54 protein-coding genes and 1 riboswitch (1 of these 55 running past the window's edge) are annotated in these 57,671 nt (G+C 40.9%); of the genes, 13 read left to right on the forward strand and 41 right to left on the reverse strand.

The genetic code is table 11. The features are described 5' to 3' along the window. Positions 1-108 precede the first annotated feature (108 nt). Positions 109-1,341 (reverse strand): ABC transporter permease, encoded by a 1,233-nt coding sequence (locus ACWPKD_RS07030; RefSeq protein WP_455411971.1) that lies wholly within the window; start codon positions 1,339-1,341, stop codon positions 109-111. Positions 1,342-1,347: 6 nt separating this feature from the next. Here ACWPKD_RS07030 and ACWPKD_RS07035 point away from each other — a divergent pair, with 6 nt between their 5' ends. Genes ACWPKD_RS07035 through ACWPKD_RS07045 form a run of 3 tightly spaced genes read left to right on the forward strand, consistent with a single transcriptional unit; the run spans position 1,348 to position 4,297 of the window. Beyond that, the gene (locus ACWPKD_RS07035; protein ID WP_455411972.1) at positions 1,348-2,610 is read left to right on the forward strand and encodes an exo-beta-N-acetylmuramidase NamZ family protein; all 1,263 of its coding nucleotides are present in this window, start codon (positions 1,348-1,350) and stop codon (positions 2,608-2,610) included. 23 nt (positions 2,611-2,633) lie between these two features. Beyond that, positions 2,634-3,230 carry a LemA family protein gene (locus ACWPKD_RS07040; RefSeq protein ID WP_455411973.1) on the forward strand — a complete coding sequence of 199 codons (597 nt, stop codon included), beginning with the start codon at positions 2,634-2,636 and terminating at the stop codon, positions 3,228-3,230. An 8-nt stretch (positions 3,231-3,238) separates the two neighbouring features. After that, entirely contained in the window at positions 3,239-4,297 is a 1,059-nt protein-coding gene (locus ACWPKD_RS07045) for a DUF3137 domain-containing protein (RefSeq protein WP_455411974.1), read from the forward strand. Between the two features lie 33 nt (positions 4,298-4,330). Here ACWPKD_RS07045 and ACWPKD_RS07050 read toward each other — a convergent pair whose 3' ends face one another. Further along, complete coding sequence (locus tag ACWPKD_RS07050) at positions 4,331-4,699, reverse strand: bleomycin resistance protein (RefSeq protein ID WP_455411975.1); 369 nt, start codon at positions 4,697-4,699, stop codon at positions 4,331-4,333. A gap of 10 nt (positions 4,700-4,709) precedes the next feature. Continuing rightward, a complete protein-coding gene (locus tag ACWPKD_RS07055; protein WP_455411976.1) occupies positions 4,710-5,207 on the reverse strand; it encodes a YkgJ family cysteine cluster protein in 498 nt (165 codons plus the stop codon). A gap of 81 nt (positions 5,208-5,288) precedes the next feature. Here ACWPKD_RS07055 and ACWPKD_RS07060 point away from each other — a divergent pair, with 81 nt between their 5' ends. Continuing rightward, positions 5,289-5,999: a class I SAM-dependent methyltransferase gene (locus tag ACWPKD_RS07060; protein WP_455411977.1), complete on the forward strand. Its 711-nt coding sequence runs from the start codon at positions 5,289-5,291 to the stop codon at positions 5,997-5,999. Positions 6,000-6,049: 50 nt separating this feature from the next. Here ACWPKD_RS07060 and ACWPKD_RS07065 read toward each other — a convergent pair whose 3' ends face one another. From ACWPKD_RS07065 to ACWPKD_RS07115, 11 genes are all read right to left on the reverse strand, one after another. Beyond that, entirely contained in the window at positions 6,050-6,457 is a 408-nt protein-coding gene (locus tag ACWPKD_RS07065) for a DUF2059 domain-containing protein (protein ID WP_455411978.1), read from the reverse strand. A 48-nt stretch (positions 6,458-6,505) separates the two neighbouring features. Continuing rightward, entirely contained in the window at positions 6,506-6,946 is a 441-nt protein-coding gene (locus tag ACWPKD_RS07070; protein WP_455411979.1) for a DUF2059 domain-containing protein, read from the reverse strand. An 11-nt stretch (positions 6,947-6,957) separates the two neighbouring features. After that, a complete protein-coding gene (locus ACWPKD_RS07075) occupies positions 6,958-7,722 on the reverse strand; it encodes an energy transducer TonB (protein ID WP_455411980.1) in 765 nt (254 codons plus the stop codon). Between the two features lies 1 nt (position 7,723). Beyond that, on the reverse strand, positions 7,724-8,356 hold the full coding sequence (locus ACWPKD_RS07080) for a 7-carboxy-7-deazaguanine synthase QueE (protein WP_455411981.1): 633 nt from the start codon (positions 8,354-8,356) through the stop codon (positions 7,724-7,726). A gap of 261 nt (positions 8,357-8,617) precedes the next feature. Next, a complete protein-coding gene (locus tag ACWPKD_RS07085) occupies positions 8,618-10,294 on the reverse strand; it encodes a tetratricopeptide repeat protein (RefSeq protein WP_455411982.1) in 1,677 nt (558 codons plus the stop codon). 22 nt (positions 10,295-10,316) lie between these two features. Continuing rightward, on the reverse strand, positions 10,317-11,252 hold the full coding sequence (locus ACWPKD_RS07090; RefSeq protein WP_455411983.1) for a PstS family phosphate ABC transporter substrate-binding protein: 936 nt from the start codon (positions 11,250-11,252) through the stop codon (positions 10,317-10,319). 21 nt (positions 11,253-11,273) lie between these two features. After that, positions 11,274-11,822 (reverse strand): energy transducer TonB, encoded by a 549-nt coding sequence (locus tag ACWPKD_RS07095; RefSeq protein ID WP_455411984.1) that lies wholly within the window; start codon positions 11,820-11,822, stop codon positions 11,274-11,276. A gap of 228 nt (positions 11,823-12,050) precedes the next feature. After that, positions 12,051-12,869, reverse strand: a complete 819-nt coding sequence (locus ACWPKD_RS07100; RefSeq protein WP_455411985.1) for an energy transducer TonB — start codon at positions 12,867-12,869, stop codon at positions 12,051-12,053. 26 nt (positions 12,870-12,895) lie between these two features. Continuing rightward, a complete protein-coding gene (locus ACWPKD_RS07105) occupies positions 12,896-13,462 on the reverse strand; it encodes an ExbD/TolR family protein (protein WP_455411986.1) in 567 nt (188 codons plus the stop codon). An 18-nt stretch (positions 13,463-13,480) separates the two neighbouring features. Further along, a complete protein-coding gene (locus ACWPKD_RS07110) occupies positions 13,481-14,095 on the reverse strand; it encodes an ExbD/TolR family protein (protein ID WP_455411987.1) in 615 nt (204 codons plus the stop codon). A gap of 98 nt (positions 14,096-14,193) precedes the next feature. Next, positions 14,194-15,027, reverse strand: coding sequence for a MotA/TolQ/ExbB proton channel family protein (locus tag ACWPKD_RS07115; protein ID WP_455411988.1), 834 nt, complete (start codon positions 15,025-15,027; stop codon positions 14,194-14,196). 340 nt (positions 15,028-15,367) lie between these two features. On the opposite strand from ACWPKD_RS07115, the gene ACWPKD_RS07120 reads away from it, so the two are divergent. Genes ACWPKD_RS07120 through ACWPKD_RS07140 form a run of 5 tightly spaced genes read left to right on the forward strand, consistent with a single transcriptional unit; the run spans position 15,368 to position 19,402 of the window. Further along, the gene (locus tag ACWPKD_RS07120; RefSeq protein ID WP_455411989.1) at positions 15,368-16,885 is read left to right on the forward strand and encodes a helicase HerA-like domain-containing protein; all 1,518 of its coding nucleotides are present in this window, start codon (positions 15,368-15,370) and stop codon (positions 16,883-16,885) included. Then, positions 16,885-17,253, forward strand: a complete 369-nt coding sequence (locus ACWPKD_RS07125) for a DMT family protein (RefSeq protein ID WP_455411990.1) — start codon at positions 16,885-16,887, stop codon at positions 17,251-17,253. Before ACWPKD_RS07120 ends, ACWPKD_RS07125 begins: the two co-directional genes overlap by 1 nt. A 56-nt stretch (positions 17,254-17,309) precedes the next feature. Further along, positions 17,310-18,551 carry a PKD domain-containing protein gene (locus tag ACWPKD_RS07130; protein WP_455411991.1) on the forward strand — a complete coding sequence of 414 codons (1,242 nt, stop codon included), beginning with the start codon at positions 17,310-17,312 and terminating at the stop codon, positions 18,549-18,551. A 20-nt stretch (positions 18,552-18,571) separates the two neighbouring features. After that, positions 18,572-19,024, forward strand: a complete 453-nt coding sequence (locus ACWPKD_RS07135) for a YybH family protein (protein WP_455411992.1) — start codon at positions 18,572-18,574, stop codon at positions 19,022-19,024. Between the two features lie 12 nt (positions 19,025-19,036). After that, complete coding sequence (locus tag ACWPKD_RS07140) at positions 19,037-19,402, forward strand: cupin domain-containing protein (RefSeq protein WP_455411993.1); 366 nt, start codon at positions 19,037-19,039, stop codon at positions 19,400-19,402. A 20-nt stretch (positions 19,403-19,422) separates the two neighbouring features. Here ACWPKD_RS07140 and ACWPKD_RS07145 read toward each other — a convergent pair whose 3' ends face one another. The 4 genes from ACWPKD_RS07145 to kynU form a co-directional block, all read right to left on the reverse strand. Then, a complete protein-coding gene (locus ACWPKD_RS07145; protein WP_455411994.1) occupies positions 19,423-20,766 on the reverse strand; it encodes an FAD-dependent oxidoreductase in 1,344 nt (447 codons plus the stop codon). A 142-nt stretch (positions 20,767-20,908) separates the two neighbouring features. Then, positions 20,909-21,295, reverse strand: coding sequence for a glycine zipper family protein (locus ACWPKD_RS07150; RefSeq protein WP_455411995.1), 387 nt, complete (start codon positions 21,293-21,295; stop codon positions 20,909-20,911). 128 nt (positions 21,296-21,423) lie between these two features. After that, positions 21,424-22,500, reverse strand: coding sequence for an agmatinase family protein (locus tag ACWPKD_RS07155; RefSeq protein ID WP_455411996.1), 1,077 nt, complete (start codon positions 22,498-22,500; stop codon positions 21,424-21,426). 26 nt (positions 22,501-22,526) lie between these two features. Next, entirely contained in the window at positions 22,527-23,810 is a 1,284-nt protein-coding gene (gene kynU, locus ACWPKD_RS07160) for a kynureninase (protein ID WP_455411997.1), read from the reverse strand. A gap of 210 nt (positions 23,811-24,020) precedes the next feature. Between kynU and ACWPKD_RS07165 the strand changes: the two genes are divergently transcribed. After that, positions 24,021-24,464 (forward strand): SRPBCC family protein, encoded by a 444-nt coding sequence (locus ACWPKD_RS07165; protein WP_455411998.1) that lies wholly within the window; start codon positions 24,021-24,023, stop codon positions 24,462-24,464. A gap of 49 nt (positions 24,465-24,513) precedes the next feature. On the opposite strand, the gene queA is transcribed toward ACWPKD_RS07165, so the two are convergent. The 10 genes from queA to ACWPKD_RS07215 all read right to left on the reverse strand — a co-directional run bounded on the left by queA (position 24,514) and on the right by ACWPKD_RS07215 (position 35,855). Then, positions 24,514-25,563: a tRNA preQ1(34) S-adenosylmethionine ribosyltransferase-isomerase QueA gene (gene queA, locus ACWPKD_RS07170; protein ID WP_455411999.1), complete on the reverse strand. Its 1,050-nt coding sequence runs from the start codon at positions 25,561-25,563 to the stop codon at positions 24,514-24,516. A 129-nt stretch (positions 25,564-25,692) separates the two neighbouring features. Further along, the gene (locus ACWPKD_RS07175; RefSeq protein WP_455412000.1) at positions 25,693-26,922 is read right to left on the reverse strand and encodes a 3-phosphoshikimate 1-carboxyvinyltransferase; all 1,230 of its coding nucleotides are present in this window, start codon (positions 26,920-26,922) and stop codon (positions 25,693-25,695) included. 1 nt (position 26,923) lies between these two features. Beyond that, positions 26,924-27,250: a nucleotide pyrophosphohydrolase gene (locus tag ACWPKD_RS07180; RefSeq protein ID WP_455412001.1), complete on the reverse strand. Its 327-nt coding sequence runs from the start codon at positions 27,248-27,250 to the stop codon at positions 26,924-26,926. 2 nt (positions 27,251-27,252) lie between these two features. Further along, the gene (locus ACWPKD_RS07185) at positions 27,253-29,265 is read right to left on the reverse strand and encodes a transglutaminase domain-containing protein (RefSeq protein ID WP_455412002.1); all 2,013 of its coding nucleotides are present in this window, start codon (positions 29,263-29,265) and stop codon (positions 27,253-27,255) included. Between the two features lie 6 nt (positions 29,266-29,271). Beyond that, on the reverse strand, positions 29,272-31,176 hold the full coding sequence (locus ACWPKD_RS07190; RefSeq protein ID WP_455412003.1) for a DUF3857 domain-containing protein: 1,905 nt from the start codon (positions 31,174-31,176) through the stop codon (positions 29,272-29,274). A 51-nt stretch (positions 31,177-31,227) separates the two neighbouring features. Continuing rightward, positions 31,228-31,680: a D-aminoacyl-tRNA deacylase gene (gene dtd, locus ACWPKD_RS07195; protein WP_455412004.1), complete on the reverse strand. Its 453-nt coding sequence runs from the start codon at positions 31,678-31,680 to the stop codon at positions 31,228-31,230. Positions 31,681-31,700: 20 nt separating this feature from the next. After that, positions 31,701-32,681 carry a ribosome small subunit-dependent GTPase A gene (rsgA, locus tag ACWPKD_RS07200; RefSeq protein ID WP_455412005.1) on the reverse strand — a complete coding sequence of 327 codons (981 nt, stop codon included), beginning with the start codon at positions 32,679-32,681 and terminating at the stop codon, positions 31,701-31,703. Between the two features lie 67 nt (positions 32,682-32,748). Continuing rightward, positions 32,749-33,837 (reverse strand): chorismate mutase, encoded by a 1,089-nt coding sequence (locus ACWPKD_RS07205; protein ID WP_455412006.1) that lies wholly within the window; start codon positions 33,835-33,837, stop codon positions 32,749-32,751. A gap of 40 nt (positions 33,838-33,877) precedes the next feature. After that, positions 33,878-34,699 (reverse strand): prephenate dehydratase, encoded by an 822-nt coding sequence (locus tag ACWPKD_RS07210; RefSeq protein WP_455412007.1) that lies wholly within the window; start codon positions 34,697-34,699, stop codon positions 33,878-33,880. Between the two features lie 232 nt (positions 34,700-34,931). After that, the gene (locus ACWPKD_RS07215; RefSeq protein ID WP_455412008.1) at positions 34,932-35,855 is read right to left on the reverse strand and encodes a M20/M25/M40 family metallo-hydrolase; all 924 of its coding nucleotides are present in this window, start codon (positions 35,853-35,855) and stop codon (positions 34,932-34,934) included. 113 nt (positions 35,856-35,968) lie between these two features. Between ACWPKD_RS07215 and gldA the strand changes: the two genes are divergently transcribed. Beyond that, entirely contained in the window at positions 35,969-36,868 is a 900-nt protein-coding gene (gene gldA, locus ACWPKD_RS07220; RefSeq protein ID WP_455412009.1) for a gliding motility-associated ABC transporter ATP-binding subunit GldA, read from the forward strand. A 7-nt stretch (positions 36,869-36,875) separates the two neighbouring features. Here the strand turns inward: gldA and ACWPKD_RS07225 are convergent, their stop codons facing one another. The 11 genes from ACWPKD_RS07225 to ACWPKD_RS07275 form a co-directional block, all read right to left on the reverse strand. Next, positions 36,876-37,616 carry a GIN domain-containing protein gene (locus ACWPKD_RS07225; protein ID WP_455412010.1) on the reverse strand — a complete coding sequence of 247 codons (741 nt, stop codon included), beginning with the start codon at positions 37,614-37,616 and terminating at the stop codon, positions 36,876-36,878. 2 nt (positions 37,617-37,618) lie between these two features. Continuing rightward, positions 37,619-38,710, reverse strand: a complete 1,092-nt coding sequence (locus ACWPKD_RS07230) for an acyloxyacyl hydrolase (RefSeq protein ID WP_455412011.1) — start codon at positions 38,708-38,710, stop codon at positions 37,619-37,621. Positions 38,711-38,813: 103 nt separating this feature from the next. Beyond that, positions 38,814-39,248 carry a hypothetical protein gene (locus ACWPKD_RS07235; protein ID WP_455412012.1) on the reverse strand — a complete coding sequence of 145 codons (435 nt, stop codon included), beginning with the start codon at positions 39,246-39,248 and terminating at the stop codon, positions 38,814-38,816. Between the two features lie 199 nt (positions 39,249-39,447). Further along, positions 39,448-40,404, reverse strand: a complete 957-nt coding sequence (metF, locus tag ACWPKD_RS07240) for a methylenetetrahydrofolate reductase [NAD(P)H] (RefSeq protein ID WP_455412013.1) — start codon at positions 40,402-40,404, stop codon at positions 39,448-39,450. A 47-nt stretch (positions 40,405-40,451) separates the two neighbouring features. Beyond that, positions 40,452-43,130, reverse strand: a complete 2,679-nt coding sequence (gene metH, locus ACWPKD_RS07245) for a methionine synthase (RefSeq protein WP_455412014.1) — start codon at positions 43,128-43,130, stop codon at positions 40,452-40,454. Then, positions 43,130-44,116, reverse strand: a complete 987-nt coding sequence (locus ACWPKD_RS07250; protein WP_455412015.1) for a homocysteine S-methyltransferase family protein — start codon at positions 44,114-44,116, stop codon at positions 43,130-43,132. The genes metH and ACWPKD_RS07250 overlap by 1 nt, the downstream gene beginning before the upstream one ends. A gap of 183 nt (positions 44,117-44,299) precedes the next feature. Then, a riboswitch (SAM riboswitch) is annotated at positions 44,300-44,403 on the reverse strand. A gap of 124 nt (positions 44,404-44,527) precedes the next feature. Beyond that, positions 44,528-45,700: a trans-sulfuration enzyme family protein gene (locus tag ACWPKD_RS07255; protein WP_455412016.1), complete on the reverse strand. Its 1,173-nt coding sequence runs from the start codon at positions 45,698-45,700 to the stop codon at positions 44,528-44,530. Between the two features lie 29 nt (positions 45,701-45,729). Then, entirely contained in the window at positions 45,730-48,147 is a 2,418-nt protein-coding gene (gene thrA / locus ACWPKD_RS07260; RefSeq protein WP_455412017.1) for a bifunctional aspartate kinase/homoserine dehydrogenase I, read from the reverse strand. A 7-nt stretch (positions 48,148-48,154) separates the two neighbouring features. Continuing rightward, positions 48,155-49,150, reverse strand: coding sequence for an alpha/beta fold hydrolase (locus ACWPKD_RS07265; RefSeq protein WP_455412018.1), 996 nt, complete (start codon positions 49,148-49,150; stop codon positions 48,155-48,157). A gap of 79 nt (positions 49,151-49,229) precedes the next feature. After that, entirely contained in the window at positions 49,230-49,688 is a 459-nt protein-coding gene (locus ACWPKD_RS07270; RefSeq protein WP_455412019.1) for an OsmC family protein, read from the reverse strand. Between the two features lie 18 nt (positions 49,689-49,706). Beyond that, positions 49,707-49,883, reverse strand: a complete 177-nt coding sequence (locus tag ACWPKD_RS07275) for a hypothetical protein (protein WP_455412020.1) — start codon at positions 49,881-49,883, stop codon at positions 49,707-49,709. Between the two features lie 761 nt (positions 49,884-50,644). On the opposite strand from ACWPKD_RS07275, the gene metK reads away from it, so the two are divergent. Further along, positions 50,645-51,895 (forward strand): methionine adenosyltransferase, encoded by a 1,251-nt coding sequence (gene metK, locus ACWPKD_RS07280; protein WP_455412021.1) that lies wholly within the window; start codon positions 50,645-50,647, stop codon positions 51,893-51,895. Positions 51,896-52,000: 105 nt separating this feature from the next. Beyond that, complete coding sequence (locus ACWPKD_RS07285; protein WP_455412022.1) at positions 52,001-54,367, forward strand: tail fiber domain-containing protein; 2,367 nt, start codon at positions 52,001-52,003, stop codon at positions 54,365-54,367. A 58-nt stretch (positions 54,368-54,425) separates the two neighbouring features. On the opposite strand, the gene ACWPKD_RS07290 is transcribed toward ACWPKD_RS07285, so the two are convergent. Together ACWPKD_RS07290 and ACWPKD_RS07295 are read right to left on the reverse strand one after the other, a co-directional pair. After that, positions 54,426-57,170 carry a carboxypeptidase regulatory-like domain-containing protein gene (locus ACWPKD_RS07290; RefSeq protein WP_455412023.1) on the reverse strand — a complete coding sequence of 915 codons (2,745 nt, stop codon included), beginning with the start codon at positions 57,168-57,170 and terminating at the stop codon, positions 54,426-54,428. A gap of 31 nt (positions 57,171-57,201) precedes the next feature. Beyond that, positions 57,202-57,671: the 3' portion of a GLPGLI family protein gene (locus ACWPKD_RS07295; RefSeq protein WP_455412024.1), read on the reverse strand. 412 nt of this gene lie beyond the right edge of the window; only the last 470 of its 882 coding nucleotides appear in the window; its start codon lies off the right edge, out of view — the gene reads right to left on this strand; the stop codon is at positions 57,202-57,204.

Consider the following 57,671-nt stretch of genomic DNA (forward strand, 5'->3'; position numbering starts at 1 on the left):
CACACCCAAAAGCATCCTCCCTAGCCCCGATCGCAGCGGTCCCGATTTTTCATCGGGATTAAGCGGAGAGCGGGAACTGCGTATCAAAAGATGCCGGAAGTCTCGCTTCTAGTCAAAGCGGATAGCCTTGACCGGAGAAATTTTCGTAATAATATAGGACGGAATAATCAAAACCACCAAACAAACCAAGACGGTTCCCAGGTTTAAAGCCAAAATATGGATGGGATTGATCGCCACAGGTGCTTCGGTTACATAATAGTTTTCCGGATTCAATTTGATGATCCCAAAATATTTCTGAACAAGCAACAATCCGATACCGATTACATTCCCCCAAAACAAACCGCGGAAGATTAAATAGGAAGCGTTGTATAAAAATATTTTTCGCACCGTCCAGTTGTCCGCACCAATCGCTTTTAGGATTCCAATCATCTGGGTACGTTCCAAAATCAAAACCAAAAGCGCGACCACCATATTAATAGTTGCCACCACGACCATAATAATAAGGATGACCAATATATTAAAGTCAAACAGTTTGAGCCACTCGAATATATTGAAATACTTTTCCTCGATCGTTATACTATTATAGGTAGGCGGAATTTCAGTGTACACTTCTTCCCCTTTTTCCTTGATCTGCGAAAAGTCGTCTATAAAAACCTCAAAAGCGCCTACTTGATCCCTGCTCCATTTATTGATGCGCTGCAGGTGACGGATATCTCCTATTATATAGGTAGCATCGAATTCCTGAAAACCCGAATTGTAAACCCCGACGATCTTGAAATTACGAAGGTTCGGAAGCTTTCCCTCTTCCTTCATAAAATAGGTGTTGAATTTATCGCCGACTTTTAATTGCAAACGATTGGCCAGATACTGTGAAATGATCACTTCCGGGTTCAGATTTTCTTTCAGATTCGGAATTCGGCCTGAAACAATATATTCCTGAAGATTGCTCCACTCATAATCCTTGCCCACTCCTTTAAAAACAATTCCTTCAAATGCTTTTTCGGTACGGATGATGCCCGCCTTGCTTGCCACTGCCTGCACATGACTGATGCCTTCCACATTTTTGAACTTCGGGTAAAAGCTCTGGTGGATGGAAATAGGATCAACACTTACCTCGGATTGGTTGTCGTCGTAATTAGAAATAATAATGTGTCCGTTGAAAGCCGAAACTTTTTGGCGTATTTTTTGCTGCAACCCAATACCGGTAGCCACGGAAGCAATCATCATGATGATGCCTAACGCAATGGCCACAATGGCGATTTTTATAATTGGAGCAGATATACTACTTTTATGGTGTTTTGCCGTAGTGAGTCGTTTCGCTATAAAATATTCTAATTTCAAAAGACTATGATTTCAAATTCGATGTTCAAAAATACAGTTTTATTCTTGGTTTTTGCGATGGTTTCCTGTGGAAATTCTCAAACCGTTCCCAATACCGCCAAACCTGCTTTGCCGGCCGAAAGCAAACCTTCTTCGTTTTTCAAAACCGGAGCGCAAAATACCGAAGCCTATTTACCGTTGCTGAAAGACAAAAAAGTGGGTATTGTAACCAACCAGACCGGAATTCTGTCCAGCAGCGTGCATTTAGTGGATTTCTTATTGCTAAAGCAAATCGCCCTGAAAAAAATATACGCACCTGAACACGGCTTCCGCGGTACAGCCGATGCCGGTGAAGTAATCAAAGACGGAAAAGACACTAAAACCGGATTGCCTATCGTTTCTTTATATGGCAACAACAAAAAACCGAAACCCGAACAACTGGCCGGTATCGATATCATGGTTTTTGACCTGCAGGATGTGGGCGCCCGTTTTTACACTTATATTTCCTCCTTGCATTATGTAATGGAAGCCTGTGCCGAAAACAATATTCCTTTAGTGGTTTTAGACCGACCGAATCCGAACGGGGATATCGTGGATGGCCCGATATTGGAAAAAGAGCACAGCAGTTTTGTAGGGATGCACACCATTCCCGTGTTGCACGGCATGACCATTGGCGAATATGCCAAAATGATCAACGGGGAAAAATGGCTCAAAAACGGAATCCAATGTAAGCTAACCGTTGTTCCTTGTTTAAACCTTTCCAGACTTTCCACCTACAGCCTGCCTGTAAAACCGTCGCCAAATTTACCAAACGCCCAGGCGATCAACCTGTATGCGAGTTTGTGTTTTTTTGAAGGGACCGATGTGAGTGTAGGCAGAGGAACAGACAAACAGTTCCAGATTTACGGCTCACCCAATTTAATCACGGAGCGAACTGTTGTTGACAGCCACGGTGACAAATTATTTTTAATGGTGAATCAGTACAAATTTATTCCAAAACCAAACGAAGGTGCAAAAGATCCTTTATACAACGGGGTCGAATGCAACGGAACCGATTTAACCAAAGAACCGAGACTTACACAATTGGAACTACGATGGCTGATCAATGCCTACTATGAAACTACCGATAAATCGAAATTCTTCAATCCGTTCTTTACCAAATTAGCCGGAACCAAAAAACTCCAGCAACAGATTGAAAGCGGCGTTTCGGAAAAAGACATCCGCAAAAGCTGGGAAAAAGGAATTGCCGATTTCAAAAAAATGCGAAAAGCCTATTTACTCTATCAATAATCAAAACCCCTAAACCAATCCTGATGAAAAAAAGTACCGCCTACCTTTATCTGCTAATCATTTTCATTATTACGCTTCCTATTTGTTTCATTACTTTAATTGTCTTCGTGGTAATCAACAACGGTTTGGTTAAAAAACGAAACCAGGTGGATTACAGCTTCAGCAGTATTGATGTCATGCTCAAGAAAAGAGGCGACCTTATCCCTAATCTGGTTGAAAGCGTAAAAAAATACATGGCACACGAACAGGATACCTTTGAAAAAATCATTTCCCTGAGAAATCAGATCAAAAATGTGGCTTCAAATTCCGAAGAAAGGTTTTCGATGGAAAACGAAATGTCCGGCTTACTGAAAAACCTAACGGTAACCGTTGAAAATTATCCGGAATTGAAATCCAGTGAAAACATGCTGCAATTGCAGCGCAGTCTTACTGAAACCGAAGAACAGATCAGCGCCGCAAGAAGAGCCTACAACGCTTCGGTCAACCAACTGAACAATGCCGTTCAGACTTTCCCTTCCAATCTTATCGCAGCTGTTAACAATTTCAGCGTCAAGCCTTATTTTGAAGCGGATGAAACAGCAAAAGCCAATCCGAATCTGGGAAAATTATTTAACTCATAGCTAAAAAAGTGAACGATTCATTACTGGCTTTCCTGAACGAAAAAGCGGTTTACCTGGAAACCGAAAGAAAAAAAGCCCTCAGGTACAACATACTGTATATTTATGTTGCCAATCCTTTGAAAAAGCTGCTGAAATTTCCAGCTATTTTACTGTTGGTGATTTGTGCTTTTTTACCTTTTCTGCTCCCGACCTTAATCATAGTGGGTGGGCTTTTCCTTTTGGCTTCTTTGGTCCCAAATCCTAAAGTTACTTTTGAAAACCGTCTGAAAGACGAGATTTTACCTGAAATTTTCAAACAATTCCGACCTGACTTCGAATACAAACCTTATTTCTACAACAAGGCTTCACTTGAGAAGAGCAGTTTTTTCGATAAAAACTTTTTCAGTAAATTCACAAAAATCGAAGGCGATGATTACGTGAAAGGTTCTGTGGAAAATGTTGCCGTTGAATTTTTCGAAATACGGTTTTACAAGGAAACCATCAACTATCTGAAATCGTTTGTTCTGATCCTGACGTTCATCGTATTATTACCAATTGCCATTATACGGGCTATCTTTACAAATGACGACGATGTTGCTACTGATTTGGATTTGGTGGTAAAAGAAGAAGTGAATTATTTTTCGGGTTTTTTCATGCATGCGGATTTCCACAAGGATTTCTCCGGGAAAGTTATTCTGGTTCCCAACAACATGAAAAGCTACAAAGACCGTTTTATGGCTTGGCTGAACAGTGACACCTTATCACAAATTACCCTTGAAAACCCGTTCATGAACGAGCAATACGGTGTTTATGCTTCCGATCCGCAAACCGGGTATTATGTTTTGTCCACAAATCTGGTTGAAAGAATCCATCAGCTTTCGGTTCGCGAAAACGGATTACCGATCATTTCGTTCATCAACGGAAAGATGTTTGCAGCCTTACCCCTGAAAAAAAATTACTTCGATGTAAACCTGAAAATCAAAGTTACAGACGCATCCTACTTCCTTCCCTATCTGAAGGAAATTGAATCATTTGAAAATTTGGTAAAAGAACTAAATCTGAACACCCGAATCTGGAGTAAAATATAAAAGAGCCCAATGGAGCTCTTTTTTTATATAATCTTATTCCGTTACGTCCTGACCAAACTGCAGCAAATAGCCGTTGTTGTCGTATATCGCAAATTCGCGCATGCCCCATTCGAACGTTTCTATTTCATAACAAACGTTCACTTTTTCATTAAGTCGCTCCCAAAGTTCGTCAACCTGATCAACGTTGATATAAAACGAACCGGTAAACATGGGCTTTTCAAAAGGGGTGTGCTCGTTCGGTCGGGCCAACATCAGCTCCGCTTCATCTTTATGCAACGAGGCCCAGCCCCATTCTTCATTGTATTCACCACAGGTAAATCCTAAAACGTTCACATAAAAAGCAATGGTTTCTTTAAGTTCATTGGTCCACAACATCGGACGGATAGGCTGGAATTTCCCCATAGTTCTCTTTTTATAAAGGCAGTTTCTTTTTCATTTCTTCTATTATATTGTAGGCTGCCGGACAAATCGCCACATTTTTCAGCGTCAGGTTAGAAATCTGCTGAAACTTTTTGCGGTCGGTATGCGGGAATTCGCGACAGGCTTTCGGGCGGACATCATAAATCATACAGTAATTTTCGGCATCTAGAAAGGTGCAGGGAACGCTCTTCAGCACATAATCATTGTCTTCATCGATGCGAAGGTACTGATCAATAAATTGCTGCGGCTTCAACCTGAAATGCTTGGCAATCCTTTCAATATCGGCAGCAGTAAAAAGCGGACCTGTGGTTTTGCAACAGTTCGCACATTCCAGACAGTTGGTTCTACGGAATTCGGCATCGTGTAATTCCTGCATCACATAATCCAGATTCTTGGGCGTCTTCTTTTTCAGCTTATCGAAATACTTTTTGTTTTCGTTATGCTTATCTTTGGCCAGCTTTTGCAATATGCTGATTTGAGGATTTGTCAATTTGGTTATCTGATAATTGTTTCGGCAAAATTACTCATTTCAACTAAACAAATAACCGCATAAGCAAATAAACCCAAAAACATGAAAGACCTCTTCGGAAAAGCCATACTGGATTACCAGACTGATAACGCCCCTGAGAACCTTATTACAGAAACCTCCATTTCGGAAGCCGATGAAATGAGTGTTGCGTATTTGTTTCGCGATTATAAGGAAATGCCGAAAATAGAACGCAAAGCCCTTGATCTTGCAAAAGGGACAGTCCTGGATGTGGGGTGCGGCGCAGGAAGTCATGCACTGTATTTACAAAACCAACGCAAACTTAACGTTACGGCTATCGATATTTCGGCCAATGCGATAAAGGCATGCGAATTGCGCGGTGTAAAAAACACAAGGGTTCAAAACCTAATGGACATTACTGAAGAGAAATTCGACACCATACTTTTGATGATGAACGGTACCGGAATTTTTGGTAAACTGAAAAAAATCACAGCCTATCTGCAACAATTAAAAGCTATTTTAAACGAAAACGGCCAGATTTTATTGGACAGCTCCGACATCATTTACATGTTTGATGAAGACGAAGACGGCGGCAAATGGATTCCAACCGACACCGATTATTATGGTGAATTGATTTTCAGGATTACATACAAAGGCGAAGAAGAAGATCCTTTGGAATGGTTGTACATCGATTACAACACACTACAGAATGCCGCCCATGCCAACGGCTTAAACTGTGAATTGGTTTTAGAAGGGGAGCATTTCGATTATTTGTCCCGACTCACCCATCTATAAAAAACAAAAATCCCACCTAATGGCGGGATTTTTTTATGCTTAGCAGCGAATTACTGCATGTATTTCATCATCATGCCTTGTAAGCCCATCGCCCACTCCTGGCTTGCCGCCATGTTTTTCTCAGAAATAACCCCTGCTTTTTCAGTCATTTTCTTTCCAACCGGCGTTTCATAGAATTTTAAGATTGCTTTTACGTCATCATGCGTGTATTCACCCATCATTACCGCTGCCATTTTATCGTACAAAGACGGTAAAGTTGCATCAAATTCCACAAGGAATGCTGCGTGTTTTTCTTTTGGGATCATTTTAAGGATTTGGTCTTTTGCCATTTTCATCTGACCTGCTGAACCTGTAAGTTGGATCATTTTCAAAACGTCAGTTTTAAAAGCATCATTGGCTTGTGCCATTCCTAAATTCGCTACTAATAGAAAAGCGAACGCTAAAATAATTTTTTTCATGTTTTTGGTTGTTTTAATATTAATTGTTTTTATTCAAATTTTCAATAATTATTCTTTTAGCGGCGGCGGTAATGCTGCTCCGGTATTCATGTGCTTCATGACCAAACCTCTCAAACCGTCTGCCCATTCTTTACTGGAGGCATAAACTTCCTGATTGATCGCTACCAATTTCTGACTCATTTTCTTTCCTAAAGGAGATTCGAAAAACTTAAGCATCGCTTTAATGTCATCATGGGTAAACTCTTTCATGTACAACGCTACGAATTTATCGTAAATCGGTTGGGTTGACGCATTGAACTCCTTCAGAAATGCCGGATGATTTTCTTTCGGAATGATTTTCAGGATTTGCTCTTTAGCTTCTTCAAATTTACTGTTAGCTTTGTTTACCTCAAGCATCTTAAGGATGTCTTTTCGGAACGCCTCCTTATCCTGAGCGGAAATACACTGAAAGGATAAAACAAAAATAAAAAACAGGATCAGTTTTTTCATTTATTAATTCATTAATTAAAGGTCAGTATTAATGGTAATATAAACTGCACACGGACTGTTTTCCCATTTTGAATGCCCGGCATCCATTTCGGAGAATTGGAAACCACCCTGATAATTTCGTTTTTCAATGGCTCATTGTCAAGTGGCAGCCTTAGCATTTTAACATCCGACAGGCTTCCGTCTTTATTCACTATAAAACCCACAAAAACCTTAACATCTTTAAGCTGCACAGGACTGTTGAAATTCTTAGCAAAGTATTTCATAAACTTGTCACTACCGCCCGGAAATTCCGGTTGTTTTTCTACTGCAACATATATTTTATCTTCCTCGGATTTTCCGCCGTTATCGACAACATCAATATGAACAACCTCCTCCGTATCTACCTTCGGCATTTTTCGAATGAAAGTAAACGGTATCTTATATGTCGTTGCAAATGGTTTTCCGTTACGCGTTGCCGGTTGCCATTTTGGAGAAAGTTGTAAAACACGGATCATTTCAAGGGCTGACTGACCTCCTAAATCTTTCAGAATCCTAATGTTTTTAAGGCTTCCTTCTTCGTTGATCGTGAAACTACAGATTAACTGACCTTCTTTTTCGATTTTGGTTTTGTCCAGGGAATTGAATACAAATTCCTGAAATTTTTTCAAATTGCCGCCCTGAAATTTTGCTTCAATTTTATCACCGTTCAGATACACTTCATCTTCGCCAGCCACTTGGGCAAGAGCAGGAACAAACACTAACAACAAAAAAGTAAGCAAAATGGTTTTTCTCAACATTTTAAGGAATATTCAGATATTTATGCGTTTGTAAAGATATACGCCATTTCGGATTATTCATAACATAATCGATAATCAAAGGTGTCATCTCTTCTTTTTTGCTCCACTCGGGCTGTAAAAAAAGTATGGCTTTGCCGTTTACTTTAGCCGCTTGTTCTTCGGCAAAAATAAAATCGTGTTTGTTGTGAATGATGACCTTCAGTTCGTGTGCAATATCATAAGCATCCTGCACCGGTAATTTTGTCTTTTTAGGCGACAGGCAAAACCAGTCCCAATAGCCACTCACAGGATAAGCTCCTGAGGTTTCGATGTGCACGCGCAGGTTCTCCGATTTCAGTTTGGCGGTTAAGGGTGCCATGTCCCAGGTTAAGGGTTCGCCTCCGGTAACCACAACGGTTTCAGCATATTTTTTGGCGTTGGCCACGATAATGTCGATCGTTGTGGGCGGATGCAATTCCGCGTTCCAGCTTTCTTTTACATCGCACCAATGACAACCTACGTCGCAACCGCCTATCCGAATGAAATAAGCCGCCGTTCCCGTATGATAGCCTTCGCCCTGTATGGTATAAAACTCCTCCATTAAAGGCAACATCTCGCCTTTTTCCACCGCTATTTGTAATTCTTTCTGTAACATATGCTATAAAAATAGTCTGCAAAGGTAACTAATTTGTCCCGAATTGAAACGTCCAAACCTCCCAAAGAAAAAGACCTTGACCCCATAGCCCCGATAGAGCCGGCAGCTTGGCCCGGAGTGCCCTGCGCGCAGGGACAACTAAAGGCGAAAGCGGGAAAAGGGTTTCCAAAAATTCCGGAACGATTTGCTTCGCCAATTCGCTATCGCTCGGGTTGCTCAAAATAAAAACCGACAACTTTCGCTGCCGGTTTCTTTATAATTTTATGCTTTTAATGCCTTTAAGGTTTTGGTTGCATACTCGTTGGTTGGATCCAGAACTAAAAGCTTCTGAAGGCTTTCAACCGCTTTGACTTTGTCTCCTGAGTTTGCATAATGTGCGCCCACAAACGTTAACGCTTCTACCAGTCCTTTTTTGTTGGCCGGTTTAACTTTTTCGGCATCACCTTTAGTGTCAAGGATTTTTACATACTGCTCATAACTTGACAAGGCAGCCATTTTAGCTTCCGGCGTTCCGATTTGCTCGTTAACACGCGCTTTGAACAAATGTGCATCCTGAGTAGTTGGCGACACTTCGATTACTTTAGAGAAAGCCATGTCCGCTTTGGTCAACTGCTCTTTTGGAGACGTTTTGTCGTTGTAATCAAAGTACAGCGCATAACCTAAATAAAAATTATCGTATAAGAAATTTTTAGATTTAGGGTTTTTAATAGCTACTTCAAACAACTTAGCCGCATTCTTGTATAATTTTTCCTTGAACATTTTCAGTCCGATCGGGTTCAGTTCGCTGGCAATTGCCGGATCTTTTTCAACCGCTTTGTTCAATTCCACCACACCTTCGTTGAAGATTTTCTCATCATAAGTGCCGTCTGCTTTTTTAGCTTCTGCCATTTTGGTCAATCCTAAGTACAGGTAGTCACGGGCAATGATACGCTTCGGCTCTACTTTAGAGAAGAAGGTAGACAAGGCTTTTGAACTTTCCGCAAAATTACCGTTTTCATAGGCTGCGTAGCCTAAATAACGGTAAATACGAGGATTTACATGGTTAAGCTTTTTCATTTCGTTCGCTTCCAACTCCAGGGCTTTGTAATCTTTAGCCAAAACCAGGAAGTCAGCGTGACGCATACGGGATTCTACGGAATAATCCGTTAGGCTCATGTATTTTTCATAATGCTGAAGCGCTGTTTTCACGTTCTCCGCATATTTCGCCTGCTCTGTGGTTCCCCACAAATAATAGGTTTCTGCCAATTCTCTGTACGCCGGACCGAAATTCTTATCGATCGCCAACACTTCGTTCAATACTTTAGTTGCTCCTACGAAATTTTTGGCACTTTTGTTAATCGCCGCATGCTTTACTTTGGCAATCAATAATGATTTATCCGCTTCGTATGCAGTCTCATAGGCACGGTACGCTTCACCGGCATTGTTGTCACCAATATAGGCGTCTCCAAGTACCAATTGTGCTTCGGCATTTTTTTCATCAATCAACAAGGCACGTTTGGCCACGTCAATAGCTTTTTTATAGTTCGGGTTCTCCGACTTCAGATAAGCTTTTGCCACAAGCAACAACTCATCTACATCTTTTTTCTTTATGCTCGCAGCCGCTTTATCAAAATTTGCGGTTGCTCCGGTAACATTTTTATTATCCAATTCAAGTTGTCCTAACCCAATATGGTTAAGAAAACCTTTGTCCTTAGCATTCAATCCTTTTTGAAAGAATAGGGTAGCGGAATCATTTTCCTTTAGGGCAAGGTATACATCTCCTAGATAAAAAAAGTTCTTACCGTTGTCAGGGCTTGCTTTTACCAATCCTTTCAGCATTTTTTTGGCTTTGTCGTATTGCTCTGCATTAATTGCCTTTTTAACCTGATCCAAATCCTGTGCGAAAACCGCCGAGGACAGTCCCATTAACAACAGACTTAAAACTTTTGCATTTTTCATTTTTAAAATCTTTTATACTTGGTTATTTTTTTTCTACTTCTTTACGGACACTTATTTCTCTTGAAGGAAAGCGCGTGGGCACTAAACCGGATTTAAGAATAATACGTTGTCCTTTATCTCCTGCAATATAGGAAGCAAATCCCATGCCTAAACCTAAATTACCCTGCAAATTTAACAAAAACAATTTACGTGTGACCGGATAACTGCCATCTGCAATATTAGTTTGATTTGGTTTAACAAATCGTCCTTTTGCGTTAAGTTTAACATTCTCAACACCTAAAACCTTCACTTTGCCTACGTAGGGAAGCAAATCATCCGTGGGCTGCAACAACCAGTTCACACCGATAATCCCAACGGCACCCTCGTTTTCACTAACGTATTTTACTACTTCTTTATTGGTTTGCATTGAAAAAATATTTTTGTCCGATAATTTAGCAATCCCGGCAAACTTTTTCAATTCCCTTACATTACTGGAATTCGGATTGTCGAAAACAAGCGATTTAATCTTACCTGCGGAATCTCCTGCCAAAATCGTTTTCAGATCTTTTGTCGAAATTACGGTGTCGGAATATTTGGGGTTCGCTATAAAAGCTATCGCGTCTGTAGCAAATTCAGTCCTTCTGGGATAAATTTGCTTTTTATTATAAAAATTCACTTCGGAAGTATCCAAATCACGCGCCATGATGGCAATACGTTCCTTGTCCTGACTGATCAGATTAAGGATTTCCGTTTCCGATTTACTTACCAGTTTTATCTTGGCTCTTTTGTATTCGCTCTCAAAAACAATGGCTAAATCCTCAACTACCGGAAAAATGGTTTCATCCACTAAAATGGTGGTGGAACCCGCTACGGAAGTTTCCTCAATTACTTCAGCGGTTTGTTTTTTCTTATCACAACCAACGGTGAAAAAAAGAACGGCTGTCAAAAAACTAATAGCACAAAATATCGATTTCTTCATTTTATACAAACTCTGTTTGGTTTACTTTTGAGTATTTACCGGTTCCGGATCTTCTGCTTCACAGTTAATGGCTATCGGCAGCGTGAATTGCGACCGTACCACTTCCCCATTCTGCATGGCAGGAAACCATTTTGGCGATTTTTTCAGGGCCTCAATAACGGCTTCATCAAAATCTTTCCCAGGGCTTCGCAATATTTTTATGGCGCTTAAAGTACCGTCTTTTTCAATAATAAAACCTGCCATTACCTTATAAAGTCCAGAGGTTTCCACTTTAGGCGTTTTAAAGGTAGCATTAAAAAACCTGTAAAAATTCGGCAAGCCTCCTTCAAACATTGCCTGTTCTTCTACAGCTACATAAACTGTGTTCTTGTTCTTTTCCTTTTCAAGGGCCAGAGCTTCAGGACTCGGCTCTGCAACAACAGTACTAAAATCATCTGCCCCGTTAGACTCTTTAAGTTTCTCAACTTTTAGAGGCGTATTGGTTTTAGCAGCATTTGCAGTTTTTTTGTTTTGTGAGTGAGAATTCCCGAAAACAAAAACCAGCAGTAGCACTAAAAAAATATTTCTCATCTAGTATCTGATTCAGCGTTTAACAATCTGACAAAACGAAAGGCAGCATACACTAATAACAGCACACCTAGTATAACCCTACGGCTGTACGAGATGTCTACCGGCATGCTCTTCCACACAAACAAAGTTACAGCTAAAAAGACATACAAACCTAGAAAGACCAGTCCTAAAACAAACAGAAATCGCTGTTGTGGCGATTTCTGTTTAAAATTATTAAAAAGCTTCATGTTAGTTAGCCACCTGAATTGTAATTGGCAACGTAAACTGTGAACGTACCGGGTTACCATTCTGAATAGCCGCTTTCCATTTCGGCATGCTTTTCAAAACGCGGATTGCTTCTTTTCCAGCCGCTGGATAACCTCCGTCTCTCAACACTTTGATGTCTGTGAAACTTCCGTCTTTCTCAACAACGAAACCTAGCATTACACGAATCTGAGCTACACCTTCTTCAACATCGGGTGCATTAAAGGAACCGGCAAACTTTTTGTAGAACGCCTGCATACCTCCCGGAGGAGCTGCCTGTACCTCTACAGCTACATATACCTTAGTATCCTCTTCTACTACCTGGTTTCCTTTCTCACCTTCTCCGGTAGGCTCATTGATCACAATATCAGCATTCGGATCACCTTTTACATTTTTCTGTCCAGGATCAGCCTCTTTCAAATCTTCAACCGTTGGTGGATCTTCGTCACGCACCTTTTCCTTTTCCACAACCTTTGGTGGTGGGAATTTTACCTGATCATTCACCGATTTAGGTGGTTCAGGTGGTGGAGGTGGTGGTAAATCTTCTTTTGGTGGAGGTGGCAAAAGAGCCGTCTCAATTACCTTGTCCATGTTCTCCTGCTCATTTTTAGCTAAGTTTTCACTAATAATGTTTTTAACAACCGGCCCGCCAATTGCTACAGCAAATAGAGCCGCACCAATAAGTAATGATCTTGTTGTTGTTTTAGGATCCTCTGAACGCAACTGATAAGCACCATAAGCCTTGTTACGACCTTCGAAGATCATATCAATCCACTCTTGCTTAAATATGTTTAATTTTGACATAATTTTAGTTTTTTACGTTAAAGGGATTATTTGGTAAACAATCCTTCTTTCTCTAACATTGCGTTTTCTTCCGGAGAAATATCTACAATCGCATATATCTGAATATCAGCGATAGCCATCTCATCCAATACATCAACTAAGTTTCTGTATGTGGATTTTTTACTTGCCTTGATCAAAACAATCAAATTTTGTTTTTTCGCTTCGTAAGCCGCATATTTTGACTTAACTAACGCTTTCTTTTCCAACAGTAATTTACGAATACCGCTCTTTCCATAACCAACTTTCGTTGGTCCTTCAATAGGATCTGTTGGTAATCCATAATACCAAACCATCTGGTTTTTTTCACCTAACAACAAAGTTAGTGTTTTATCGTCAGCTGTCTCGGTTACGATAGTTGGATCTTTTATATCTTTATCCGGCATCGCCAAATTCATGGACTGTGGTTTCGACAACGACGTTGTTAACATGAAGAAAGTAATCAAAAGGAATGCCAAATCCACCATCGCTGTCAAATCGACACCTGCATTTTGCTTTTTACTCCTTACATGGCCTTTCTTTTTGCCACCACCGTCGCCGCTATTTAATTCTGCCATTTTACAGTATCTTTTTAATTAAAAATCTTTAGTTCTTAAACCGGTAACCAAGAAAAATTTGTTCACCTTCTGTTCCTGTAGAATATCAATTACTTTTTTAACGGTAGGATACTCTTCTTTTGCATCTCCTTTGATTGCAACTTTCAATTCAGCCTGATGAATATCTTTAGCTGCAAAACGTGCTGCCAAAATCCATTCTTTCAACTGATTGTCTACAGAATCATACGGAATACCGCCCTGAACACCTTCTTTATTACGCTCTTCTCCTGATTTTTCAATAAGGCTCTTTAAGCCTCCAACAGGAACTCCAAAACCGTCAATCAAAGAAAAACGTTTTTGTTCTTCTTCAGTTAACTGCAGCTTATATCTGTCAACTATTTTTTCAAGAGCAGCTTTACGCAAATCCTGACCTGTCATTCCAAAAAACACTTTCCCATCACCAATTGTAATGGTAGCCAAATCTGTATCCGGCAATTTGGTTTGCACGGTAGAAGCTGGCGTATCCACTGGAAGCGGTTCAGGCACCTTAGCCGTAGACGTCATTACGAAGAAAGACAATAACAAGAACGCTACGTCACACATAGCCGTCATATCAATCTTTGTACTCTTTTTTGACATTTTTGCTTTTGCCATTTTCTTTTTTGTTTAAATCACCAAGCATAAACCTATCAGTATTCCACCGATAGTAATCCTTAGTAATATATTAATAAATTAACTTTTGAAACGGGGGATTAAGCCGCGCGTCCTTTCATTTTTCTATAAGCCTGAGTGATAGCAAAACCAGCCTCGTCGATAGAATATGTTAATTTATCAATTTTAGAAGTAAATACGTTGTACATGATAATTGACAATGTAGAAGTACCAATACCAGTAGCTGTATTAATAAGTGCCTCAGAAATACCTGTTGCTAACGCAGCCTGGTCAGGAGCACCTGCAGCAGCTAATCCGGAGAACGCCTTGATCATACCCGATACTGTTCCTAATAATCCCATTAACGTACCAATTGATACCAAAGTAGCAATAATAGTCATGTTTTTCTCTAACATTGGCATCTCTAAAGATGTAGCCTCATCAATTTCTTTCTGAATAGTTTCCGTAGCTTTTTCGCTATCGAATCCTTCTCTTCTTACTTCCTGATATTTAGTCAAACCAGCTCTAACTACGTTAGCAACTGAACCTTGTTGTGTATCACACTCAGCGATAGCCTCATCAATTTTTCCTTGTCCGATTAAAACCTGAACGTGTTTAACGAATTTTTCAACATTTCCTTTTCCTGCAGCTTTAGAAATAACGAAGAATCTCTCAAAAGAGAATACCACAGCCATTAAGAATAATCCCATCAACATCGGTACGATAAATCCTCCTTTATAAACCATCCCTAAATAGTTCCCTGGTTTCGGGTGACCTTCTGGATCTCCATTTTCAAAGTTAGAAGGGTGACCCATTACGTATTTCCATACCAAAATCCCAATAACTATACAGATTACAATTGTTAAACTTGCAAAAAAGTTTGAACTTTTAGAGCTAGCTCCATTCTCAACAGTCTCGTTAGATACGTTTGTCATTTTTTTTAATTTTTAGTTTTTCGATTTTATTTAACTTAATTCCACACCTAACTTAAGGTGTAAGAGTCGCAAATTTATGTTTTTAGAATTAATAAAAAAACAAATTCGGCTTTTTTTAGAGGCTTTTTTAAAATTATTTAACACTGAAAACACCATTTATTTTAATAGAAAATCCTAATATTAACATAAGTTTAAATTTATAACGCCGCAATGTTAATTTTATTCTTGACCCCATTTATATTTTTTCACAATTAATTAAAAATTCACAATTTCAGGTAAAGCTAATACTACTATATTTGTATATAAAACCATTCTTACAAGAACAAAACCGTACTGAAACATGGACATTTCAAAATTTTCCGAACATATCAACAACGGCTATTCCTGCAGTGGCGACCACATCATTTTAGGTGGCGGCCTGTTAAACGGAGAAGCCGTTCCCGACACCTTAATAAAGATCCCGCTTAAAACCATTAACCGTCACGGGCTTATTGCCGGGGCAACCGGAACCGGTAAAACCAAAACCATCCAGGTGTTATCCGAACAACTTTCCCAAAACGGAATCCCGGTTTTAATGATGGATATTAAAGGTGATTTCTCGGGAATTGCCGCAAAAGGAGAAGAAAAACCATTTATCACCGAACGCCATGCCAAAATAAACATCCCCTACGAGACCAAGTCGTTTCCGGTGGAACTGATGAGTCTGTCCGAACAGAACGGCGTAAGGCTTCGCGCAACCGTATCGGAATTCGGGCCGGTTTTGTTTTCGAGGATTTTGGATCTGAACGACACCCAAAGTGGTGTGGTGGCCGTTGTCTTCAAATATTGCGACGACAATAAAATTCCGCTACTGGATTTAAAAGACTTTAAAAAAGTATTACAATACACCACCGAAGAAGGCAAAGACGAATTCGAAGCCAATTACGGCAGGATTTCCACCGCTTCCACAGGATCGATTTTACGCAAAGTAATCGAATTGGAACAACAAGGTGCCGATGTATTCTTCGGGGAACTTTCCTTTGATATTGACGATTTGATGCGCATCGACGAAAATGGTAACGGTTATGTGAACATCATCCGCCTGACGGACATTCAGGACAAACCAAAACTATTTTCAACTTTCATGTTAAGTTTATTGGCCGAAGTATATCAGCAAATGCCGGAAATCGGCGATAGCGGACGACCGGAACTGGTGATTTTCATAGACGAAGCGCATTTGATTTTCGACCAGGCCAGCAAAACCTTATTGGATCAGATTGAAACTATTGTAAAACTGATTCGTTCCAAAGGTATCGGCGTGTATTTCATCACCCAAAACCCTACCGATGTTCCTTCAGGAGTATTAGCACAATTAGGTTTAAAAATACAACACGCGTTACGTGCTTTTACCGCCAACGACCGAAAAGCCATCAAAATGACAGCGGAAAACTATCCGCTATCGGACTTTTACAAAACGGAAGACGTTATTACGCAGTTAGGAATTGGTGAAGCCTTCGTAACCGCCTTAAACGAAAAAGGAATCCCAACCCCATTGGCAGCCTGTATGATGCGCGCACCAATGAGTCGCATGGACATTTTAACCGATGCCGAAATCAGCGCCATCAACAGCAATTCCAAATTGGTTAAGAAATACAATCAGGTGGTGGACAACGAAAGTGCCTACGAGATACTGTCCAAAAAAATAGAACAGGCCACCCAACAGGCACAGGAGCAGGAAGAGGAAAAAGTTGAAGCGAAAAGAAAAACCAACGAGCCCAGCACGGCAGAAGTGATCGGAAAATCGGTTACTAAAGTCGTTACCAGTGCTTCGTTTATCCGCGGGGTGTTTGGCATCCTTTCCAAAATATTTAAAAAATAATGAAGAGTTTTTTGACGATTGGCTTGTTAGTCCTGTCCAATATTTTCATGACTATGGCCTGGTACGGTCATTTAAAATTCAAAGAACTGAAATGGTTTGAAAACGCGGGATTGATCACCATCATCCTGATCAGTTGGGGATTGGCTTTATTTGAATATTGTTTTCAGGTACCGGCTAACAAAATAGGATTTCAAGGCAACGGCGGACCGTTTTCTCTGATGCAGCTGAAAGTAATCCAGGAAGTAATTACCCTGGTGGTTTTTGTGATTTTTTCGATGCTGTTCTTTAAAAACGAAACGTTCCGCTGGAATCATGCGGTTGGGTTTTGTTTTTTGGTACTGGCCGTGTATTTCATCTTTAAAAAATAATCTATAAGTTTACATCTGTGTATTTTTCATTTTTTAAGAACTGATCTTATAAAGTTATGAGAATAATTACTTTCCTTCTGTTAATTCTTCAATGCGCTTTTGCCCAGCAAAACAAAAAAGTACTTTTTATAGGAAACAGTTATACCTATTCAAATGACCTACCTTTTTTAGTAGCCTCAATGGCGCAATCCACAGGAAACACCATGACTTATGACAGCAACACTCCTGGCGGCTATACTTTACAGGGGCACAGTACAAATGCCACAACCCTAAGCAAAATACAACAGGGAAACTGGGATTTTGTGGTACTACAGGAACAAAGCCAGCTCCCTTCCTTTCCAATTGAAGAGGTACAAACAATGGTCTACCCCTATGCGCAATCTTTAAACACAACCATTTTACAATACAACCCCTGTGCCGAAACTGTTTTCTACATGACGTGGGGCAGACAAAATGGCGATAGCGATAATTGTGCAACAAATCCGCCTGTTTGTACTTATGAGGGAATGGACGATTTGTTACATGACCGCTACATGGCAATGGCAAACGACAATCAGGCTATCGTTTTCCCTGTAGGTGCGGTTTGGCGCAATCTTAGAACAACTCATCCAGAATTAAACTTATATTCTGGCGACCAAAGCCATCCGTCTTTATTAGGTTCTTATGCCGCAGCGTGTACTTTTTATACGGTTTTATATAGATTAGACCCTACTCTAATTACCTACAACTCCTCTTTATCAATAAATGACGCCACCATAATAAAAAATACAGTAAAAAATATTGTTTACAACCATTTACCGCAATGGAATGTTGGAAATTATGACCCCAATGCCAACTTTGCCATTAACCAAATAAACACATTAACATATCAGTTTCAGGACAACTCTACTAACGCCTTAAGTTATCTTTGGAATTTTGGGGACGGAACAACTTCGTTGGAGCAAAATCCCACCCATATCTATACTACTAACGGAGCCTACACTGTTACATTAAGGGTTACTAAATGCGGCGTTACCAATGAAAAAATCATTGTTTTAAACACTTTATCAAATGAAGACTGGAATAGTGTAAGCAAGGAAATAACAGTTTTCCCAAATCCTGCGACAAACAAACTCAATATTAATTCTAAAAATAAAATTGAAAAAATTGAGATTTACAATTCCCTTACACAAAAGGTTAAATCAGAAAACAACATTACAGAGAACAGTGTTGATGTTTCTTATCTTACCAGTGGGATCTATTTTTTAATAATAAAAACAGAGACGAAAGACTGTATAATTAAACTATTAAAAGAGTAGTTTTATTTTTAAGAACAACTATGAAAAAAAGAAATTCCACACTTGTTACAGCTTTGATATTGACAATTATACTCATCGGTTGTAAACCAAATTCAGAACAAAAACCTGATTACAAGGCAGAAATTATTAAGGCAGAAAAAGATTTTGAAAAAATGGTAGCCGAAAAAGGACTTGCCGAAGGATTTTATCAGTATGCCGACAGCAATGCCATCATCAAAAGGGAAAAAGACACCTTAATTAACGGCAAAGAAAGCATCCGAAACTATTATTCCAATCCGAAATTCAAAAAGGCATCCGTTACCTGGGCACCGGATTTTGTATCGGTTTCCGAAAAAGGCGACATCGCCTACACCTACGGAAAATACAACTGGACCGTTAAAGACTCTACCGGAAAAGCTACAATCCATAAAGGTATTTTCCATACAGTCTGGAAAAGACAAACGGACGGAAGCTGGAAATATGTTTGGGATTAAAATCTAAAAACGATGAAAAAATACTTTATCCAAAACGCGCCTTTTGTGGTTCCCACCACGGACGGCAAGCTGATCGAAGAACATCACGGCATGGCGACCACCGAAAACAAAGCCATTTCCATCGCCCATATGGTAGCGCCTCCACACTGGAGTGAGCCGTTCCAGACACCGGAATTCGACGAATACACCTATATTATTAAAGGGAAAAAGCAATTTATCATAGAAGGGGAAACGGTAATTGTTGAGGCAGGGCAATCCATCAAAATTGAACGAAATGCCCGCGTGCAATATTCTAATCCTTTTGACGAGCCGTGTGAATACATTGCGATCTGCACACCGGCTTTCAGCATGGATTTGGTGCATCGGGAAGACGAATAAAAAAAGAGGCTAAGGCCTCTTTATTTTTTTAACAACTCCAGTATACGCTGTTCTATAACTTCGGTATCCCAAATTTGCTCTATGCTTTCCATATTTAAAATCTCTTCCATGATGCGGTTCTGCTTATCACCTTCCGCCAAAGCCTCCGAATAAGGCTGATGGCTGAACGTCACGCGACTATACAACGGCACCCATTTATCCGGATGTTTGTCTGAAAACCATTTTTCAATTTTCTTTTGCAGATGGAATTTTGCATCGGCCGTTTTTGAACTCATTTCCATAAAGTTACGATAGGACAATTCCGCTATGGCATCGGCATTTGGTTTACGGGACTGTTCGTATTCCTTGAAAATCGTCAACCAGTCGTTTCCGTGTTTCTCCATCAATCGGTTTAAAATCGTAATATCTTCAAAACCGGCATTCATCCCGTGTCCGTAAAACGGAACAATTGCATGGGCAGCATCACCAATTAACGCTACCTTATCTTCGTAGGTCCAGGGATAACATTTCATGGTTACCAGATAACTGGTCGGGTTTTTAAAAAAGTCTTCCACCAAATCCGGAATCACTTCTTTGGTATCCGGGAAATGTTTGGCAAAAAAAGCAACCAGGGTTTCCTTGTCTTTTAGCTTTTCAAAAGAATTTTCGCCCTGATGCGGCATAAAAAGGGTACAGGTAAAACTTCCGTCCGGATTGGCCAGTCCCATGAGCATAAACTCACCTCTTGGCCAAATGTGAAGGGAATTTTTATCGATTTTATGGGTTCCGTCTTCGTTAGCCGGAATATGTAATTCTTTATAGCCAACCGGAATAAAATCCTGCGAATAATTGAACATACTTTGACGCTGCATTCTGTGGCGCACTCTCGAAAAAGCTCCATCGGCCCCAAAAACAATATCGTAATCCAATTCTTCCCACTCGCCTCTTTCCGATTCACCTTCATGTAAAGTAGCAGTTGCCAGTGTAACATCCCAGACTTTCTTGCTAAAGAAAAAATCAACACCTTCGGCTTCGGCCAAATCGACCATTTTGCGGTTAAGCACACCTCTCGATAATGAAAAAATCGCTTCACCGTCTTTTCCGTAGTACTGATAACTTAATTCTTTCCCCAACGCATGAATCGCACGTTTGTCTACCGGGATGCCTATTTTCTTGATTTCTTCATCCAACCCGATATCCTGAAGTGTTTTCCAACCTCTGTCTGACATGACCAAATTAATGGAGCGTCCTGAAAAAGCGACATTGCGGAGATCCGGGCTTCTATCGTAGACATGAACCGTATGACCCGCTTTCTTGAGGTAAATCGCCAATAGTGTTCCTACTAATCCGGAGCCCACTACGGCTATTTTTTGGGGAGTTTGCATTGCAGAATTTACTTTTCTACAAATTTATGTTTTTTCAATAAACGTACTATCCTTTTTACATTTATTTACACAAAAATACTATTGCCGTACAAACAAAAAACGCGTCATTTTTATAACGCGTTTTTTTCATCCATCTGACTTCTTATTTTTTCTTCTTTTCATCAATAATAGCACCCGTACCGGCGCCAACACCGGCACCTGCGGCAGCACCAATAATGGCGCCTTCGGCTTTTTTATCACTAACGGCCGCACCGGTAACCGCACCGACACCAGCCCCGATAAGCGCTCCTTTAGCCGCGCCGCTCATTTTTTTTCGCTGAGGAGCCTGAGAACCGTTGTTCACGACAACAACTTCTTTTTTATTGCTTTCGGCGATTTTCACTGAGTCGATGATACGCTGTTTCTCCATCTCCATTTTCATGGAATCAATAGCCGCCTGTTTTGCGGTTTCTGCTTCGTTTTCCTTCTGCATATCCTTACAGGAAAGTATCGTCATAAACAACATTCCCAAAACAACTAGCTTTTTCATAATCTTTGTTTTTAAAGTACACTAACAAAGTAACAACCTATTGCCAGCAATCCTGTTACATGATTTTTATGAAAATTTTCATTATTTCAATACCCATAAAAAAAGCGAACCGAAGTCCGCTTTATCTTTTATCTGTTGAATTTGATTCGTTTCCCGACCTCAAGTTTTTGGGATTTGGCAAATACACCACACATGTGAAACAACATTCTTGCTCCCACATTTCCGTCCCAGTCATCTTCACCCGGTGCCACTTCCACTAAATCAAAACCGATGATCTCTTTATTTGTTTCCGCTAAACGACTTAATAAATAGGCCGCCTGCTCAAATGAAAACCCTCCCGGTACCGGCGTTCCGGTGTTCGGGCAATACCAAGGATACATTCCGTCGATATCAAATGAAATACACACTTTCTCCGGTAAGGAAGCGATAATCGCATCACATTGTTCCTGCCAGGTTTTCCCTTCAAAGGTTTCCTGTTTTAAATCCATATCGGTATGTACCAAAACGCGGTCTTTTAAAGCCACATCCACTTCCTGCTCACAAAAATCACGGATGCCTACCTGAACTATTTTGGAAATCTGTGGAATCTGTAAGGCATTGTACATAATCGACGCATGCGAATAAGTAAACCCTTCATAGGCAATACGCAAATCCATGTGGGCATCCAAGTGCAGGATCCCGAAGCTGTCATATTTAGTGGCTAATGCCTGATAATAACCAAGCGGTGTACTGTGATCTCCTCCTAAAAGCGCCACTTTTTTCCCTTGGTTCATCCAATGAAGAATGCGGTTTTTCACCTCCTCATTCATCTCTTTACAAGCCTTATTGATTTTATCCAAATCCGATTGTAATGCGGGGAAAGTCGACACATCTTCACCAGCTTCAAGAGCTTCGATGATAGGTTGTGCCAATCCTTTATATTTTTCCGAATTTTTAGCCCAGTGGGATGGCACTTCATCCATATAAATCCCAAGCTTCCATAATTCCGGAAATTCCTGATGGTTCAGATCCACCTGAAAAGAAGCGTCCATGATTGCCTCGGGGCCTTCCGAAGCACCTGCTCCGTAACTCACTGTTACCTCCCAAGGCACCGGAACCACAATAATTTCACTTTGCTCTGCCGAAAACGGCAATCCGAAAACAGTAGCATCTGCCAATCCGGGTTGTGACGGATCGAAATTGTCTAATATTTGTTGTTTTGTCATTTTATGAAGTCAATTAAAACGCAAATTTACGCTTTATTTAGAATTCCCTTTTTCAAAATCTGACCGAATTCATACATATCTTCAAAAGAACAGTAGAACGGCACCGGTGCCAAACGGATTACATTCGGTTCGCGCCAGTCTGTGATGACCCCGTTTTTCATAAGGTATTCAAACAAGGCTTTTCCTTGTCCGTGAAGAAACACGGATAATTGACAGGCTCTTTCCTCCGGATTGGAAGGTGTGATGATTTCAAATTCGCTTCCGTCGATCTCTTTATCGATTTCATGCAGGATGAATTCCAGATAAGCGGTAATCTGATCGCGTTTTTTGATTAATCGGTCCATTCCCACTTCAGCAAACATTTCAACTGATGCCAAATACGGTGCCAGGGAAATTACCGGTAAATTACTTACCTGCCATCCTTCTGCTCCGCGTACCGGATCGAATTTAGGCTCCATCAGAAAACGTCTTTCCTTATTATGGCCCCACCAACCGGCAAAGCGCGGCAATTCTGTATCGTTGTGGTGTGCTTCGTGTACAAAGATCCCGGACACATTCCCCGGACCTGAATTCATATATTTATAACTGCACCAGGCGGCAAAATCCACACCCCAGTCGTGTAAATGCATTTTAATGTTTCCGGCTGCGTGCGCCAAATCGAATCCTACATAAGCTCCATATTTGTGACCTGCATCGGTAATCGCTTTCATATCGAAAACCTGACCGGTATAATAATTTACACCTCCAATTAAAACCAAAGCCAACTCATCTCCTACTTCATCAATTTTGGCCAAAACATCTTCGAGACGAATATTATGTTCTCCCTGGCGGCGTTTGATTTCCACGATGGCATCTTTTGCATCAAAACCATGAAAATCCACTTGGCTCTGCAACATATACTGGTCGCTTGGAAAGGCTTTCTCCTCGCAGATGATCTTGTATTTTTTGGGAGTTGGTCTGTAAAACGAAACCATCAGTAAATGCAGATTGATCGTTAAGGTATTCATTACCGTAACTTCACTGGATTTAGCCCCAACGATTTCACTCAAAGGTGCAGCAAAACGTTCCTGATAATCCCACCATGGCTTGTCTGCATAGAAATGACCTTCAACGGCTAAATTGGCCCAATCCGTCATAATCTCATCTACATAAGCCTTGGTTCTTTTTGGTTGTAATCCAAGAGAGTTTCCCGTAAAATAGATAACCTGTTTTCCGTTAACCTGGGGAAAAATAAATTCTTCCCTGTATTTCCTTAACTCGTCCTTTGCATCTAATTGTTGTGCAAATTCCCTGGTATTCTCAAATGTCATTATTATGTTTTTTGGTGGCGCAAAAATAGGAAAAATTAAGAATAACAATTTGTTATTTTTTTACACCAATATGCTTTTATAACAGACCTTGATTCATTCGTTACAAACGAAACAATATCACAATTCTCAACCCTTGATTTTCAAGCCTGTAAACATAGTTTATTATATATAAATCATATTCTTTATATTTGATTCACCAATCTAAAAAATATGAAATACAATTGTGAAGTTGAAATCAATCAACCGGTCAATAGGGTAATAGAATTGTTTGATAATGCCGACAATCTCACCAAATGGATGGAAGGCCTTGAAAGCTTTGAACCTCTTAGCGGAACACCCGGCCAACCCGGCGCCAAATCATTACTGAAATTCAAAATGGGCAAACGCCGTATGGAAATGACCGAAACCGTTACGGTAAGAAACCTGCCGGAAGAATTCAGCGGTACTTACGAAATGGATGGGGTAACCAACAATATCAAGAATAGTTTCATTGCTGTTTCCGATACCAAAACCCTATACCGAACCGAAAATGAATTTATCATCAAAAACAATTTCGTCATGAAAATGTTTGCTTTACTGATGCCGGGCCTGTTTAAAAAACAGAGCATGAAATATCTGGAGAGCTTCAAAAAATTTGCCGAGAGCCAGCCATAAAAAAAGCGTTCATTTCTGAACGCTTTTCTTTTATATTCTTTTTGCCTGCTTATAAAATCAGCATTGCATCTCCGTAAGAATAGAATTTATATCCTTCTTTGATGGCCTCATCGTAAGCTTTACGCATTAAATCGTGTCCGCAGAAAGCTGAAATCATCATCAATAACGTCGATTTAGGTGTATGGAAATTCGTTACCATGCAATCCGCTACACTGAAATCATACGGTGGATAAATGAACTTGTTGGTCCATCCCGTGAATGGATTTAACGTTTTGGAAGACGATACCGAACTTTCCATGGCTCTCATAGTAGTCGTTCCGATAGCACAAACACGTTTTTTATTGGTTTTCGCTCTGTTTACCACATCACAAGCTTCCTGGGAAATGGTCATTTCTTCGGAATCCATTTTGTGTTTCGACAAATCTTCCACTTCAACCGGGTTAAAAGTCCCCAATCCTACGTGTAGTGTCACTTCAGCGAAATTCACTCCTTTGATCTCTAAACGCTTCATTAGATGTTTAGAAAAGTGCAAACCGGCTGTTGGTGCCGCTACCGCTCCTTCTTCTTTGGCATAAATCGTCTGGTAACGCTCTGCATCTTCCGGAGTCACTTCACGGTTGATGTATTTAGGGATTGGTGTTTCTCCCAATTCCAATAATTTAGTACGGAATTCTTCGTAAGAACCGTCGTAAAGGAAACGCAAGGTTCTTCCTCTTGAAGTCGTGTTGTCGATTACTTCAGCAACTAACGAATCGTCATCTCCGAAATATAATTTATTTCCGATACGGATTTTACGCGCAGGATCTACCAAAACATCCCACAAACGCTGTTCCGCATTTAATTCTCTTAATAAGAAAACCTCAATTCTCGCTCCGGTTTTTTCTTTGTTACCGTACAAACGTGCCGGGAATACTTTGGTATTGTTCAACACCATTACATCGCCTTCATCGAAATAATCCAAAATATCTTTGAATAACTTATGTTCAATGGTTTGTGTTTTTCGGTTCACCACCATCAAACGGGCTTCGTCTCTGTTTTCTGCTGGAAATTCGGCTAACAATTCTGCCGGAAGGTTAAAATTGAAATTTGATAACTTCATTTTACTTGTTTTTAATTGAGTGCAAATATACTATCGTGAAAGAGGCGTTGTCAAGTGTTTTGGGATTTATTTAGTCAGAAAGTTAAAAAAGTCGACAACCGGAAACGGATTCCCCCAAGCAACAACGCTTTACACTACTTCGGAAACCTGAAAACCAATACTCTTCAGATCGCTCCAGAAATCCGGATACGACTTGGACACCACTTCGGCTTCTGCGATTAAAATATCCGTTTTCAAAGCCAGCGGCGCAAAAGCCATTGCCATACGATGATCCTGATAGGTACCGATTTTTATTCCTGAATTGATTTTTCCGTTGGTTTCAAGTGACAAAGCATCATTTGTAACGGAAACGGCCGCACCAAGTTTGCCGAGTTCGTTCTGTAATGCCAAAAGCCTGTCGGTCTCTTTAATTTTCAGCGTATGCAAACCGGTCAACTCGCATCCGATTCCTAATCCGAAGCAGGTTACAGCTATGGTTTGGGCAATATCCGGCGAATTGTTCAGGTCACAGGCAAGTGTGGTTATCGTTGTATTTTCAACTTTCTTCAAAAGGATTTCCGTATCGGTATAAAGCGTTTCTACGCCTAAATCACGGTAAATCTTAACCAATACCGAATCACCTTGAAGACTATCCTTCTTATAACTGGATAATTTAATTTCTGTCCCGATGGGTGACATCGCCGCTATTGAGAAATAATATGACGCGGAAGACCAATCCGATTCGACGGTAAAATGCGTATCCTGAATCATGTCAAGTGGTGAAACCGTAATCGTATTGCCTTCAAAAGTCGTGGCAACCCCCAATCCGTTAAGCAGTGCCAACGTCATTTGGATGTACGGAATGGAAGTGATTTTTCCATCCAGGCTAAGCTCCAGGCCGTTTTCAAGTTTCGGCGCTATTAACAGTAATGCGGAGATATACTGGCTGCTGATATCCGCCGGAAGCGATACTTTTTTTTCCGTGATTTTCTTCCCGGTAATCCGCAATGGTGGAAAACCTTCGTTGCCTTCGTATTGAATCTCAGCCCCTAATTGACGTAACGCCTCCACCAGGATTTTTACAGGACGCTCTTTCATTCGGGAAGAACCCGTCAGCAAAACGGCTTTGCCTTCCTGTGCGGCGAAATAGGCCGTAAGAAAACGCATGGCTGTACCGGCGTGATGAATATCGATGGTTCCTGAAGGATGTTCCAAAGCTTTGGCCATCACAACGGAATCATCAGAATGCGAACAGTTGTCCAAAACCATGTCCGGATATAACGCCTGCAACAGCAACAACCGATTCGTTTCGGATTTGGAACCTGAAATACTGATAGCCGATTGTTGGTGACAGCTGGAAGTGCTAAGAAGTAAGTCCAATTTATTTTAATTTATCGTTGTTGTGATGACGGTCGTGATCGCGTTTGGTTTTCAAATCCATTTTCTTGTCGAAAGCAGCCTGTAGGTCTACGCCGGTCTGGTTGGCCAAACACAAAACCACGAAAACCACATCGGCTAATTCTTCGCCTAAATCTTTGTTTTTATCGCTTTCTTTTTCAGATTGCTCGCCATAGCGACGGGCGATGATACGGGCCACTTCACCTACTTCTTCGGTAAGCTGCGCCATATTGGTCAACTCGTTAAAATAGCGAACGCCGTGGTTTTTGATCCAGTTGTCTACCTCTTGCTGTGCGTTTTTGATGTCCATACTTATACTTTTTTAAGAACTACTTTTTCGGTTTCGGCTTTCACTACAATATCGAAAAACTGTTTTAGGGATTCGTAATACTCGGCAGGAATAATGGGGGAATTAAAATCTCTGCTGACCATCAACTGAATCTGTTTATCTGTTTTGTTTACATTAAATTTAAAGGCCGTTAATGAGCCTGGCAATGAAATCGACTTAGCCTCCGGAACTGATTCCACCGCATAGCCTTCAGGTATATTGATACTGATCACATATTTGTTCTGGCTCGGATACCCGAAATCTATTGGATACTGACGGTTTTGCTGTACAAAAGGATTCTTCTCCCATGCAAAAAACAACATCGGACTAAAGTACATTTTGTCACCAATCATCTCAACGGAATTGGAACTGGTGAAAGAATAATTTTCCACAACCGGTTTATACAAATCTTTAACATTGGTAACGTTGTATTCCCCAACCTCAATTCCGTTATTGCTTTTTTCAAGCTCTTCAAGATAGGTTTCCTGCGTCATGGCGCCATAACTATCTCTAAAGGAATATGCTTCATAATCAAAGTACTGCTCTCTGACATTACCGCTAAGTTTACCCTCTTTATCAATAGACAAAATGGCATTGGTAAGCTGTTTCGAAATAGTCTTAGGCATTAACTCAACCGTAGCCGATGACCCTTCTTTTCTGATAATCCTTCCAAACCAATTCAGGTCTCGCAACGGAAGTATGTTCGGCAAACTGTTTTTGTCGGTTGCATCTAAAAGAATTAGATCGTTTTCAATTTCAACAGCGGCAATTACATAATTAAAGGCATTCGCGTTAGGTGTATAGGCTATTTCATTTGAACGGGTACTGATCAATACCGGGTTGGCGCTTAATCCGGCATATCGAAGCATGGCGGTAAGCATCAGGTTTATCTCGGCCGAGTTTCCTGCTTTCTTTTTGAAGGCATTTTTAACACCTGCATCACAGTAATACCCAAAATAACCGTCCCATTTCATAACCGTTTTCACATAATTAAAAATTGCATTGATCTTCTCATCACGCGTGGTTAATCCTTGCAGGATTTTGGTAACTTCCTCTTCGAAATACCCTTTAGTGTTCAACTCTGAACCAAACTTGGGGTTTTCGTAAATTCTTTGGACGATGGTTTCCCAATCGGTTGAAAAATTCTTGGGCATGCTGCCAGGATAATGAACCTTGGACAAGTCATGTGATATACTTGAAATGTAATTATTGATATTATTTACGAACGCTTCCCCGTTTAAGGCAGGCACATCGGTTAACTGATATACGGTTTTATGCTCATTAAAACTGACGCCGCTATTCATTCTTCGGTCATCAACATTTCCAAGACCAGTGCTTTTTCCAACCGTTTCTGAAAAACCGATTCTTCTTTCTTTTGTTTCTTTAAAAATCTTAGGCTCCAAAAATCCTTTTTGAAACGCATTATAGGTGAAATATTCCGGAATGTATGTCACATATTCCGTGAAATTGACCGGGATGTTGGACTGAAATTTCCACTTATCAATGGATGAAAAATCTTTTGTTTTGGTCGTATATTGGAATTCAATTATGGAACCTTCCTTCACGTTAGGCATGGTAATCTTTTTTTGAGACCAGTATTTATTGATCACCTCATCGAATTCCCCGTCACTTTTCAAACGTGATTTAACAATTTTACCATCCACCAAATTGTAGGTTACCGCATCTGAAATCTGAACTCTTTCTTTCAGGTCCCCATCATTATAATACTTTACCGCCTGATTGGCCAATTCGTAACCCTCTTTCTTGTATATCTTAATTTTAAAATAGGCTTTGGTTACCATTACAAATCCATCATCCTCTCTGTAATCAAAAGTCACTTCCGCCTTTTTAAACAAAAAAGCAGCCACTGCCGAAGTATCTTTCGGATGTTGTTTCTCTTTTAATTCGTCTATCGTAACTTTTCCTAAATCATATTTCTGAGCAAATCCATTTAGGCTCAGAAGTAAAAATAATACGGCTGTAACAAACCCTTTCATCTGTTTTTATTTAGTGATTAATACAATTTTACTGTTCTCCAATTTGGCCAACTGTTCTTTAAATTTTCTGAAACCTTCATAATGCTCCTTTTCATATTTTCCCGCCTTGAGCAAAAAAGTCCTTTTATACAGGATTTTGGAAGCACTTATTTTTTCAATTTTCACTTTATACTCTCCAAAAACATCTGTCACTTCTGTGTCCTGAGGCAAAGCTTCGATTGCATAATTGTCCGGCAAAGTGATTTCGTATTCCTCCGTATCAAAAAAGCCGCGCAGGATCTGAAACATGTGTTTTCGGGCTCTGTAACGTTGGGGAATGGTATTGATCTGATTGAAGGCATTCAGCGGAAAAATCATGCGCCCGCCGGAAATGTCCGCAAACGTCTTTGATTTTACTTCCAGTTCTTCTTTAAAGGACAGTTCTTTTTTATCATTCTGAAAAGCATACTTCTGGATATCAGGGTTTTTCAGTACATCCAGCTCGGTTTTATAATGCTCCACGATTTTATCATGGGACAACTTCTGAATCGGGTATACTGCGTTGTACTGAATCCCTTTGGAAACCATCGACACACCTGCAGTAAGCCCACCGGCAGCATCTATGGTATATTTGGCTTTTGTAATTTTTGAATTTAACTGATTTTCATAGGTATTGGTCTTCACCATTTCTCCCCCTTCCGGCTTGACCAAAAGAGCATAACGTCCGTCGGTAAAATTGCCTTCAAATCCGAAGGGCGCCGATTGACTGGTGCATTCCAGAAAATAATTTTTACCCTGGTAAGGAAGTGCTAAAATAGCATGGTTCCCCTGTAACGAAACAAAATCCTGATCGATATCCTTTGGCTGGCTGCCAGCGTAAATAATAGTATAATAAGAAGGCACATCCACCGCTTTGAGCAAAGCCATCGTATAATTGGACAGCGCTTTACAGTCTCCGTATCCTAATTTATCCACTTCTTTAGCAGCCATGGGTTTCCAGCCCCCAATTCCCAACTGTACACTTACATAGCGTGTTTTGTTCTGAACGTATTCGTAAACAATCTGGGCTTTCTTCAGATTATCCTGTTCACTACCAACCAGGCTTTTGATTTTACTTACGGTAGCCTCCGGAAGCTCATCCTGGCCTTTAAGCAGGTTGTCCGAAATCCATTTCCCGAAATCACGCCAGTTTTTAGTGTCGCCTTCAACACCTTCCAGATTGAATTTCTCCAAAGCAAAACTCACGTTCGGAACGGTTTTCTCGAACGGCAACGCATATTCTTCCGTTTTCAACGCCGGAGAATTTTCCAAAACAAAACTGAGTTTATTTGGCTGCTCCTGTTTAACCACTGCATACCCCTGCAGGTTTTGCTCTTTGTAATGAAACCCGAGATTTTCAGGATATTCTATGGTGTATTTTGATTTCACGACACTTTCATAAAGATCGTCTATCGGATACCAGGCAGGAAGCATTGCGGTGTTCTCACTTTCCGTCTCACAATTAAAAACGATAACGAAAGGATATTCGGTAGGCGTATAATCCAGATACAACATTCTGTTGTCGGTAAAAATCGAAACACCGTCCGCTACGCTTACATCCTTAAATTCATCTTTTCGGAAACTGTTAAGCACTCTTCCGGAAATAGCAAACATTTTGGCCTCGATGTTTTTTACCTTAACCGATTTGTCATAATGAACAACCGCATCCACGTTTTTAAATCCTGCTTCATTTAAAACCAGAATCACTTTTTTATTTTTTACCGTTACCGATTTCTGACTGTTCACCATAACCTGTGTTACGGATTCCGAGACAATACTATTAGCGTTTTCCTTTAGTTCCGGCGTATTTATAAGCTGTTGGTAATCTGCCTTTTGAGCAAAAGAAAATGTACTGATTAAAACAAACAGAAGAGACAAAATGATTTTTTTCATAAAAAACAATTTGGAAACAAAAATAAAAGATTTTTCTTATGATTATAACGACTACTCTTTGTTTTTAGTATCAATAATTATGGTGACCGGGCCATCGTTAACCAAGGCCACTTTCATGTCTGCGCCAAAAGTTCCGGTTTGCACTTTTTTGCCTAAATCGGCTTCCATTTGCTGTACAAAATTTTCATACATGGGAATGGCAACATCTGGTTTTGAGGCTTTTATATAGGAAGGGCGATTGCCTTTTTTGGTAGAGGCATGCAGCGTGAACTGACTCACTACGATTACCTCCCCGTCTATGTCTTTAACGGAAAGATTCATTACATCGTTTTCATCGCCAAACACACGGAGATTTACAATTTTAGACGACAGCCAGGCGATATCTTCTTTAGTGGAAGCATCTTCCACTCCTATTAAAATCAATAAACCTTTCTGTATGTTCGCTGCGATTCCCCTGTCAATAGTAACGGATGCCTGGGAAACTCTTTGTATTACTGCTTTCAAATCAATTTGGGGATTATTATTTAGGATTGTCTGGTATCGTCGCTGGCTTTACGATCGGCGGCATAATCATCCCCGCGGTAATGCTCGTCATCACCTTCAAGGATCTGTAGGTAACTTTTATAACGCGACCAGGCGATTTCGTCTTTTTCCAATGCAGCTTTCACGGCACAATGCGGTTCTTCCTTATGCAGGCAATTGTTGAATTTACACTGGTCTTTCAGGGCAAAAAATTCCGGAAAATAATCTCCGATCTCCTGTTTTTCCATATCCACAATCCCAAAGCCTCGGATACCCGGCGTGTCGATGATTTCCGCCCCGAAGGACAAATCAAACATTTCCGCAAAAGTAGTAGTATGCTGCCCTTGCTGATGCTGTTCCGAAATCGCTTTGGTTTTCAGGTTCAGCCCCGGTTCCAACGCATTGACCAAGGTAGATTTCCCAACCCCGGAATGACCCGAAAACATCGAAACTTTTCCTTTCATCATATCCTTCAGTTCTTCCAAACCTTTATGCTGTTGGGCCGAAACACGCAGGCATTTGTAACCTATCTGAGAATAAATATACTGCAGGTAAAGTTGTTCGTCCAGAGTCGCCTCATCAAAAGTATCTATTTTATTGAACACCAGTACCGCTTCAATCCCATAAGCTTCCGCCGTTACCAGAAAACGATCGATAAAACTTGTAGTGGTTGGCGGATTGTTGATCGTTACCAAAAGAAAAACGACATCAATATTCGAAGCGATAATATGTGTCTGTTTGGACAGGTTTACCGATTTACGTACGATATAATTCTTTCGGTCATGAATGTTGGTAATCGTTCCGGTGGTCACGTCGGCGGTTTCCTCCAGCTCATAATCCACTACATCACCCACAGCGACCGGATTGGTACTTTTAATCCCTTTGATCCGGAATTTGCCTTTGATTCGGCATTCCAAAAACGATCCGTCTTTAGTTTTTACGGTATACCAGCTTCCGGTAGATTTATAAACGATTCCTGTCATGCTGCAAAGATAAACTTTCTCAAATTAGCTTCTATCACTATTTTCAGCGATTTCGTTATCACCATTTTTAATGATTTTTATTGATGATTTTCTCCTGATGACTGATACTCTCCTGGTGGATCGCCTTAAACATTTTCAGGATAAATTCCTCACTCAAACCTTTCTGTTCGCCTTCCAATACCATTTTCCCAAGAATTTCATTCCAGCGCTGGTTCTGTAAAACCGCTACGTTTTTCTCTTTTTTCAGTGCCCCGATCTTATCGGCTATCAGCATACGCTTGCCTAAAATTTCAAGTAATTTACTGTCGATTTCATCGATCTGGGTTCTCAAGACACCTAACTTCTGGTTGTAATCATCGGCTTCATCGGTAATCTTACGGATACGCAAATCCATAAAGATCCGTTTCAGCGCTTCCGGGGTAACCTGTTGTGCAGCATCACTCCATGCGTTGTCCGGATCGCAATGCGTTTCGATCATCAGACCATCGTAATTCAGATCCAGTGCCTGTTGCGACACTTCAAGAATCATATCGCGTCGGCCGGAAATATGGGATGGATCGCAAATCAAGGGCAAATCGGGAAAACGGCTTTGCAGTTCAATCGGCAACTGCCATTCCGGGATGTTTCGGTACTTGGTCTTCTCATAAGTAGAAAACCCACGGTGGATCACGCCAAGTTTCTGAATTCCGGCATTATATAAACGTTCCAATCCACCCAACCACAACGATAAGTCGGGATTGACCGGATTTTTTAACAATACAATTTTATTGGTGTTGGCTAATGCATCGGCGATTTCCTGCACCGCAAACGGATTTACCGTCGTTCGCGCGCCTATCCACAACACATCTACATCGTGTGCTAACGCAGCTTTCACATGCTGGGCATTGGCCACCTCAACCCCTATCAGCAAATTGGTTTCTTTTTTTACGCGCTGTAACCATTTCAGGCCCATCTCTCCAACCCCTTCAAAACCTCCCGGTCTGGTTCTTGGTTTCCAGATGCCGGCCCTGAAAATCGACACATCGGAATCTTTTAGTTCGTGCGCCACCGCCATAACCTGCTCTTCGGTTTCTGCGCTGCAAGGCCCTGCTATTACAAGCGGATGTGACAAATTGAAATCGTCTAACCAGTTTCTTAGTTCTTTTTTATTTTCCATACTGTTTATGCTGTTGCAAAATTAATTAATTCATTCGTTTTTAGCCTCTTTGGTATTCCCCTAAAACTTTAAAATGGGTAGTCATGATCTCCATGAGCTTTTTGGCCTTCTCAAAATGTTTGTACTTCTCAAAAACCACATCTACGAAAAAGGAATAGTTAAAAGGTGTTTCGATTACCGGTATCGACTGTATTTTGGTCAGGTTCAGTTTACAGTTGTTCAAAACATTCAGGACGGTTGCCAGCGATCCCGGTGTATCATCCAACTCAAAACGGACCGAGGCTTTGTTCACTTTTTCTTTATTGGCTGCCACTTCACCCGTATTTAAAATCACAAAACGTGTCTTATTGCTTTTAACGGTATGGACGCCACTTGCGATAATATTCAATTGATAGATTTCCGCCGCCGAGGGTCCTGCCAAGGCTCCAATTCCCAGCAATTGTCCTTCCAAAATACGTTTGGCGGTAATTGCCGTATCGGAACTTTCAACCAAACGGATGTGCGGATACTGGTTGAAAAAATTAGCACATTGCAGCAAAGCAATCGGGTGGGAATGCACTTCTTTGATATCTTCTATGGTCTGTCCCGGTAACGCCATCAGGTTCATGTGGATATCAAGAAAGAATTCACCGGTAATCTGCAAATCACTGTTATCGATTAAAGTGTAATTAGGTAAAATGGATCCCGCAATGGAATTCTCCAGCGCCATTACCGCTTTTTGCGAAGTGTGCTCCTGCATACTCAAAATCACATCCCTGAAAGAGACACACTCTTCCAAACGGACGTCGGGCCCAAAATAGGATTGCGCCACCTGATGGTGAAACGACCCCCTAATCCCCTGAATGGCAACTTTTTCTTTCATAGTAGTCAAAAAAAAATCCCGATGAAACATCGGGATTGTATATAATAGTTATAAGTACTCTTTCAATTAAATAACCATACGACAATCCCTTTCCCCTTTCCAGAAGAAATAAAAAGAATTGTAGCTATAAAATTGGTTATTTGCGTTCATTGAACTATTTCTCAATTATTTGAATGACAAAGCTAGTAAAAATTACTTATAAAAATACCTGTTTCTGAAAAAAATTAAATCTTTATCTTTTCGGAACCCTTGTAGGTGTATCTTTTCCGTTCACGATGCTTTCCGAACTTAGGGCAATGGCTTTGATAATCTCGGTCATGTTTTTCATATCCAGGGTTTCCACCTCATCACTTAATTGGTGGTAATTGTACTCAGAATCCATTTTAGAAGTGGAAATGGTATGCGCCGGAACCCCTAAAACGGCCAAAGTGGCATTATCGGAACGGTAAAACAATTTCTGGCTAGGATATGGATCGGGCTGGAACCTAAAATCAGTTTGCTTCAGGTTCTTTTGCAGTATCGCACCGAAATCGGATTTTTCAAACCCTGTGATGTAAGCTGAATTTTTACCCCATTTGCTTTCCGTGCCGATCATTTCGATGTTGAACATGGCCACCACCGCATCGGGATTTATATTCCTTGAAAAATACCTGGAGCCGAAACCACCGGTCTCTTCTCCGGTAAAAGCCACAAAAATCAAGGTGCGTTCATTTTGGTTCAATGCTATGAAATAATTGGCCAGTGTGACAACTGCCGCAGTTCCGGATGCATCATCGTTGGCGCCGTTGTAGATTTTATCCTCTCCTTCTTCCCGCATCCCTAAATGATCATAATGTGCTGAAAAAATCACATATTCATTTGGTTTTGCTTTGCCGGGCACGATCCCGATTACATTATTGGCTCTTCTTCCTTTTACCTCAAACTCCTGACGATAGCTTTTAAGATCTCCGTAAAATGAAAGTCCAGCTTTTTGAAACTCTTTTTCGATAAAAGCCGACGCCGAATCAATTCCCGGGCTAAAAATCTCCCTTCCCTGCATTTTGTCCGATGCCAATACGGTTTCAATACGCACTACTTCTGATGCCTGAATAACCGGCTTCTTCTGGCTAAAACCAAATGAGCCCAAAAGCAACAACAGCAATCCTGTTTTCTTCATAAACTGTAATTTTATCCTAAACTAAGGCTTTTCCGTAAATGTAAAAATATATCCTTCACAGCTAAAATTATTTAATCCATTTATTTTGTTATTTTTGCTTCAAATCACGAATTATGTCTATTGAAGTTCAGAATATTTCCAAAAATTACGGCGAACAGAAAGCGCTGGACAACGTATCGTTTTCAGTAAAAAAAGGGGAAATCGTAGGGTTTCTTGGTCCAAACGGAGCCGGAAAATCCACTTTAATGAAAATCCTTACCACGTTTCTGAGTGCCGATGGAGGAACAGCTTCTGTAAACGGATTTGACGTAGCTACTTCGCAAAAAGAGGTACAGAAAGCCGTTGGCTATTTACCGGAGCACAATCCGTTGTATCTGGATTTATACGTTCGTGAATATTTAGCCTTCAATGCCGATGTCTATAAAGCCGATCGCGCACGAATTGAAGAAGTAATTACTTTAACCGGACTGACTCCGGAGAGCCACAAAAAAATAGGCGAACTTTCCAAAGGATACCGTCAGCGTGTAGGTTTAGCCACTGCTTTACTGCACAACCCACAGGTTTTGATTCTGGACGAACCGACTACAGGACTGGATCCGAATCAGTTGGTGGAAATCCGTGATTTGATCCGAAACATCGGGAAAGATAAAACCGTTTTCCTTTCCACGCATATCATGCAGGAAGTGGAAGCAATTTGCGACCGTGTGATCATCATCAATCAGGGAAAAATCGTTACGGACAAAAATCTGGACAATCTGGTTTCCGAAGTGACCGAACAAATCATTGAGGTGGAATTCGATAAAGAAATCACAGCGGATTTATTGGCAACCTTACCTAATATCAAAAGTTACCGAAACCTTCAGAACACGGTTTGGGAATTGACCTTTGAAACCGATGAAGACATGCGTTCAAAAGTATTCGATTTTGCCCAAAACAACGGATTGCGTACCCTTCAGCTATCCCTGAAAAGCAAAAACCTGGAGCAGATTTTCCGCGAAAAAACAAAGAAATAATTCTTTTTTACTGGTAAATGATATGACCAGTGTAGTGCTGGGCCACATTTACCACAGCCGGATGGTTGAGCAAAATCAGGTTTCCGTTACTGTAGATATTCCCTTCGATTTTAGTCATGGGTTTTAAAATCATGTCGTTGGAACTTCTTTGAAACACAAAAACTTCCTGAGCCGTTAAATCCGTTCCTTCAAAACGCGCATCGCCACCATAAAAGGAAACCAAAAGATTATTTACGGTGCCTTTAATCCTGAAAATAGTCGTGTTGTTGTTTTCCACCACAAGCTGGCTGCAAACCACATCAAGAGTAAAAATATTGGACGCCGTTTTGCCAAAAAGGCCCTGTTGTAAATTCAGGTTAGGAAAGTTTAAAACACCGTCGGAGCTCACATTGAATTGGGAGGAGGAATAAATTTTTTTCAGATCCGGCACCGTAACCACGGCTTTGACTGCAGATACAGTTCCGAGACTGCACTCAAGATTGTTCTTAACAAACAAGGTATTGTCCGTCACGATAGCCTCCATTTCATCAATTACATTTCCCCCCGCAATTAGCTGAACTTTTATTTCGGTTCCTTGTTTCACGATAAGTTCTACACCTTCACCAATATTGATGCTGTCAAAAAAAGGCACTTCCTGCTCTACCGTCACAGCACTTCCTGCTTTACGGTAACAGGCCGGCATGATTTCCGAACTGCAGGAAACCAAAAACCAAACCGGAACAAGCAATAAAAATAATTTTCTCCCCATAACTATAAACGTAATCCTATTCCAAATTCAAGTGCTTCGGCTCTTGAAATGTGTGTTTTTAAACTCAAACCTGCAGACAGGTTCTTGGTAAAATAATATTTGGCTCCCAAACGCTGATACACTTTCCCAAACTTATTGGACTGATCGTAAACATAATAGCCCATCTGGGTATCGATCGCTAATTTATCAATAAATAATTCATGTCCCGCAAAAACCCCAACTCTTCGGTAGTCGGCATTACCATCATACCCCAGTTCATAATACGCTATGGCCTGGTAACGGATAAACTCTTTCAGGTACATCATCCAGAAAACATCGGTACCCAATTGAAGCGCACTTTTTCGATTGATGCGTTTATCCACATAAAAAGAGGCTACATAAAAAGGATATTGGCCACTGTTGACCACATCGCTTTCATTGATCCCGGATCGGAAAACAAAATTATAGCGGACAGGTTCCTTAAACGCATCCATCTCCTGTTTGATGTAATGGATGGAATCTTTCACCGGTAATTCGTAATTCACACCAAAATTAACTGCAATGGTATTCGTACTGGTATTTGGTGATTTCAGATTAGCATTGGAATGGTGCACAAAATTAAGTCCTCCCTGAACCCCGAAGCCTTTCCAGAGGTTTGGCTTGTGATAATTAATCATGAAATAGGTTGAAGGCATGTAACGTGCTCCGTAAGCTAAATTCCGATAATTTGTTTCACGGTCGTAGGGATTGGAATTATACGCAAGCCCTTGTCCAACGCGAAGCTGCAGTCGTCTGCTCAGAAAATAAAAATTAAAATGTCCGTAAAGACCATATAAATTCCCAAGTTCCGGATTTTTATTGTCTTGGTATTGAAAAGACAAACCGTAATCGGGATAATTATACCAGGATTCCCATTTTTTAGAACCGAAAGTTTTGCGGTTGAAACTAACAATGGTCCCTTCCGGATGCCCTTTAATTAAATGAAGGATATTGGTATGGTGCGGCAGGATGCTTCCGTAAAAATAATTTACGTCCACCGAATACTGTTTCATGGGTTTCTCCTGAGCGAAAACCAGAAACGGAACAACTAGTAGTAAGTAGGTTAAAAAACGCATTTTGGGTTTTGAAAATCAGGCAAATATAGAAGAATATTTCATTTTATTACACACAAAAGCCCGATTTGGAAATCCAAACCGGGCTTTTGCATTCGAAGACCGACTATCGCGTCAGATCAGCATATTCTTTACGCTGGGAATTTCCCGTTTTCAAAAGATAAATTCGGTGTAAATCGTTAAAGTCACCTTCCACTGAAGCCCAGGCTGTTCCTAAAAATTCTTTCTTCAACACAGTGTTACTTTCAACATCACTGCGGGTGGCACCATAATTTCTGATAGCCACTTTTATGAATTTTACGGCATTTTTCTCATTACCGTCCTTAACAAAACAATCAGCAATTTCGAAACAAATGTTTCGTGCCGTTTCCGTTTCCTGTTCCTTATCTTTTAGAGCTTTCAAAAAGTACTTAACCGCTTCCTGGTAATTGGCTTCTTTCTTAAGTTGTAGAGCCGTTTCATAGTTCTGCACATATTCATTGGCAGACACGCTTGCAGTAGAAAAAACAAATAGCACAATTAATAGTAGTATCTTTTTCATAAATTGTAGATTTGGGATTTAACAACTAATGATCTTTCCATAAAGATAACGATTTGTTTTTAACAAAAAACATTTTTAACAAAAAAATTAAACAAAATACATGTTATTCTAACTTTTATTGCAAATAAAAAACCCGGAAGTAAAAAACTTCCAGGTTCAGGTTGTGGTTTAGGTTAAGTAAATATGGTGGGTTAGTATTTTAAAATACAGCCGAAGCGATTTGTCTGATATTCTCCGATTTTCCCATCGAATAATAATGCAGTACAGGGATTCCCGATTTTTGCAATTCTTTGCTTTGCTCGATACACCATTCGATTCCGATTTGCGAAACTGCTTCATTGTCTTTGGCTTTCACGACTTCCATGATTAAATCGTCCGGTAAATCCACTTTGAAACGGTGTGGAATTAAGTTTAACTGTTTCTTAGTAGAAATCGGTTTCAGTCCCGGAATAATTGGCACAGTGATTCCGGCTGCTCTGCATTTATCCACAAACTCAAAGAATTTCTTGTTATCGAAAAACATTTGCGTGATGATGTAATCCGCGCCGTTTTTGATTTTCTGTTTTAAGAAATAAATATCGCTGTCCAAACTTGGCGCTTCCATATGCTTTTCAGGATATCCGGCAACACCTATACAAAAACTGGTTTTGTTTGTGTTTTGCAAATCAGCATCCAGATAAATTCCGTTGTTCAGATTGTTGATTTGTGTTACCAATTCGGAAGCATACGAATGCCCTTCTTTTTCGGGTTTGAAATAGATTTCGCTTTTCACGGCATCACCTCGTAAAGCCACTACGTTGTCAATTCCCAAGAAATCCATATCGATTAAGAAATTCTCAGTATCCTCTTTGGTAAAACCGCCACACAATATATGCGGAATGGCATCCACCTGATATTTATTCTGAATGGCTGAACAAATCCCAACCGTTCCCGGACGTTTCTTTACGATTTTCTTTTCCAGCAAACCGTTTGGCAATTCTTTAAACTCATATTCCTCACGATGATAGGTTACATCGATAAAAGGCGGTTTGAACTCCATTAACGGCTCAATGTTATCAAAAATACACTGAATGTTCTGTCCTTTCAAGGGCGGTAATATCTCAAAGGAGAATAATGATTTTCCGTTGGCTTTTTCTATATGTTGCGTTACTTTCATTCCTAATTATGAATTATAAATTATGAGTTATGAGTTGTTCCGAAAGCTTAATCAGCAATGTTTGGATTCAACCATTTCTCCGCGTATTCGTATGTGCAATTTCTTCTTTGGGCGTAATCGCGTACCTGGTCTTCCTTAATTTTTCCGAGTCCGAAATATTTGCTTTCTGGATGCCCGAAATAATACCCTGAAACCGAAGACGCCGGCCACATTGCCATGCTTTCTGTGAGTGTTACGCCTATTTTTTCTTCTACATTTAACAAACTCCAGATAGTTGGTTTTTCCAAATGATCGGGACAGGCCGGATAACCCGGAGCCGGACGTATTCCTTTATATTCTTCTTTGATTAATTCTTCATTCGACAAATGCTCTTCCGAAGCATAACCCCAGATTTCCTTACGGATTTTCTCGTGCAAATATTCCGCGAAAGCTTCCGCAAAACGATCGCCCAAGGCTTTCACCATGATGGAACTGTAATCGTCGTTGGCCTCTTCAAAGGCTTTTGCTTTTTCATCTACTCCAAAACCGGTTGTTACACAGAAAGCGCCCATATAATCGGTTTTACTACTTTCTTTTGGCGCAATGAAATCGGCTAGGGCAATATTCGGAGCCCCTACGGTTTTTTGCGATTGCTGACGAAGGGTTAAGAATGTTTCCAGTACTTTTCCGTTTTCGTCGTACAATTCAATATCGTCGTCTTTCACCTGATTTGCCGGGAAGATGCCATAAATACCTTTGGCTTCCAACCAGTTTTCCTCCAAGAGTTGTTTCAACATTTTTTGGGCATCGGCAAACAAAATAGTTGCCTGTTCTCCCACCACATTATCGGTTAGGATGGCAGGATACTTTCCAAACAATTGCCAGGAATTAAAAAACGGTGTCCAATCGATGTAAGGCACCAGTTCCTGCAAAGGCACTTCAATGGTTTTGGCTCCGATGAAGTTTGGCTTTTTGGCTTCGAAATCATCCCAATCCAATTGTAATTTATTGGCTCTGGCTTTTTCAATCGTGTGATAACTCTTATCGCGCTGACGGTTTAAAAACGTTTCACGAAAGGCTTCGTATTCTGCACGAATTGTGCTTGCGTATATTTTTTTATCCTTGTTCAATAAGTTTCCAGCAACTGTTACCGCTCTTGACGCATCGTTTACATGCACAACGGTTTCACGATATTCCGGAGCGATTTTCACGGCTGTATGCGCACGTGAAGTCGTAGCCCCACCAATCATGATCGGAATTTTGATATTGCGTTTGTCCATTTCTTTGGCCAGGTACACCATTTCGTCCAACGAAGGTGTAATCAAACCGCTTAATCCGATGATGTCTACATTCTCTTTTATAGCCGTTTCGATGATTTTCTCCGGCGGTACCATTACTCCTAAATCAATGATTTCGAAATTATTACAAGCTAACACTACCGATACGATATTTTTACCGATGTCGTGCACGTCGCCTTTCACCGTTGCCATCAACACTTTTCCGGCTGAAGAAGTTACGCCGTCTTTTTCCGCTTCTATATAAGGTAACAGATAAGCCACGGCTTTTTTCATCACACGAGCGGATTTCACTACCTGCGGCAGAAACATTTTTCCGCTTCCGAACAAATCCCCTACCACGTTCATACCGGCCATCAGATTGATTTCGATGACTTCAATAGGTCGTGAAACCGATTGTCGGGCTTCTTCCACATCAATCTCAATAAACTCGTCTATTCCTTTAACCAAAGCATGCGTGATTCTGTCCTGCAACGAACCGCTTCGCCATTCCTGAACGGCTTTTTCATGTGATTTTACATCGCCTTTATAGCTTTCGGCTAACTCCAGAAGTCGTTCGGTGGCATCATCGCGTCGGTCTAATAAAACGTCTTCAACATATTCTAATAAGGTAGGATCGATTTCATCGTACACCTCCAACATTTCCGGATTCACAATCCCCATGGTCATCCCGTGTTTGATGGCATGATACAGGAACGCGGAATGCATCGCCTCACGTACTTTATCATTCCCACGGAACGAAAACGACACGTTACTCACCCCACCGGAAATATTCGCATACGGCAGGTTTTCACGAATCCATTTGGTTGCTAAGAAGAAGTCCAATGCATTACGACGGTGTTCTTCCATACCGGTGGCTACCGGAAAAATATTCGGGTCAAAAATGATGTCTTCCGCCGGGAAGTTGATTTCGTTGACTAAAATATCATACGAACGCTTACAGATTTCGATACGTCTTTCGTAAGTATCAGCCTGACCGACCTCATCGAAGGCCATTACGATAACGGCAGCTCCGTAACGTTTTACCAATTTCGCGTGATGCAAAAAGGCTTCTTTTCCTTCCTTTAAACTGATGGAATTCACCACACATTTTCCCTGCGCCACTTTCAGTCCCGCCTCGATGATTTCCCATTTGGAACTGTCGACCATTACAGGAACTCTGGAAATATCAGGTTCGGAAGCAATCAGGTTCAGGAATTTAGTCATGGCATATACGCCGTCCAACATCCCTTCGTCCATGTTGATGTCGATGATCTGCGCACCGCCTTCCACCTGGGCACGGGCTATGTCGAGCGCTTCCTCGTATTTTTCTTCCTTAATCAGACGCAGGAATTTTCGAGAACCGGTTACGTTGGTACGTTCCCCTACGTTTACAAAATTGGTTTCCGGCGTTACGATTAACGGCTCTAAGCCCGAAAGTTTTAAATATTTATGACAAGCTCCTTCACTCATTATGCTTCCTCCAGTACTCTTGGTTTATAATTGGCGGCCACTTCAGCAATTAACTGAATGTGCTCCGGTGTGGTTCCGCAGCAACCGCCTATGATGTTGATTAAATTATCGTCTAGATATTCCTTGATTAACGCTTGCATTTCTTCCGCAGTCTGGTCGTATTGTCCGAAAGCATTAGGCAATCCCGCATTAGGGTGTGCCGAGATGTTGAACGAAGTATTATGCGCCAAACGTTTCAGATACGGTTTTAACTGATCCGCTCCCAACGCGCAATTGAATCCTACACTCAACAACGGAATGTGAGAAATCGAAATTAAAAACGCTTCAACAGTTTGTCCCGATAAAGTTCTTCCCGAAGCATCGGTAATCGTTCCTGACACCATGATTGGGATGTCGATGTTGCGTTCTTCTTTTACTTCTTCGATGGCAAAAAGAGCGGCTTTGGCGTTTAACGTGTCAAAAATGGTTTCCACCAATAAAATATCGCTACCGCCGTCGATTAAGGCTTCTACCTGTTCTTTGTAGGCGATGCGCAATTCGTCGAAAGTGACCGCACGGAATCCCGGGTCGTTAACATCGGGACTCATGCTGGCGGTTCGGTTGGTTGGGCCGATGGAACCGGCTACAAAGCGTGGTTTATCGGTGAATTCGTCGGCTACTTCACGGGCGATTTTAGCGGATTTGTAGTTTAACTCGTACACCAAGTCTTCCATGTGATAGTCCGCCATTCCGATGGTGGTTCCGGAAAAAGTATTGGTTTCGACAATATCAGCTCCGGCAGCGAAATAAGCACGATGCACTTCTTTCACGGCTTCCGGCTGGGTCAACGACAACAAATCGTTATTCCCTTTTAACGGATGCGCGAAATCCTTGAAACGCTCGCCCCGAAAATCTTCCTCTTCAAATTTGTAGCGCTGCAACATGGTACCCATCGCTCCGTCGAGGATGAGGATTCTTTCTTTTATTGCTTCGTGTATTTTTGACATATTCTTTTTAAGCTTTTAGCCATTACAAAAATTCAATTCAATTCCTAACTAGCCCCGATAGTAGTCTCGTTTTTTTAAACGAGACGGATAGCGGGAATACGGACCGCAAAAAAGCCCAAGCTTCTCGCTCCTAATCCTAAAAAATATGTTATCATGAAATCAGAGAGATACCCAAAAAGTATCCTGTTATCTTTCCCGCCATGGCGAGGTAGAATGTAGCACCTTCTACAAGAGTAGGGTTGCTAAGGCTTCGTCGGGTCTAGTCCCTCTGCCTTTCGTGATAACGTCAGCCTGTGTAAGAACGGTGCAAAGCTAACAATTAATTTTTAATTCGGAAATATTTTCTGTTTACAGATTTTAAACTAAATTATTTTAGATTTTAATTCCAATAAAATCAATTAAAATAGTTTTTTATTCTAAAGCCTGTTTCAAATCATTGATAACATCCTGAACGGTTTCCAATCCTACCGAAACACGCACCAAGCCATCAGTGATGCTTACCGCCAAACGCTCTTCTTCGGTTAATTTACTGTGGGTGGTGGATGCCGGATGCGTTACAATCGTTCGCGTATCACCTAAATTAGCAGACAAGGAACACAATTGGATTTTGTCCAGAAACTTTCTGCCCGCTTCGATGCCGCCCTGGATTTCAAAGGCTACGATATTACCACCTAAACGCATCTGTTTTTTGGCAATTTCATACTGAGGATGCGATTTCAAAAACGGGTATTTTACTTGTTTCACATTCGGATGACTTTCCAAAAACTCAGCTACATTTACTGCATTTTCGCAGTGTTTTTCCACACGAACCGGTAACGTTTCCAAGCTTTTTGACAACACCCAAGCATTGAACGGCGATAAAGCCGGACCCGTATTTCTGGAGAACAGATAAATTTCACGAACCAAATCCGCTCTTCCGACAGTGATTCCTCCTAAAACACGTCCTTGACCATCGATTAATTTTGTCGCGGAATGCACCACCAAATCCGCGCCGTACTTAATAGGGTTTTGCAGGAATGGCGTAGCGAAGCAGTTGTCGATGATTAAAATCAGGTTGTGTTTTTTGGCGATTTGCCCTAACAATTCCAAGTCGATAATATCTACAGCCGGATTGGTTGGTGATTCGGCAAAAAGGATTTTCGTATTCGGCTGAATGTAGCTTTCAATGGTTTCCGGTTTGTTGATATCGAAATAACTGGTTGTGATGTTCCACTTCGGAAAATACTTGGTGAACAGCGTATGGGTTGAACCGAAAACACTTCCCACGGAAACGATATGGTCGCCCGATTCCAGCAAAGCCGCAAACGTGGAATACACCGCTGCCATTCCGGTGGCGAATGCATAACCGTCTTCAGCACCCTCCATTTTGCAGATTTTCTCCACAAATTCACTGGTGTTCGGGTTGGTAAAACGACTGTAAATGTTGCGTTCTTTTTCTTCGGTAAACGACGCGCGCATGTCTTCCGCATCTTCAAAAACAAAACTAGAGGTTAAATATAATGGCACGGAATGTTCCAAAAATTGGGTGCGTTCGGTTTGGGTTCGGATGGCTTGGGTTTCAAAGCCGAATTCTGACTTACTCATTTTAAATTGTTTTGTTGTTTGTTTAAATATTATTTACTCTTTTCTGCCAATCTTAAAATATCACCAAATACACCACGTGCGGTTACAGCTGCCCCTGCTCCTGCACCTTGGATTACGATTGGGTTTTCCCCATAGGATTCCGTATAGATTTCAAAAATAGAATCGGAACCTTTTAATTGTCCCAGTGAACTTTCCTGTGGCACGGATACTAAGCTTACTTCCAAACTGGCTCCGTTTTCAACGGATAAATCACCGGACAAATCGCCTACGTAGCGCAACACATGGTTTTCGGCTTGATTGGTTTTAGTGTTTTGATAGATCGGATTTAACTCTTCTAAACGGTTTAGAAAATCATCTACGCTGCCTTCTCTCAGGTTTTCAGGAATCAGGTTTTGGATTTTGATTTCGGAGAATTCATTGCTCAAATCCAATTCTCTGGCAAGGATCAATAATTTTCTACCCACATCGTTCCCGTTCAGATCTTCGCGCGGATCAGGTTCGGTGAAGCCTTTTTCAATAGCTTCTTTCAATACATCGCTAAAGGTTTTATCTGTGGCGGAAAACGTATTGAACAAATAACTCAGGGTTCCGGAGAACACCCCACGGATTCGCGTAATATTTTCACCGGAATGGTGCAGCAAACGAATAGTATCAATCAACGGCAACCCGGCTCCTACATTAGTTTCGTACAAATAATTTTTCTGGTAGAAATGCAGATTCTCACGCAGGTTTTTATAGAAACTGTATTCTTTGGTATTGGCAATTTTGTTAGCGGAAACCAAATCGAAACCGTTTTTGATCAATTCCACATAATTGGAAACGAAATCTTTACTGGCCGTGGTATCGATAGCAATCAGGTTCCCCAAGTGCTGGTCTTTAACGGAAGCTAAAATATTTTCTAAAGATGATTTTTGAATAGCATTCTCTAATTCCGATTCCCATTGATTCGAAACACCTTTTGCATTAAAAATAAACTGGCGCGAATTCGCAATCGCTACCACATTCAGTTCAATTCCTTTGCGTTGGATGATATTTTCACGGCTTTCCAACAACTGATTGATTAAGGTTTTTCCAACGGTTCCGTGACCGAAAATTACTAAATTGATTTTCTTGGTAATTCCAAAAATTTCACTGTGGATAACATTCAAGGCTTTTTTAAGTTGCACACGTTCCACTACCAAACTCACGTTCTTTCCGGTAACGGTATTGTTGAACAAAATCGGCACGATCTGATTACGGATCAAGGCATCATAAGGCTTGTTAAAAGTCGCCAATTCCTGTCCGATGATGGAAATTACGGATACATTTTCCGTTAAATACACACTGCTTACGTCTTTGGTGTAGAAATCCAATTCGAATTCGGCTTCAATCGCAGCTTTGGCTTTTTGGGCATCAACTGCATTTACGATAAAACCGATACCTCTTTCAGAAGAACCTTGCGAAATAATACTCACGCTAATGTTGTTCTGCGCCAATACACGGAAGATTCTCGCATCGATTCCCGGTTTCCCAAGCAATCCGCGACCTTCTAAATTCACCAAGGTTACATTTTCCAAAACGGAAAGCGACTTGATGCCTTTTCTTGAATTTTCAGAATTGATTAACGTGCCGTTGTGTGTATGGTTGAACGTGTTTAAAATGCGAAGCGGAATTTTCTTTTCAATCAGTGGGATAATTGTTTTCGCATGTAGAATAGTGGCGCCGAAAGTGGCTATTTCGTTAGCTTCTTCAAAAGAAAGCTGGTCTATTTTTTTAGCATCCGGCACTAAATCCGGGTTGGCCGTGAAGATACCGTCTACGTGGGTGAAACTTTGTAATTCTTCGGCATCTAAATAATTGGCAAGAAGTGAGGCGGTGAAGTTACTGCCGTTGCGTCCTAAAGTGGTGGTTTCGCCGTCGGTACTGGAAGCGATGAAACCGGTTACAATATTTACGGTGGTTCCGTTGTTGGTGGCAAAATGGTTTTGAACGTTCTTTCGGGAAATCACATCGACCGGTTGCGCGTTCCCAAATTTCGCATCGGTTTTGATTAATTGTCTTGTATCTGAAAAATTAGCATTGATTCCCTTTTCTTTTAAGGCCTGAGTTACCACTTTTCCGGAAATCACTTCGCCTTGTGCCAACACATTGTCTTTGATCTTTTTGCTGTAATCGCCTAAAAGGGCTACGCCTTCAAACAATTTTTCAAGTAACTCGAATTCAGAATTCAGATCGGCCGCAGAATTGCTCTTCTGATAGGTTTTGAATTGTTCCAGCTGAATCTGATAGACTTCGTTCTTCTTGGCTTTTTCAAGGATTTCTTCCAGTTCGTCTGTTGCATTCCCGATGGCGGAAACCACTACGGCAAACTTTTCCTGCTGTTTAACCTTGTCTAAAATGATGTTGATGGCTTTGTCGAACCCGCCGTCATAGGCTAAGGATTTCCCTCCGAATTTTAAAATTTTCATAGTTGTTTTAGTTTTGTTTTAGTTTTATTTTGTGTGTTGCAAAGGTGTTTTTCAATATACTGTTGAGTTGTTCGAACTCGATTAAAAAAGCGTCATGCCCGTGAAGCGACTTGATTTCGTGAAAATGCACATTTGCCGTGACGCGTTTCAGGATTTCATGAGTTTCGCGGTTTTCATCGGCAGTAAAGAAATAATCCGAATCGACGGCAATCAGGTGAATGTTCGCAGTGGTCTGTTTCGCAAAGCTGATAAACTGACCGCAATTTGTTGTTTCGCCTATGGTTTTCAAAAGATGGTTCATCAGCTTGTAAGACTCCGGCGCAAAACGGTTTCCCAGTTTGTTCCCGTGATGCAACAACCAGCTTTCGATTTGGTACAACTCCTGATTCTCGTTCTTGCTTCGGTTGAATTTCGCTTTAAACGATTGCGGCGTACGATAGAGCAACATGGCATGCAAGCGGGCATCGTGCACCGGATTTTCGGAATTGTTCAGAATCTTATCCTGCACCAGCACATTCGCAATCAGCCAGTCCGAAGCTTTCCAGTCTGAAGCTACCGGAATCAGGTTTTCAATGTGATTCGGTTTTAAAAACCCCATTTCCCAGGCAATGCCGCCACCCAAACTTCCGCCTATTACCGCAAAAAGTTTGTGAATCCCCAGGAATTGCAATCCTTCCCAAAACAACAATGCGATATCTTTTGTTGTGAAATCTTTGTAATTCTGAATTAGGTTTTCAGCTTGCCCATCAAAACCATTGCCCGGAATGTTAAAAGCGATTACCGTGTAAAAATCCGTATCAATAGTTTTTTCTGTACCGATTAAGGCATTCCACCAGCCATGCTCACCAATCACCTGCGAATTCCCGGTCAAGGCATGGTTGACCAAAACCACCGGAGCAGTTCCGATCGGCTGCCCGAACACCTGATAATACAGCGGCAACCAGCGTTTATAGGTTCCGTTTTGCAGGGTAACATCGAAAATATCTATCTTATGCAAACTCATTTTTCTCTTTTTAAAAACCACCTCCGGACATTGTTGGCAGACTTACCGGAGGCAGTTTAACAAACAAAACAACTTATCGTTAGGCAGCGTCGTGCTGCTTGTATTCTTTTAAAAGCGTCAGTAAAACCGGGGTGCTGTTGATTAAGTTATCTCTTAACGGACATCTTTCTTTCACCTCATCGATCCATTGTTTGAGCAGTACTAAAGGCGCATCGGAAACCGGTTTTACAATCACTTCGATTTTTCGGAACCCTGCTCTGGAGCGCGTGGGAATCCCCTCGGCTTTCTTGGTTTCCAGTTCTCCGGTGATTTCCACCTGAACGGATTGCAGTTCGATGCCTAATTCTTCCGCCACTAACAATCCTACGGCATTGATACTCCCGGCAAATCCGGCCAATAAATAATCCGTTGGACTTGGCACTTTTCCCGAACCGATTGAAATTGCGTTACTAAGCGTTAAGTTTGCGCCGTTGATTTGTACCGAAAATTGATTCGCATTCTCCGATACGCCTGTTGCTGTTACTAATTTACTGCTCATGATGTGTGTTGTTTAGGGTTAAATGAAAAGGAATTCGTTTTCTTCGGAGTTGATTTTAAGAATCAGCAAATCATCTGTGGAGATTAGTTGCTCACCGTTTAATTCCAGTAGGTTTTCATTCAGTTTCTTTTCTGCGTTTTCGATTAACGAAACGATGGTCTGTATTTTTTTGATTTTATTTTTTAAAGCTGTCATATCTTAAATTTTTTAAATGAATTGATTTGAAAAAAAAGTCCTTTCGGTTGTGTTACCAAAAGGACTTTTACAGTTTGAACTATAACTTGAGATTAACTCATCCGCTTTCGGCAACAATAATGGGGAACGTAGTGCATATACTTGCACATCATTCGTTTCATAAACATGTTTTTAATTGCCGTAGTTTTCATTTTTTTTAATTCTGGTTTTAAATATTTAAGTTTTTCAGATTGGTTTTGGCTTAAAGTAAAAAAGCCCCTGCGGTGTGCAGAGGCTTTCTTGTATATTTTAAATTTGAATTTTCAATTTAAACAATAGAGCGCTCTGCGGAGGATTTCCACATATACATGCACATATGACGTTTAATTGAGTTCATTTCTTTTTATTTTTTGATGGGACAAAATTAGAATTTTTTTCTAAATAAAAAAATAAAATAGTGTTTTTTTCTAAATTTTACACATAAAAACGAAATTATTAGATTTTTTTTCTAATTATAAAGCTTTATAAACTAAAATATTCTATAATGAGTTCATGAAATCAACTTCCAAAATATACTCAAGAGGTAAATTTTATATTTTTTACAAAAAAAAGTTGCGATTTATTTGTAAATCAAATTCGTTTTATAACTTTGCACTGAAAATCAAGAGGAAAAATTTGAACTGATTGCAACCTCATTAAAAAATGCTAAAGCAGTAACCACTACTCCTTTAGGCAATCCCTGCAATTTATTTTCCTCGCTTAAATTTTAAAACAATTTATTTATGGCTTATTTATTTACGTCAGAGTCAGTGAGCGAAGGACATCCGGACAAAGTAGCGGATCAGATTTCAGATGCATTAATTGATAACTTTTTAGCTTTCGACGCGGAATCTAAAGTGGCTTGTGAAACTTTGGTAACGACAGGTCAGGTTATTTTGGCCGGTGAAGTAAAATCCAAAACTTACCTTGACGTTCAGCAGATTGCACGTGATGTGATCAAAAAAATCGGGTATACGAAAAGTGAATACATGTTCGAGGCCAATTCATGTGGTGTTTTATCGGCTATTCACGAACAATCTCAGGACATCAACCAAGGTGTTGACCGTGCCAGCAAAGAAGAGCAAGGTGCCGGTGACCAGGGGATGATGTTTGGTTATGCCACGAATGAAACGGCTGATTATATGCCATTAGCATTAGACCTTTCACACAAATTGTTACAGGAATTAGCGGCTTTACGAAGAGAAAACTCGGCTATCACCTATTTACGCCCTGACGCAAAATCTCAGGTAACGCTAGAATACGATAACAACAACAAACCAACGCGTATTGATGCCATTGTAATCTCTACCCAGCACGATGATTTCGCAGCTGAAGCGGAAATGTTAGCGAAAATCAAAAAGGATATTATTGAAATTTTGATTCCTAGAATCATTGCGAAATACCCTCAATATGCGCACTTATTCAACGATAAAATCCAGTACCACATCAACCCAACAGGAAAATTCGTAATCGGAGGACCTCACGGCGATACCGGTCTTACAGGAAGAAAAATTATCGTAGATACTTACGGTGGAAAAGGGGCTCACGGTGGTGGGGCTTTCTCCGGAAAAGACCCTTCAAAAGTTGACCGTTCCGCTGCGTATGCTACCCGTCACATTGCTAAGAACTTAGTAGCGGCAGGTATTGCAGAGGAAATCCTGGTACAGGTTTCTTATGCCATCGGTGTGGCAAAACCAATGGGGATCTACATCAACACTTACGGAACTTCTAAAGTAAGTTTAACGGATGGGGAAATCGCCAAAAAAGTGGAAGCTATCTTCGATATGCGCCCTTACTTTATTGAACAGCGTTTGAAATTAAGAAATCCTATTTACAGCGAAACTGCTGCTTACGGACATATGGGACGTAAACCGGAAATCGTTACCAAAACTTTCAAATCGCCAAGCGGTGAAGAAAAAACAGTAACCGTAGAATTGTTTACATGGGAAAAACTTGATTATGTTGACCAAGTAAAAGCCGCTTTCGGATTGTAATATTTTTTCTACAACAGCATACAAACGACCTATTATTTATGTAGTAGGTCGTTTTTTATTTATAAAACGTCGGAAAAACGATTTATTTGCAAAAATTTAGACAAAATGAAGAATGCGCTACATCTCATCATCATCCTTTTCCCGATATTTTCTTTTTCACAGGTGGGAATCAACACTACCAGCCCTAACGCCCAATTGGATATTCGTTCCAGTAATCAGGCCACACCTGCCAATACTGACGGTATTTTAATCCCAAAAATAAACGCTTTCCCACTCACCAACCCAACTGCCGCACAAGACGGCATGCTGGTGTATTTAACAGCAGCCGCAGGAGCAAATCCCGCAGGATTTTATTATTGGAAAAACAGTTTAACCTCATGGCTTCCGGTAGCAGGAGCAACAACAAGCGGTTGGAACCTTACGGGGAATTCCGGGACGAATGCTGCAAGCGATTTCGTGGGAACAACAGACAATCAGGATTTGGTTTTCAGAAGAAACGGTACCGAAGCCGGCCGTATTAAACAAAACAGTACTTCCTTCGGGTATATGTCCTTTAACGGAACCTCCACAGCAAATGACAATGCAGCTTTTGGAAGCATGAGCTTATTCAACAACACTAATGGCACATCAAATGTCGCGGTAGGCTCAAGAACCTTATTCAACAATACTTCCGGATATGGTAACGTTGGAATTGGAGCAGATGCACTTTACAATAACAATTCAGGAAACAGCAACATTGCCATTGGAGCAGCGGCGCTTTCACAAACCGGAAGCGGCACCAACAATATAGCCATTGGAACCGGTTCACAAATGATGAATTTTTCCACTCCGGACAACAGTATCGCTATCGGCTATAACAACAGAGCCAACGATAACGCCATCGCTATCGGTTTCCAAACCAATGCAACGGATAATAATGTCGCTATCGGTCACGGTTCGTACGCGACAGGATCTCAAACAACAGCAATTGGATATCAGGCCATGGCTCAAACCAGCTTTTCAACAGCCATCGGTTATCAATCCTTATTATCAGCGAGCGGAACCGAAAATACAGCCATTGGTCCATCAACGTTGATGTCGTCCAGCGGTGGTTCGAATGTGGCCATTGCTCCAAGAGTACTGCGTTCCAATACTTCCGGATATGGCAATATCGGAATCGGAATTGATGCACTGACCAACAACAGCAACGGTGCCAACAACATTGCCATCGGTTCCAGCGCTTTATTACAAAACAATAACGGTACCAACAATGTGGCAATCGGAACAGGAGTTCAAATGAACAACTCATCCACACCGGACAACACTATTGCTATCGGATACAGAACAAATGCCAACGACTATGCAGTAGCCATAGGCTACCAGGCAAATGCTAATGACAACAATGTGGCGATTGGTACCAACTCCTTTGCTACGGGAACCTATTCCACAGCTATCGGATATTTGGCAAGCGCACAAACGAATTCCTCAACTGCAATTGGTCATCAAGCCTTAGGATCAGCAAGCGGAACCGACAACACTGCTATCGGTCCTTTTACCCTGATGTCGTCCAGCGGTGGTTCAAACGTCGCTATTGCGCCGCGAGTTTTACGCAACAATAATTCAGGCTATGGCAACGTCGGTATTGGTGCCGACGCCCTTTACAACAACAGTTCCGGAGCCAACAATATAGCCTTAGGAACCGCAACGCTTTTACAAAATAGCAGTGGCACAAACAACATTGCTATTGGAGCCGGTTCTCAAATGATGAATTTTTCAGCCCCCAACAGCAGTATCGCCATAGGTTACAGTACATCCGCAAATACTAATGCAATAGCCATTGGACTACAGGCTGCCGCCGATGAAAACAGCATTACCATAGGACGCGGCTCATCGGTTCAGAACAATAATAATATCGGTATTGGAAATACGGTTTATGTCAACGGAGCTTTTAATACGAATATAGGTCTGTCGGCTTTAAACGGCAGTTTTTATACCAATTCCACCTCTATTGGAGCTTTTTCAGAAAACACGGCCAGCAATCAGGTACGAATCGGAAGCAACAGTGTGACCAGCATAGGTGGTTTTGCCAACTGGTCGAATGTATCGGATAAACGTTTCAAAACCAATATCAAGGAAAATGTACCAGGATTGGAATTCATTACCAAACTGCGTCCGGTTACCTACAACTTAAACCTTCCTACTTCCAATTCCGCAGAAAAGCTGAACCAGTCAAAACTGGAAAAAGAAAAGGAAATCCAAACCGGTTTTATTGCCCAGGAAGTAGAAGCCGTTGCCGATGCCATTGGCTACAATTTCAGCGGTGTGGACAAACCTAAAAATGAGAAAGATTTTTACGGACTTCGTTATGCCGAATTTGTTGTCCCTTTGGTAAAAGCCGTTCAGGAACAACAGGAGGTCATCAAAAACTTAAAGAAGGAAAACGAAGAATTAAAAAAACGCCTCGACAGAATAGAACAAATGTTATCAAAATAAAAAAAGCCGACTCTAATGGAGTCGGCTTTTTAATACTATCTGTACTAAACCTGTCTTACTACAAAGCGTATTTCAAACTCAGAATCAGGTATCTTGGCTGTACAATGTAACTTGAAAACGTATTGCGTCCACCGATCTGATCAAAACTGCTGTTGTTGAGCGAACCGGTATTCAACAAATTGGTTCCGGATAATTTCCATTCCCATTTACTGTCTTTCTTCTGATACATCAAGGCCGCCGACAGGAAATCGTATTCATTGCTGATGGTTTTAGCTTTGTTGCGGTTGTTGTAAAACGTATATTCCGAAGTAAACGAAAACGCATCCAAAAAGTAATACTCTAAGGTAACTGAAGGCGCATCGATATAATAGGTATCACTGCTAAAATCATTGATAGTGAAATTATACGCCAACTCGATATTCGGGATTGTTTTATAATTGGTCGAGAATTTCACGTTGTAGCTTTGCGTAAAGGATTCCGTAGTCTGAACTTCTTCATCTGTTGGCGAATAGGTTCGGATATTGTTAAACTTACTCCAATTCAGGCTTGCTCCTGCCGATCCTTTGTAGTAACGCAGAAACGAACGCCCGTAATTACCACTTCCGGAAAAGGTTTCATCCGCAAAAGAAGAATTCATGTTCACACTCGACAAGACCTGGCTGATACCCGTTGGCCCGGTAAACAAAACCTTGCTTTTAATACCATCCGTTTGTTTGGTATAAGTAATATTTCCGACAATATTCTCCTGATTAAACATGTTGAACCTGAAATAGCGCAGGGAATGCACCTGAGAAAGCGAATTTTCCAGTGTACGGTTTCCGCTGTACAAGCTGTTGTAATTTGAAAACACATACCCTTCCGCCAGTTTGTTGATGTCGGTAAAATTATTGGCCATCCCAAAGTTATAGGTCAAGGTTTCTGTTTTTTTCAATTGCCACAATGCATAAAAATCAGGCAGGAAACGGTTAAAAGAATTCTTATTGGAAGTTCCTAACTGCTCGTCATTGGTCTGGTAATTGTGTACCGTGAATCCCGGGTTGAACGTGAATTTACCTGCAATAAACTTATAATGTAACCCCGCAAAAACATCGTTGAACGCATAGGTCACATTATTGTTGTTCTGCGTATCATTCAAGTCGTTTTGTGTCCCGTTGTCCAAAAGCTGAAAAATGTGGGAATTGAAATTCTGGTACGAATAGGTGTTTCCTAAAGTCACATTGATGTTGCTCTTCGGGGTTACCATATAGTAGTAATCGAATTTCCCGTCCAGCTTATTGGTTTTGACAAAGCGGTTTTGCGAAAGATCGTTCCGGTTCTGACTGTCATCATAACCCGGACCCAAATCAAAGGGCTGGAACTTCAGGTTCGCATTATAAAACGGATCTTCATCCTGGTACAAGTGCTGCATCTCGAACGCAAACACATGCTTTTCGTTTAAGGTATAATAGTAGTTTAAGTTCTGATTGAACGATAGCGGATTCTGCTTCTTTTTGGAATACACATCATTAAAAAGCGCTATAGTGCCCGATGATCCGGTGATTACAGAATTCGACAACAAAGTGGTTGACTCATCCTGTTTGGAAAATTTCGCCAGGGCATCATAATCAAAATGTACTTTGTCGGAAGGCACATAACTTGAACTCAGTTTGAAAAGCCCTAATCGGCTCTCCTGCTTGGTAATACTAGCTTCGTCGTTTACCGTTTTGGTACCGTCACTATCGATACGGGTCATTTTCGAGTTGGTCTGCAGATCCGTCTGGCTGCCCATCATAATCCCAAAACCACTTACACTCCAGGCCTTGGAAGGATTGTATGAAAAATTGGCCGCTCCGAATTTCGTATCGATTTCTTTTGCCTGATTGTTACGCAAACCCAGGATTCCCAAGTCGTTGGAAACCACATTAAAACTGGTTCCCGCACGTCGCATCATGTTTTTAAACCCTCCGGTAAATTTGAAATAATCCTGCATGGTCAGTGGCAACTCCCCTATATTGTTCATGTTACCGATGACGTTGATACTGTATTTGGGGTTGTAGTAGAACAATTTCGGATTCAGGATATACCGGTCTTCCTTATGCCCAACACCAATTCCGGCTGTCATGTCGCCAAACCAGAAGTTCTTCTTTCCTTCTTTCAGTTTAATGTTCAGCGCTACGTTTTCCTCATTGTTTTCCAGCCCTTTCAGATTGGTTACTTCGTTGTAATTACGAAGCACCTGAATTTTATCCAGCGCATCGGCCGGTATGTTTTTCGTAGCCAGTTTGGTATCGCCGTCGAAGAAATCTTTTCCTTCCACCATTACCTTCTGCACCGTTTTTCCTTCCACCTGGATTTCCCCGTCTTTGTTGACCTCAACACCCGGCAGTTTTTTCAGTACGTCTTCAAGTTTGCGCTCGGTACCGTTCCGGAAAGAATCCGCATTGTAAACAATGGTATCACCACTGATGGAAACCGGCATTTCTTTTACGATTTCGATTTCATTCAGCATGGTTCCTTCTTTCAGGACAATATTTTTGGTAATGGTTTCCAAGCCTGTCTTTATGGTAATTTCATAAGGCTGAAACCCTACATAACTCACCTTGATATCATAAGTGGAATTCGGATTCAGCAAAATCTGGAATCGGCCTTTATCATTGGTGATGGAATAACCGTCCATGGCTTTAGTTGCCTGATTGACTGCCATAATGTTAGCCATTTCAAGGGCTAAACCGGCTGTATCTTTAATGGTCCCTTCGAATTTTACGTTTTGCGAAAAGGAAATTGTTGCGATGCACAGCAAAACAACAAGATATAATTTTTTCATGGGGATGTTTCTCTCTGTTGATTACTTTAAATTAATGCCCCATTCTGATTTGCATACCGCCTCTGTTGCCGCCCTGCGACTGGAACTGCTCGCGCATCTCTTCCATTTTTTTGGTCACGATCTCATTATATTCCTTCTGCTTTACCACTTTTCCGTTTTTAGGCGCTTTGATCTCTACTTTGTCTTTGGTGTTCATGACTAATTTTGAACACATGACAATGGTTTTCCCGTCATTTACTTCCAGGATAAGCCCCGGTAAGCCCCAATATCCTTCAGGCCCTTGATTAATAGGCACTTCCGGCGTATACCAAGCGGTAATGGTGATTTCTTTCGGCATTTCGTAATCGTCCATGAAATTGGTCGACTGTTTCTTCTCTTCGCCTTCTTTTTTCTTCTTTTCTCTGTAATTTCTCATATCGGAAGCATCCACCGGTTTTACAGCCGTTGCTTTAAAACAATTGTAATCCCCAATCTTTTTGGTTTCACCTTCCAGCTTCCAGT

Source organism: Flavobacterium pedocola (assembly GCF_053764385.1).

Excerpts from the sequence above, each read along its gene's own strand:
- ACWPKD_RS07270 (WP_455412019.1), bottom strand. The coding sequence starts at position 49,688 with ATGAGCAGTAAATTAGTAACAGCAACAGGCGTATCGGAGAATGCGAAT.
- ACWPKD_RS07100 (WP_455411985.1), bottom strand. The coding sequence starts at position 12,869 with ATGTCAAAATTAAACATATTTAAGCAAGAGTGGATTGATATGATCTTC.
- ACWPKD_RS07090 (WP_455411983.1), bottom strand. The coding sequence starts at position 11,252 with ATGAAGAAATCGATATTTTGTGCTATTAGTTTTTTGACAGCCGTTCTT.
- ACWPKD_RS07105 (WP_455411986.1), bottom strand. The coding sequence starts at position 13,462 with ATGGCAGAATTAAATAGCGGCGACGGTGGTGGCAAAAAGAAAGGCCAT.
- ACWPKD_RS07085 (WP_455411982.1), bottom strand. The coding sequence starts at position 10,294 with ATGAAAAATGCAAAAGTTTTAAGTCTGTTGTTAATGGGACTGTCCTCG.
- ACWPKD_RS07185 (WP_455412002.1), bottom strand. The coding sequence starts at position 29,265 with ATGAAAGGGTTTGTTACAGCCGTATTATTTTTACTTCTGAGCCTAAAT.
- ACWPKD_RS07050 (WP_455411975.1), bottom strand. The coding sequence starts at position 4,699 with ATGGGGAAATTCCAGCCTATCCGTCCGATGTTGTGGACCAATGAACTT.
- ACWPKD_RS07215 (WP_455412008.1), bottom strand. The coding sequence starts at position 35,855 with ATGAAGAAAACAGGATTGCTGTTGTTGCTTTTGGGCTCATTTGGTTTT.
- ACWPKD_RS07225 (WP_455412010.1), bottom strand. The coding sequence starts at position 37,616 with ATGGGGAGAAAATTATTTTTATTGCTTGTTCCGGTTTGGTTTTTGGTT.
- ACWPKD_RS07250 (WP_455412015.1), bottom strand. The coding sequence starts at position 44,116 with ATGTCAAAAATACACGAAGCAATAAAAGAAAGAATCCTCATCCTCGAC.
- ACWPKD_RS07290 (WP_455412023.1), bottom strand. The coding sequence starts at position 57,170 with ATGAAAAAATTATATCTTGTTGTTTTGCTGTGCATCGCAACAATTTCC.
- ACWPKD_RS07210 (WP_455412007.1), bottom strand. The coding sequence starts at position 34,699 with ATGAAAGAAAAAGTTGCCATTCAGGGGATTAGGGGGTCGTTTCACCAT.
- ACWPKD_RS07145 (WP_455411994.1), bottom strand. The coding sequence starts at position 20,766 with ATGCAAACTCCCCAAAAAATAGCCGTAGTGGGCTCCGGATTAGTAGGA.
- ACWPKD_RS07130 (WP_455411991.1), top strand. The coding sequence starts at position 17,310 with ATGAGAATAATTACTTTCCTTCTGTTAATTCTTCAATGCGCTTTTGCC.
- ACWPKD_RS07080 (WP_455411981.1), bottom strand. The coding sequence starts at position 8,356 with ATGTTACAGAAAGAATTACAAATAGCGGTGGAAAAAGGCGAGATGTTG.
- ACWPKD_RS07230 (WP_455412011.1), bottom strand. The coding sequence starts at position 38,710 with ATGCGTTTTTTAACCTACTTACTACTAGTTGTTCCGTTTCTGGTTTTC.
- ACWPKD_RS07060 (WP_455411977.1), top strand. The coding sequence starts at position 5,289 with ATGAAAGACCTCTTCGGAAAAGCCATACTGGATTACCAGACTGATAAC.
- ACWPKD_RS07205 (WP_455412006.1), bottom strand. The coding sequence starts at position 33,837 with ATGGAAAATAAAAAAGAACTAAGAAACTGGTTAGACGATTTCAATTTG.
- ACWPKD_RS07285 (WP_455412022.1), top strand. The coding sequence starts at position 52,001 with ATGAAGAATGCGCTACATCTCATCATCATCCTTTTCCCGATATTTTCT.
- metF (WP_455412013.1), bottom strand. The coding sequence starts at position 40,404 with ATGAAAGTAACGCAACATATAGAAAAAGCCAACGGAAAATCATTATTC.
- ACWPKD_RS07165 (WP_455411998.1), top strand. The coding sequence starts at position 24,021 with ATGAAATACAATTGTGAAGTTGAAATCAATCAACCGGTCAATAGGGTA.
- ACWPKD_RS07155 (WP_455411996.1), bottom strand. The coding sequence starts at position 22,500 with ATGACAAAACAACAAATATTAGACAATTTCGATCCGTCACAACCCGGA.
- ACWPKD_RS07180 (WP_455412001.1), bottom strand. The coding sequence starts at position 27,250 with ATGGACATCAAAAACGCACAGCAAGAGGTAGACAACTGGATCAAAAAC.
- metK (WP_455412021.1), top strand. The coding sequence starts at position 50,645 with ATGGCTTATTTATTTACGTCAGAGTCAGTGAGCGAAGGACATCCGGAC.
- ACWPKD_RS07235 (WP_455412012.1), bottom strand. The coding sequence starts at position 39,248 with ATGAAAAAGATACTACTATTAATTGTGCTATTTGTTTTTTCTACTGCA.
- gldA (WP_455412009.1), top strand. The coding sequence starts at position 35,969 with ATGTCTATTGAAGTTCAGAATATTTCCAAAAATTACGGCGAACAGAAA.
- thrA (WP_455412017.1), bottom strand. The coding sequence starts at position 48,147 with ATGAAAATTTTAAAATTCGGAGGGAAATCCTTAGCCTATGACGGCGGG.
- ACWPKD_RS07190 (WP_455412003.1), bottom strand. The coding sequence starts at position 31,176 with ATGAAAAAAATCATTTTGTCTCTTCTGTTTGTTTTAATCAGTACATTT.
- ACWPKD_RS07275 (WP_455412020.1), bottom strand. The coding sequence starts at position 49,883 with ATGACAGCTTTAAAAAATAAAATCAAAAAAATACAGACCATCGTTTCG.
- ACWPKD_RS07065 (WP_455411978.1), bottom strand. The coding sequence starts at position 6,457 with ATGAAAAAAATTATTTTAGCGTTCGCTTTTCTATTAGTAGCGAATTTA.
- queA (WP_455411999.1), bottom strand. The coding sequence starts at position 25,563 with ATGAAGTTATCAAATTTCAATTTTAACCTTCCGGCAGAATTGTTAGCC.
- ACWPKD_RS07035 (WP_455411972.1), top strand. The coding sequence starts at position 1,348 with ATGATTTCAAATTCGATGTTCAAAAATACAGTTTTATTCTTGGTTTTT.
- ACWPKD_RS07115 (WP_455411988.1), bottom strand. The coding sequence starts at position 15,027 with ATGACAAACGTATCTAACGAGACTGTTGAGAATGGAGCTAGCTCTAAA.
- ACWPKD_RS07095 (WP_455411984.1), bottom strand. The coding sequence starts at position 11,822 with ATGAGAAATATTTTTTTAGTGCTACTGCTGGTTTTTGTTTTCGGGAAT.
- ACWPKD_RS07255 (WP_455412016.1), bottom strand. The coding sequence starts at position 45,700 with ATGAGTAAGTCAGAATTCGGCTTTGAAACCCAAGCCATCCGAACCCAA.
- ACWPKD_RS07140 (WP_455411993.1), top strand. The coding sequence starts at position 19,037 with ATGAAAAAATACTTTATCCAAAACGCGCCTTTTGTGGTTCCCACCACG.
- ACWPKD_RS07075 (WP_455411980.1), bottom strand. The coding sequence starts at position 7,722 with ATGTTGAGAAAAACCATTTTGCTTACTTTTTTGTTGTTAGTGTTTGTT.
- ACWPKD_RS07120 (WP_455411989.1), top strand. The coding sequence starts at position 15,368 with ATGGACATTTCAAAATTTTCCGAACATATCAACAACGGCTATTCCTGC.
- rsgA (WP_455412005.1), bottom strand. The coding sequence starts at position 32,681 with ATGACAGGAATCGTTTATAAATCTACCGGAAGCTGGTATACCGTAAAA.
- ACWPKD_RS07070 (WP_455411979.1), bottom strand. The coding sequence starts at position 6,946 with ATGAAAAAACTGATCCTGTTTTTTATTTTTGTTTTATCCTTTCAGTGT.
- metH (WP_455412014.1), bottom strand. The coding sequence starts at position 43,130 with ATGAGTGAAGGAGCTTGTCATAAATATTTAAAACTTTCGGGCTTAGAG.
- ACWPKD_RS07125 (WP_455411990.1), top strand. The coding sequence starts at position 16,885 with ATGAAGAGTTTTTTGACGATTGGCTTGTTAGTCCTGTCCAATATTTTC.
- ACWPKD_RS07265 (WP_455412018.1), bottom strand. The coding sequence starts at position 49,150 with ATGAGTTTGCATAAGATAGATATTTTCGATGTTACCCTGCAAAACGGA.
- ACWPKD_RS07150 (WP_455411995.1), bottom strand. The coding sequence starts at position 21,295 with ATGAAAAAGCTAGTTGTTTTGGGAATGTTGTTTATGACGATACTTTCC.
- ACWPKD_RS07040 (WP_455411973.1), top strand. The coding sequence starts at position 2,634 with ATGAAAAAAAGTACCGCCTACCTTTATCTGCTAATCATTTTCATTATT.
- kynU (WP_455411997.1), bottom strand. The coding sequence starts at position 23,810 with ATGACATTTGAGAATACCAGGGAATTTGCACAACAATTAGATGCAAAG.
- ACWPKD_RS07135 (WP_455411992.1), top strand. The coding sequence starts at position 18,572 with ATGAAAAAAAGAAATTCCACACTTGTTACAGCTTTGATATTGACAATT.
- ACWPKD_RS07110 (WP_455411987.1), bottom strand. The coding sequence starts at position 14,095 with ATGGCAAAAGCAAAAATGTCAAAAAAGAGTACAAAGATTGATATGACG.